Raw genomic sequence first — 55,475 nt, 5'->3', positions numbered from 1 at the left:
CGCCAGCGCCATTCCAATAAAGAAAGGCGCCATTAGCGACATAATACCCAACGTACCGTTGTATACATTGCCGCCAATGGCTTTTAAACTATTAAGGGTGTCAATAGTTGAAGCATCTAACCTAATTCCTAATGAATAAAAAAAGGAACCTTCTCCAAAGCTCAGAAAAACGTTGTTAATTAAAACGAACATTGCCCCGGCTAATGTCAACGGCATTAATTTAATAAAGCCGTTCTTGATGGCATTAACGTGAGGCTGCTTTCCTATTTTAACAGCAAAAGGAAGGAGTACCTTTTCAAGTGAAGCGATGACTTTACTCATAGGAAAATACCCTTAAAGGCCGCAACGATCGTTACGGCAGATTGTGTGTGAAATAACTCTTTGACGGGAAAAATAAAAAATTAATTAGCAGCTTTTTTAATCGCCGCAACGGCAGCTTTTAATACACCTAAACCATCAATCTTGCCGTATAAAACGGAATCGATCACTTCGACCGGCTTATTGGGTAGCAGACGTTGAATTTCTGGCAGCATATAAGCGATTTGCGGCCCGAGTAAAATAACGTCTGCTGTCTGGCCCTTCTCGCCCGCCAGCGTTTCCGGAAACGCCTCAATCACCACAGGGACTTCATATTTTTCGGCCTGCGCGCGCATTTTGGAAACCAGCAGCGAAGTGGACATGCCCGCAGAGCAAAACAGATAGATATGTTTCTTTTCCATGATAACTTCCCTCTTGTTTGGCTACCCGCCGTCTCGCTATCACTCGACTCGCTATCCTGGCTGACGGGCAGTGTGCTGAACATTGTTTATCGTTGAAGTGAGTATACGCAATGGTACAGGGAGGGGATAATTCTGGATAGACTGAAATTGTCTCTCATTGACCTGGCTTGTTGACTACCTTCACATTTCAGGCAAATAATTCGCGCCAAGAAATAAGATTCACGTATGCATAAAAAAACCGGCCTTCCGGCCGGTTAGTTAACGCTCTCAGGCAAGCAGGCTTACTGTGCCTTAGGTGCCTGTGGGTCGGTGTCGTATTCGGCACAGGTCTGGTAACCAGAATTGATCACGTGACCCGTATCATCCAGGGCGACAAAGTAGGTCTCTGCCTTACCATCACGTTGACCCAGAATATAGGTCTGGCAGGTACCACGCGCGTGGATCATAGTAACTTCTGAAGAAGGTTTACCGGCAATGGCTGCAACCTGGGAACGCGTCATGCCTTTTTTGACGTCTTTTACCACTGGCTGTGTGAACTGATCTTTGGTGCGATCGTAAGCTGTACACCCTGCCAGCATAGTCAGTACCGCCGCTGCGCTTAAAATTCCTGCTACGTTCTTGTTCATATTCCGTCCTCTTGTTTATCAGCGTGTTAACTAAGCATGGGATAAAAATTACTATTGTTCAACTTTGCGAGTTACGCCAGACGAATTTCGGAAAATTCTAATAAAACAACGGTAAGCTGCTAAATCGCTGTAAAACAGTACACTCAAAACTGTGATCCTTGTCGTTTCCCCGACAAAGGGTTAGTTTTAACAGATCACACTTTCTGTTTGGTTCTGCATAGGGAGGGCGTAATGGCTCTGCAACAAGAAATTATTCAGGCGCTGGGCGCGAAACCTGCGATTGATGCCAATGAAGAGATCCGTCGTAGCGTTGATTTTTTGAAAGCTTACCTGTCTGCACACCCTTTCCTGAAGACGCTGGTGCTGGGTATCAGCGGCGGTCAGGATTCCACTCTGGCCGGCAAGCTGAGCCAGATGGCCATCTCCGAGCTGCGTGACGAGACCGGTGACACCGCGCTGCAATTTATTGCCGTACGTCTGCCGTATGGCGTGCAGGCTGACGAGCAGGACTGTCAGGATGCGATCGCGTTTATTCAGCCGGACCGTGTTCTTACCGTAAACATCAAAGGTTCGGTACTGGCAAGCGAGCAGGCCTTGCGTGAAGCCGGTATTGAACTGAGCGATTTTGTTCGCGGCAACGAGAAAGCCCGTGAGCGCATGAAAGCGCAGTACAGTATCGCAGGGATGACCAAAGGGGTCGTCGTCGGCACCGACCACGCCGCGGAAGCCATCACCGGCTTCTTCACCAAATACGGCGATGGCGGCACGGATATCAACCCCCTCTTCCGCCTGAACAAGCGTCAGGGCAAGCAGCTGCTGGCGGCGCTGGGCTGCCCGGAGCACCTGTATAAGAAGGCGCCAACGGCGGACCTGGAGGACGATCGCCCTTCCCTGCCGGATGAAGCCGCGCTGGGCGTCACATATGACAACATTGATGATTATCTGGAAGGCAAAACGCTCGACGAAGGTACCGCCAAAATTATCGAAGGCTGGTATCTGAAAACCGAGCACAAGCGCCGTCCGCCGATTACGGTGTTTGATGATTTCTGGAAAAAGTAAAAGCAAAACGGTAACTCAGTTTTACAGGCCGGGTAAGGCGTAACCGCCACCCGGCTCTTTTTTAACCACCGAACACCTGCTACACTGTATGCCTGAACAGTATATGGAGCAGTATGTGAGCAGGCGTCAATCCGCCCCGCGTCTTGAGTTTGAAGCGGCGGCTATCTACGAATATCCCGAGCATCTTCGCCCCTGGCTTGAGGCTCTGCCTAAACAGCCTGGCGTCTATTTCTTCCACGGCGACAGCGATACCATGCCGCTCTATATCGGCAAAAGCGTGAATATCCGCAGCCGGGTGATGTCGCACCTGCGTACGCCGGATGAAGCATCGATGCTCAGGCAGTCCCGGCGGATCACCTGGATCGAGACGGCAGGCGAACTGGGCGCGCTTCTGCTCGAAGCCCGGCTCATCAAGGAACAGCAGCCGCTGTTTAACAAACGCCTGCGCCGCAACCGCCAGCTGTGTTCCTTGCAGGTTAACGCAGGAAAACCGCAGGTTGTTTATGCCCGGGAAGTGGATTTTTCGCATGAACCCAATCTTTACGGTCTGTTTGCCAACAAACGTGCCGCACTGCAAACCCTGCAATCCCTGGCTGATGAATTACAGCTTTGTTACGGCCTGTTAGGACTGGAAGCCACCACCCGCGGTCGCGCCTGTTTCCGCTCCGCGCTGAAACGCTGCGCCGGGGCGTGTTGTGGAAAAGAGAGCGTTGAAGAACATCATGCCCGGTTTATGGCGGGCCTGGCCTCTATCAGCGTTAACTGCTGGCCGTGGGAAGGCGCGGTGGCGCTGAAAGAAACCCGCGATGCGATGACGCATTATCACATCATCCGCAACTGGCTCTGGCTTGGCGCCGTTGAAAGCCTGGATGACGCTACCGCCCTGCTGCGCACCCCTGCCGGGTTCGATCAGGATGGTTACAAAATTCTCTGTAAGCCACTATTAACCGGAAAACATGAGATCATCGTCCTCAGTGACCCGGCAGCCAGGTAATTTCACTGAACAGCAGCGACCCCTTCGTTTCCAGTAAACGGAGGGTATGACTGCCCGCTTCCCAGCTGGCACCCTGATCGGCGGTCAGTAATTTGTCGCCCAGTTGCCAGGCGCCACTTAATACAAAGACCACCCCACCGCGTGACGCGAAGGTAGTGAACGTTCGGGTAGCAACGCGCACCTTTGCCTGGCAGCAATCCCGTCGGGTCATGATGTTGAAGTCCATCGACATCTGCCCCTCTGTGAGCACGGCTTTCACCGCCAGATCGCCCGCAAATCGGTAAGGCTGGTGATGCTTCAGGGTATGACAAAACGCCCTGCCTGCATCCAGGGTCACCTCGCCGCCTTCCAGCAGCGTAATCACCCGGTCAACGCCCGGGAACGCGGAGAATTCGCCGTTACTGGCGATGGAGGCAATACTGGCCCGCCAGAAAAAATCCCGCGTCGCGGGAGGAAAACAGCAAATCTCACGCGTCTCACCCGCACCATTACGCCAGAGACTGACCGGCATTTTACGGATATCAAAGAATTCCATGACCACTCCTGAAGGACGCACCGTGCGCCAGGGCATTTTCACAGACGTATTATCGGCAGCAGTCAGGCCAGACCTTAGGCATGGGATAAAAGAAAAACCGCCGGTCCTGTCCACAGCGTTTTCGCTTTTGTAGACAGGAGCCCGGCGGTCTTAAGAGAGTGAACCGATTATTCGGTTGGTGCAGGCATTTTACCTTCCGGCGCTGCACGTTCTGTCAGACGCTTCTCAAAATTGGCATTAAATTGCTTTTTCTGTTCCGGCGTCAGAATGTTGTAAATCTTGTTCTGGGTTTCCATGTGGGCCAGCATGCGTGCTTTATGCTGCTCGGCCATTTTGTCGATCTGCGCTTCCGCTTTTGCTTTATCGAAGCTGTCGCTGGCAATGATGTCATGCATTGCGCGGCGCTCTTCCAGCGGAGGACGTTTCATCTGGTCACGCTGGCTTTTCATGATGTCGCGGATCTGCTGCTTCTGCGCATCGGTGAGGTTCAGATCTTTAAACATCATCATCTCATGGTGCATACCCGGCTTGCCTTTATGATGCATCATCATTTTGCCTTCCGTCGGCGCGGCGGTAGTGGTCGCGGTATCGGCGGCGAACGCCATGCTGGTAGCGCCCAGAGCCAGGGTAGAGGCAACAAACAGTGCAGTTAATTTACGCATAATGTCTTTCCTTACTTTCAGTTATTCTTCGGCGCTATGCCGTGTTGACGAGATTAACTTTACGGCGTTTATCGTCAATTAGTCAGAGCAACGGTAAAACAATGAAAGTGTAAAAAACAACTTTTCGCCAATTGTGGAGAAATTAAGGAAAAAGCGTGGAGAGATGAAACAAAAATATTCAACAGGATGATTTTAAAGAGATTATGGAGAAGTATAGCGAAGTGCCGTTTAATAATAAAGCAATTCTCCAGGAATATTCCGCAAACAATACCAGAGCGCTTTTAACGTTAAGAAATTTATTCTTCATTTCCCCTCCGGTCTGCGCGAGGGGAGAAGATCAGGGCATTTTTTCCAGCATCAGACCTGCTCGCAAACCAAACGCGACCGACGGATTAGGAAATAAAACATATTCCGTGGATTTCTGTACCGTATAGCGCGTCTCACCATCTTCCGCCAGCAGGACGCCCTGGCGAAACGGCGTAAAGTTCAGCGTATGGGGTGCCATATGAAGCTGGAAAGCCTCGCTTTGACGCGTGATCTGCTGCACGACCCGATAGCGCACAACGGGTTCCCGGGAGGGTTCCGGCGCAACCCCGGCGAGCAACGCCCGAAGCGCCTGATGCGTAGGGGCAAAACGCGTCAGGTCGTTTTGCCCGAAAGGCAGCGCTTTTCCGAGCTCCAGGGTGCAGGATAACGCGCCAACATTTTCGCAGGTGAAGTGGGTAAAAGTGCCGCCTGGCGTCTGGTGGAAAACCAGCGCCTCCAGCCCCGCGTCGCCAAGCCAGGTCAGAAACGCCTCATCCCACGGCTGATGACGCTGCGGTAACACGCCAAAACGCACGTGGTACGAGGCGCGAATGGCCGTATGCAGATCAAGGTGCCAGCGCGTTTCCCCCGCCCCGGCAAAAAACGCCGTGACCACCTTCTCCAGCCATTGCGCGCGAGTCGTCTCATCACTCTGTGGAAACTGCGCCCAGCGACCACCAAACATGCGGTTGATGTCGCTCACGAGGTACCGTTTATTTTGCGCCAGCGCAGGCGGATTTCCCAGTACCACCAGCAGACGGCAGTGCAGCGTGATCTCTGCGCGATACAGCGCGCGCAGCAATAGTTCGACAATCTCCACGGGCGCGGTTTCGTTTCCGTGAATGCCGGTAGAAAGCAGCAGCGACAGGTTATATTTCCCCGTCGGCGTCAGTTCAAGCACGCCCGGCCCCAGCCATCGCCAGTGGAACGAAGGGCCTGCCCCCTCTTGCCGCTCCGGTGTATCTTCGGCCAGCGTCAGCGCCAGTAAGTTTTCCATATCGTCTCCTTAGCGCTGGAACGGATAAACCGATCCCAGTTGCAGGATGGTTGATAATGCATCCAGCGCTTCGCGGCCTTCGCGCAGCAGCTGCGGATCAACCAGATCGGCCTGAACCAGACGGTCGCGATAATAGCGGTCCACCCAGTCATTGAGGGTATTGAACAGCGTGTCGTTCATCATCACCGCCGGATTCACGGCCTGCAATTCCTCCGGCGTTAACACCACGCGTAGTCGCAGGCACGCCGGTCCCCCGCCGTTGGCCATACTTTCCCGAAGATCAAACACGCGCAGTTCATCAATCGGGTTATCCGCCTGCACCAGTTCGCTGAGATAGCGCCAGACGCCCTGATGGTTTCGGGACTCCTGCGGCAGCACCAGCATCATGCTGCCGTCATCCCGGCTCAGCAGCTGGCTGTTGAACAGATACGTTTCGACCGCCTCCTGCACGCTTACCGCCTGCGTGGGCACCTGAATCGGCATAAATCCCGGCACGCGTTCGCGCAGCGTGGCCAGCAACTTTTCCTGATGGGCAAACGCCTGCTCGTGGCAGAACAGCACCTGACGGTTGGAAACGGCAATGACGTCGTTATGAAACACGCCCTGGTCGATCACCTGCGGATTTTGCTGGGCAAAAATCACCTGAGAAGGATTAACCTGGTTCAGCCGCGCAACCGCCTGGCTTGCGGCTAAGGTTTGTCTCGCCGGATAACGAACCGGCGCGGCGTGGCCGCCCTCTTCCCGTCCATAGATAAACAGCTGTAAACCCGGATCGCCATAGTCGCCGCCCAGACGGTTGTGGTTTGCCGCCCCTTCATCGCCAAACATCGCAACCTGCGGCAGCGCCGAATGCACCTCAAAATGCGCATCATGATTAAAAATGGCGCGCAGCACGCGCCTGGTGGTCTCCGCTTCGCTGGCGCGGTGGAATTTGTTGTTCAGGTTAGCAACGGTCAGATGCACTTTGCCGTCCAGCGTATCCGCCGACGGCGCTACGGTGGCGGCATTCGCCACCCACATCGAGGAGGCTGAACTGGCAGCCGAAAGCAGGTGTGGCGTCTGCGTGCCTGCTTTTTCCACCACCTGTTCATCCGTACCGCTGAATCCCAGCTGGCGCAGCACGGCCACGTTTGGGCGCTCCTGCGGCGGGATCACCGCCTGCGGGAAACCGGCATCGGACAGCGCCTTCATTTTCAGTAGCCCCTGCTTCGCCGCCAGCTTCGGGTTCGAGACCTGGAAACGGTGCTTCGTCGAGGCTTCATTACCGAACGACAGCCCGGCATAGTGGTGCGTCAGCCCCACGAGGCCGTCAAAGTTAACCTCACGCGCTTTCATGGGCGTCACCCTCTGTAAAATCCAGCCCCGGATTCAACGTCTCCGGCAGCGTCAGCGCCGGGGTTTCCAGGCTTGCCATCGGCCACGCGCAGTAATCGGCGGCATACCAGGCGCTGGCGCGATGGTTGCCCGACGCCCCTACGCCACCAAACGGCGCAGTGCTCGCCGCACCGGTCAGCGGTTTGTTCCAGTTCACGATCCCGGCGCGCGCTTCCAGCAGCAGCTGGTCGAATTTCTCGCGATGCGGCGATATCAGGCCGCTCGACAGGCCGTAGCGGGTATTGTTGGCCATCTCGATCGCCGACTCAAAATCGTCATAGCGCCAGACGCACAGCAGCGGGCCAAAGACCTCTTCATCCGGCACGTTGCTCGTCGCACTCATCTCAATAATCCCCGGCGTCAGCAGCGACGTGCCCGGCTGAACCAGCTTCGGCTCCAGCAGGGTTTTCGCCCCGCGCGCCACGTGCTCCTGCCACGCTTTCAGTACGTTCAGCGCCGCCTGCACGGAGATCAGCCCGCCGATAAACGGCTGCGGCTCGGCATCCCATTTCGCGGGAACCAGACGCGCGCTCACCTCCACCAGACGCTTCAGGAACGCATCCCCCTGCGCGCCGCGCTTAACCAGCAGGCGGCGGGCGCATGTGCAGCGCTGTCCGGCGGTAATGAACGCCGACTGAATGGTCAAGTGGACCGCGGCATTGATATCCTCCGGATCTTCCACAATCAGTGGGTTGTTGCCGCCCATCTCCAGCGCCAGAATTTTTTCCGGTTGCCCCGCCAGCTGACGATGCAGCTGATAGCCCGTTCCGGCACTGCCGGTAAACAGCAGACCGTCAATGTCGCTCAGCGCACTCAGCGCCTGACCGGTTTCACGCCCGCCCTGCACCAGATTCAGCACCCCCGGCGGCAGCCCCGCCTGCTCCCAGAGTTTTACCACTGCTTCTCCGGTTAAGGGGGTTAACTCACTCGGCTTGAAGATGACAGTATTCCCCGCCAGCAGCGCAGGCACAATGTGCCCGTTCGGCAGATGCCCGGGGAAGTTATACGGGCCAAACACCGCCAGTACACCGTGCGGACGGTGGCGCAGCGTGGCCGCGCCGTCTGGCATCTCGGTATGCTGCTCGCCGGTGCGGGTATGGTACGCCTTCACCGATATCGCAATTTTGTTGATCATCGCCGTGACTTCGGTTGTTGCCTCCCAGCGCGGCTTACTGGTTTCGCAGGCAATGATGCGGGTCAGCTCGGCTTTATTGGCCTCCAGCAGCGCAGCAAATTTCTCAACCAGCGCCTGGCGCTCGGAGAATGGCCGTTTCGCCCACGCCGGAAACGCGCGGCGTGCAGCCTGACAGGCCTGCTCAACCTGCCCGGCGCTTGCGTCGTTCCCAGACCAGAGCACCTCCTGGCCGACCGGGTTAGTTTTTGTCCGCGCGTCACCTTCGCCCGTAACCCAGTCACCGTTAATCCATAGAGTCATGCTGTTTTCTCCTCAGGGCAGAGCCGCACCAGGCGAACCGTGTCGCCAGCGTTACATTTCAGGGCATCCAGTTGCGCAGCCGTCAGTACCAGACGCTCGCATGATGGGTTGGTTCGCACCAGCATGGCGCGGAAGTTGGTGTAATTCTCGTTCGAGACCAGGCAGGCTGGCCACTCGCCCGGCGCGGGCTGGCCTTCTGAAACCTCAACCAGGCGGCTTTTACGGATGGCGCGAACGCGGTCAATGTCGCATTCCAGCGTCGGGCCGCCGTCGAAGATGTCGACGTAGTTACGGTAGCGAAATCCCTCTTTCTCCAGCACCGCGCGGGCCGGGGCGGTTTGCGGGTGAACTTCGCCGATCACCGCCTGCGCTTCTGGCGTTAGGAAATGGGTATAAATAGGATGCTTCGGCATCAACTCGGCGATAAACGCCTTCTGACCGGTGCCGCACAGGTAATCCGCCCGGCTAAATTCCATGGAGAAGAATCGTTCGCCCAGACTCTCCCAGAACGGCGAGTAGCCCGTCTCATCAATCACGCCGCGCATCTCCGCGACCACTTTTTCGTTGAAGCGGTCGCGAAAGGCGGCCATAAACATAAAGCGCGATTTGGAGAGCAGATAACCGTTGCCCTCTTTGCGCCAGTCCGGATCGAGAAACAGGGTGCAGAGTTCGCTGGCGCCGGTATGGTCATTACAGAGGAAGAGCGTCGGCAGCGCGTTGTAAACGTTCAGCTCTTTCGAAGCGTGGACCATCGTGCCGACGCGGTAGTTGTACCACGGATCATTAAGCCCGACGGCCACCTCGATAGCGCAAATCCCCGCCACGGTCCCCGTGTCGGTATCTTCCAGCACGAACACATAGCCCTGTTCGCTTTTTGGCAACGTCCCCTGCCAGGTTTGCAGGGCGCGCTCAATGCGCGCCGACAGCGTTTTTTCATCGGCAGGCAGCGAGGTCAGCCCGCCCCCTGTCTTACCGGCAAGCTGCATAAGCCCGGCGAGATCGCCGTGCGCAACGGGACGGATGACCATCATGATGACACCCCGGACTTCACCTGTTCGCAGGCCAGCGCAAAACGATCTAAGCCAGTTCTGACCTCTTCCTCGCTGACGATCAGCGCAGGGGCAAAGCGCACCACGTTAGCACCGGCAATCAGCACCATTACGCCCTGCTTTGCCGCTTCCTGTGAAATCAGCTTCGCTTTGCCGGCAAACTCAGGGGCAAGCTCACAGCCTATTAACAGCCCCAGGCCGCGGATCTCTTTGAACAGGCCAGTTTTGCTGTTAATGGCCGTGAGTCGCTCAACAAACCACTGGTGACGCTGCTTCACGCCGTTCAGCACCTCAGGGGTGTTGATGATATCCAGCACCTGTCCGGCGACAGCGGTTGCCAGCGGGTTGCCGCCGTATGTGGTGCCATGAGTGCCCACGGTCATCACGCTGGCGAATTTTTCGGTGGTCAGCATCGCCCCCACCGGGAAACCGCCGCCGAGCGCTTTGGCTGTTGAGAGCACATCCGGGGTCACGCCATAGTGCATGTAGGCATACAGCTCACCCGTGCGGCCCACGCCGGTCTGGACTTCGTCAAAAATCAGGACCGCGTTATGCCGATCGCACAGCTCGCGCAGCCCTTGCAGGAACGCTTTCTGGGCGGGCATGACGCCGCCTTCCCCCTGCATGGGCTCGACAATCACCGCACAGGTGGTGTCGTCAATCAGCTCGCTGGCAGAGTGTAAATCGTTATACGCCGCATGACGGATATCCGGCGGCAGCGGCGCAAAATCCTGAGAATATGAGGGCTGACCGCCCGCACTGACGGTAAACAGTGTGCGGCCATGGAAAGCATTTTTAAAGGCTACGATGCCGCTCTTATGCGCGCCGAATTTATCGTGCGCATATTTGCGCGCCAGCTTCAGCGCCGCTTCGTTCGCTTCCGCGCCGGAGTTACAGAAAAAGACTTTTTCTGCGAAGGTGGCGTCGATCAGCTTCTTCGCCAGACGCAATGCCGGTTCGTTGGTATAACCGTTGCCGGTATGCCAGAATTTCGCCGCCTGGTCATTCAGCGCCTGCCGCAACGCCGGGTTTGCATGCCCCAGCGCATTCACCGCAATCCCACCTGCAAAGTCGATATACTCTTTGCCCTGCTGATCCCACAGGCGAGAGCCTTCCCCACGTACCGGAATAAAAGCCGCCGGAGCGTATACCGGCATCATCCATTCATCGAAATTTTCACGCGTAACTGACAGAGACATAGCGACCTCATCCGGTAAATAAAAGGTTGTTTAAATGTTAAATAATTGAGTGTTTGCACTGTGAATGTAGATTGCAGCGTTCGTGCCAGCCAGCGATAAAAATGCATAAATGGGTTTGGGTAACAGAATATCAATGAGTTACAATATGGAGTTATTCACTTATAATGCATAAATAGTGAATATTTTTACGACAAGCGGCGCTTTGCCGCATGAAAACAAGAAAGAGTATGCAGAGGCCAAATATAATTCTGGAATTGTGATCGCTCGCGAAATTTATCGGTCGTTTACGCCCTGTTCGAGGGCAAAACGCGCCGAAATGGTGCAAATATTGCACCGTTGGCATTATCTGTCGCAGTAATTGGGCGAAGCGGATAACAGACGACGTAAATTCTGCTACCATCCTTGCACTATTCACCTTGCATTGGCAGCGACTATGAAATTTGTCTCTTTTAATATCAACGGCCTGCGTGCCCGCCCTCACCAGCTTGAAGCGATTGTTGAGCAACATCAGCCAGATGTGATCGGCTTGCAGGAGACAAAAGTTCACGACGATATGTTCCCGCTCGAAGAGGTAGCGAAGCTGGGCTATAACGTTTTTTACCACGGTCAGAAAGGCCACTACGGCGTTGCGCTGCTGACCAAAGATACGCCGGTGTCGGTGCGCCGTGGCTTCCCGGGTGACGGTGAAGAGGCGCAGCGCCGCATCATCATGGCGGAAATTCCTTCCGCACTCGGCAATGTGACCGTCATCAACGGCTATTTCCCGCAGGGTGAAAGCCGCGATCATGAAACCAAATTCCCGGCCAAAGCGAAGTTTTATCAGGATCTGCAAAACTACCTGACAACCGAACTCAAAAAAGAAAACCCGGTGCTTATCATGGGCGACATGAATATCAGCCCGACGGATCTGGATATCGGTATTGGCGAAGAGAACCGTAAGCGCTGGCTGCGCACCGGCAAATGCTCTTTCCTGCCGGAGGAGCGCGAGTGGATGGAGCGCCTGCTGGGTTGGGGGCTGGTGGATACTTTCCGCACGGCTAACCCGGAAACGCAGGACCGTTTCTCGTGGTTTGACTACCGCTCTAAAGGCTTCGATGACAACCGGGGCCTGCGTATTGATCTGCTGCTGGCGAGCGCCCCCCTGGCCGAACGCTGCATCGAAACCGGTATCGACTATGACATCCGCAGCATGGAAAAGCCGTCCGACCATGCGCCGGTATGGGCAACGTTCAAGCTGTAAACTTCAGTGAATATTAAAAAAATCAGTCTCCTGTGCGCCCTTCTGGGCGCATTTGTTTTAATTGTTGTTTTGCTTCCACCGGGCATGCTCTCCCTCGACACGCTAAAAATACACCAGCAAACGTTGCTCGCTCGTGTGGAGCAAGCGCCCCTTCAGAGCGCGCTGTTCTATTTTGCGGTTTACGTTCTGCTCTCCGCGCTATCGATCCCCGGAGCCGCGCTTCTGACGCTGCTCGGCGGGGCGCTTTTCAGCCTGTGGGAGGCGACGCTGTTGGTGTCATTTGCCTCGACGCTCGGCGCCACGCTTGCCATGCTCGTCAGCCGTTATCTGCTTCGAGACTGGGTGCAACGGCGCTTTGCCGCACAGATGAGCACGATAGATGCGGGAATGGATCGCGACGGCGCGCGCTACCTTTTTGCCCTGCGCCTGATACCGTTGTTCCCGTTCTTTCTGGTCAATTTGCTGATGGGGCTAACCCGTCTCAGGGTGCGTCACTACTGGTGGGTCAGCCAGCTTGCAATGCTGCCTGCCACCGTCATTTATCTGAACGCCGGACGCGAGCTGGGGAAACTCACCTCGCTGCGCGATATTCTGTCGCCGGGACTGCTGTTCGCCTTTACACTATTAGGGTTATTACCGCTGGTCACTCGCTGGCTGTTTTCCCGTTACATCCCTTCGATTAAAAAGTGAGGCATTATGCGCCGGGTGCGTTTTTGCGCGTTTCTGACGAGTCTGCTGCTGGCAACCTCTGCCTTCGCCGCAGAGAGCTGGCAATCCATTCAGCAACAGGCCACCGGGCAGACCGTCTGGTTTAACGCCTGGGGCGGTGACGAGGCCGTTAACCGCTACCTCGACTGGGTAAGCGGCGAGATGAAAACGCACTACGCCATCAACCTGAAGATCGTTCATCTGGCCGATGCCGCCGACGCGGTGAAGCGGATCCAGACGGAACATGCCGCAGGACGTAGCAGTAACGGGTCGATGGATCTGCTCTGGGTAAACGGGGAAAACTTCCGCAACCTGAAAGCGGCAAACCTGCTGCTCACCGGCTGGGCGCAAACCCTGCCCAACTGGCGCTACGTCGATACCCGTAAACCGGTCACGGAAGATTTTGCCATCCCGACCGATGGCGCGGAATCCCCATGGGGCGGCGCACAATTAACCTTTATCGCCCGTAAAGCGAGTATGCCGACACCACCAGCAGATCCCCACGCGCTGCTGCTATACGCCCAACAGCACCCTGGCAAGGTGAGCTATCCACGACCGCCGGATTTTACCGGCACGGCGTTTCTGGAACAGCTACTGCTGGCGCTGACCGCCCATCCGGAGGCGCTAAAAAACGCGCCAGACAGTACCTTTGCGCAGGTCACCGCGCCGCTGTGGGATTACCTTGATACGCTGCACCCCCTGCTGTGGCGCGAAGGGAACGATTTTCCTCCGTCGCCTGCGCGCATGGATACGCTGCTGGCCAGCGGCAGTCTGAACCTGTCGCTCACCTTTAACCCCGCCCATGCGATGCAAAAGGTGGCGAGCGGTGAACTGCCTGCCGACAGCTACAGTTTCGGCTTTCTCAAAGGCATGATCGGCAACGTCCATTTTGTCGCTATCCCGGCAAACGCCAGCGCGAGCGCAGGCGCGAAAGTGGTGGCGAATTTCCTGCTGTCACCACAGGCGCAGATCCGCAAAGCTAATCCTGACGTCTGGGGTGACCCGAGCGTGCTGGATGGCGAAAAACTGCCTGCGAAAACGGCAAAACAGCTTCGCGCCTTTACCCCCTCAGGCACGCCTGATGTGCTTCCCGAACCGCACGCCGCCTGGGTTAACGCCCTGGAGCAGGAATGGCTTCGCCGCTACGGAACCCGCTAAGCGGGCTGGTCTGGGCGGCAATGGCGGTCATCTATCTGCCCCTGCTTCCCGCCAGCGGCATGCTGCTGGCCCCGGCGTTTTCTCCCGGCAACTGGGCGACGCTGTTTGCCGACCCGCAGCTGCCGCAGGCGCTGGCCGCCACGCTGGTGTCAGCGCTTATCGCGACGCTGGGCTCACTGTTTATCGCCCTGACCCTGCTTGCGCTTCTCTGGCCGGGTGAAGGCTGGCAGCGCCTGAGCACCCGTTTGCCGTGGCTGTTAGCCGTGCCGCACGTCGCCTTCGCCACCAGCGCGCTGCTGCTGTTTGCGGAAGGGGGGCAGTTTTACCGGTTCTGTACAGTCTGTTCGCCGCAGCTTGACCGCTACGGTATCGGGCTTGGCCTGACGCTTGCGGTCAAAGAGAGCGCGTTCGTTCTGTGGGCAATCTACGCCGCGCTGCCTGAAAAGCGCCTCGCACAGCAGAAAATTGTCCTGCATACCTTCGGCTACGGACGAATTCAGGCGCTCAACTGGCTCGTCCTCCCGGCAATCGCCCCCGCGCTGGGCGCCGTGATGCTGGCGGTGCTCGCCTGGTCCCTTTCCGTGGTGGATGTGGCGATCGTGCTCGGGCCGGGCAACCCGCCTACGCTGGCGGTGCTGGCCTGGCAGTGGCTCACCCAGGGCGATGCGCAGCAGCAAACCAAGGGAACGCTGCTGTGTCTGGTGTTGCTCCTGCTGCTGGCGGCGCTTGCCGCGGTGGGATACGGCTTCTGGACGGCATGGCGGCGCGCCCAGCCTGACCCCTCCGGGGTACGTCGCGCTTCGCATAGTGCGCTGCCCGCACGGGTGCTGGGCGGGTTACTGCCGCTGTGCTGCGTGCTCTGTGCGCTGGTTCTGCTGATGCTGGCACGCCGGGACGACATCGGCCCCGTCAGCGACAGCCTTTCAGTGGGACTGCTGTCCAGCCTGACAGCGCTGGCCATCCTCATGATCTGGCTTGAGTGGGGACCCCAGCGCGGCGCGGTGTGGATCTGGCTGCCGCTTGCCCTCCCGGCGCTGCCCCTCGTGTCCGGGCAGTATGCCGTGGCGCTGTGGCTGGGCATCGACGGCCAGTACGCTGCGGTGCTCTGGAGCCATATGCTATGGGTTCTCCCGTGGATGCTCCTGGTGCTACAACCGGCCTGGCGCCGGCTCGATCCCCGGCTTATCCTCACTGCCAGAACGCTGGGCTGGCGGCGGGCGAAAATTTTCTGGCTAGTGAAATGCCCATTGATGGTTCGTCCAGCCCTGCTGGCCTTTGCCACCGGCTTTTCCGTGAGCATGGCCCAGTACATGCCTACCCTCTGGCTGGGGGCGGGACGTTTCACCACCCTGACGACGGAGGCGGTCGCCCTCAGCAGCGGCGGCAGCATTCCGATCCTCGCCAGCCGGGCGCTGGGTCTGTTGTTGTTGACCAGCAGCGTATTTGCCCTTGCCGCGCTGCTCTCCCGGCTCGTGGGCCGTCACAGACAAGGATTACGTTAATGCTGACCGTGAAAAATCTCACCATTGCGCCGCTCTTACATGAGGTCAACTTCCGCGTCCCGGCGGGGGAGATCGTCACGCTGATGGGGCCCTCCGGGAGTGGGAAATCGACCCTTTTCGCCTGGATGGTGGGGGCGTTATCCGCTGATTTTAAGGCGCACGGCGAGCTGTGGCTGAACGATCGTCGCTGCGATATGGTCCCCGTGGAAACGCGCGGGATCGGCATTCTGTTTCAGGATGCCCTGCTGTTTGACGCCTTCAGCGTGGGGCAAAACCTGATGCTGGCGCTGCCGGCGCACATCGTCGGGCGCGCCCGCCGCAACGCGGTCGAGCAGGCCCTGGAGACTGCCGGGCTGGCAAACCACTACACCAGCGATCCGGCGACCCTTTCCGGCGGCGAGCGCGCCAGGGTCAGCCTGTTGCGCGCCCTTCTCGCCCAGCCGCAGGCATTGCTGCTCGACGAGCCGTTCAGTCGACTGGATAAAACGCTGCGCGCCTCATTCCGGGCGTGGGTATTCGAGGTCACTCGCCAGCGCAGGATCCCGGTGGTGCTGGTCACGCATGATGAGGACGATATTCCGCCCGGCGGCGAGGTGATTGAGATTTCTCGCTGGCAATAATGTGCTAACGCAATGTTTTTGGCTTCAGGAGAGACGACAATGCCCCCCTCTTTTAATGACGTCAGGTTTTTCGATGAAACGTGTTTCTCAACTGACCGCGCTGGCCCTGATCTGCGGCCTCGCCTCACTCTCCTCCACGGCGGCTGATATGCCCCACTCCCTCACGCTGGCTCAGCTTCAGACGCAAAACGGCGCGGTAATTGATACGCGCATCAGTGCGTTCTATAACGGCTGGCCGCAGACCCTGAGCGGAACGTCCGGGCACGAGCCCGCCGCACTTAATCTCTCTGCCAGCTGGCTTGGGGCAATGAGCGATGAACAGCTCAGCGGCTGGGCAAAACAGCATCGGCTTACGCCAGACATGCCGGTTGCGCTCTATGGCAACGATAATGACAACCAGACCGTCAAAACACGGCTGGAGAAAGCGGGCTTTACCCACGTCTCCACCCTGAGCGATGCCCTGCAACAATCCGACCGTCTGCAACGTCTGGCGCATTTCGAACAGCTGGTTTATCCGCAGTGGATCCACCAGTTGCAGCAGGGCAAACCCGTTACCGCCGCACCAGCCGGAGAGTGGAAGGTGATCGAGGCTGGCTGGGGTGCGCCGAAGCTTTATCTCCTGAGCCACATTCCCGACGCGGGCTATATCGACACCAATGAAGTGGAAAGCGAACCGCTGTGGAATAAGGTCTCTGACGAAAAGCTGAAAGCGATGCTGGCGAAGCACGGGATCCGTCACGATACCACCGTCATTCTGTACGGTCGCGACGTGTATGCCGCCGCGCGCGTGGCGCAGATCATGCTCTACGCGGGCGTGAAGGATGTACGGATTCTGGATGGCGGCTGGAAGGCGTGGTCCGACGCCAGCCTGCCCGTTGAGCGCGGAACGCCTGCAAACGTGAAGCCAGCCCCTGATTTTGGCGCGCCGATCCCGGGCCAGCCGCAGCTGATGGTGGATATGGAGCAGGCCCGGGGAATGCTGCACCGTCAGGACGCGTCGCTGGTGAGCATTCGTTCCTGGCCAGAGTTTATCGGTGAAACCAGCGGCTACAGCTATATCAAGCCAAAAGGTGAAATTGCCGGTGCGCGTTGGGGCCATGCGGGCAGCGACGCGACCCACATGGAAGATTTCCACAATCCGGATGGCACCATGCGCAGCGCCGATGATATTGCCGCCATGTGGAAAACGTGGAATATCCTGCCGGAGCAGCACGTTGCGTTTTACTGTGGTACCGGCTGGCGCGCGTCTGAAGCCTTTATGTACGCCCGCGCCATGGGCTGGCAGAACGTTGCCGTCTACGACGGCGGCTGGTACGAATGGAGCAGCCATCCGCAGAACCCGGTCTCCACCGGGGAGCGCGGACCGGAGAGCGCACGCTAGCGGGGAAGTGACTTCAGCGTGATATAACCGCTCCAGATGCGCGTTGTGGTGGTCAGCCAGCACAACGCGCCAAACACCCATGCAAAGAGCGCGAAATGCGCCGGAAACAGGCTGCACAGCACAAACAGCGCGATGGTCTCTGTTCCTTCCGTTAATCCTCCAATGTAATAAAGCGACTTGTGCGCATAGCCGGGGTTGTCGATATCATGCTTCCCCGCCAGCGCGGCAAAGGCCAGAAAACTGCTGCCCGTCCCCATAAACGCGAACAGCAGCCAGGCGGCGGCGATCGCATTATCAGCCGGAGCGGCCAGCGCAAAACCAAACGGCACCAGGGCGTAAAACAGGAAGTCGAGGGCGATATCAAGAAATCCTCCCGCGTCCGTCAGGCCACGGCGACGCGCCAGCGCGCCGTCCAGACCATCCAGCAGCCGGTTCAGCACAATGGCGATCAGCGCCGCCGGATACCAGCCCAGCGCCAGAAAAGGTAACGCCAGCACGCCAATCGCAAACCCGGCGAGCGTTAAGCCATCAGGCGTGATAAACGGTTTATCCAGCGCGGCGGCCAGCTGATTTAACCCGGGTTTCAGCCGGGGGTGCAGATGTTTATCCAGCATGTGGTTTACCTTTAAACGTGGCGCACAGCCCCTGAGTCGGGATATCCAGCGCGGCGTTAAAGCGGGCGGAAAGATTCTGAAAGGCAATCAGAGCCGTCATTTCGGTGATGGTCTCTTCCGTAAAGTGGCGCTTCAGCAGGCTTTTGATATTTTCATCCACCTCAGGCGGCGTGGCGGTGACCGCTTCCGCATAGGCCAGCGCCGCGCGCTCCTCTTCGCTGAACAGGGTGGAATTTTGCCAGTCGCTGACGGCCTGCACTTTATCCAGCGCCCCGCTCCGCTCGGCCAGACGCAGGCTGTTGGCATCAATACAAAATGCGCAGTGGCAGATCTGCGAGACCCGCGTCATTAGTAGCGATCGCAGAACCGGGGTCAAACGCGCCTTGCGCCGCTCCAGATAGCCGACAAACAGCGCCACCAGCCAGAAAAGACGCGGCATACGCCCCCACCAGCGAGTGGGGTTCAGCACCGCGCCGAAGTGTTTTTTCTGCATGGCGGCGATGGGGCTAAGGCTGACGGGAAGGGTTTCCATGGGCGCAACCCAGGCGGATATCTCTTTCACCTGATTCTCCTGATGACTGGACTCTTTGGAAGGGCACGATAATATGTCGTTTTTCGCTATTAATTATTGACGAACATGCTGAAAACACTCGATGTGGTTGCGGCCATCCTCGAAAATGAGGGCAAGATTTTGCTGGCGCAGCGTCCCGAACATGCCGATCAGCCAGGAATGTGGGAATTTGCGGGCGGGAAGGTTGAAGCCGGTGAGACCCAGCCGGAAGCGCTGATCCGCGAACTGCGCGAAGAGCTCGGCATTGAAGCTGTGCCCGCGCGGTATGTGGCAAGCCACCAGCGGGAGGTGTCGCAGCGGCTGATTCACCTCCACGCCTGGCATGTGCCTGAATTTAGCGGTGAGCTGAAGGCGCATTATCACTCGGCGCTGGTATGGTGTACGCCAGAAGACGCGTTCACGTATGATTTAGCCCCGGCGGATATACCGCTGCTGGAAGCGTTTATTCTTTTACGCGACGCCAGACCAGCGGGTTTGTACTGAGGGTGCGTTCATCACGCTGGCACTGCAACAGCACGCCATCCGCCCTGACCACTGCGCCTTCGGAATAGTTTTGATCCTGATAGATACAGCACTGATTACACGGCTGCGCACGCTGGCCGCCCTGACCACTGCGCCTTCGGAATAGTTTTGATCCTGATAGATACAGCACTGATTACACGGCTGCGCACGCTGGCCGCCAGCGCTAAAGACCTCTGGCGGCACGTTAACCTCGACATCCGGGCGAATGCGATCAGCCTGTGCCCCGGCGGACACCATCAAACATAACGCGGCCATTGCGTAACGGTTCATAGACTTTGTTTCCTTTGCATCGTTTATATCTATAACGGTCGATCCGGACGGGATCTTTAATGTATCTCGTCATCGCTTTTAGTTATGACGCGCGCCCTGTCATTAATTTCCCTTGCAGCATAAATTTCTGCTTGCCTCTGAAAGCGGTGCGGGTGGTATAGTCAAAAAAACGACACAAAACATCTCCGCCACACGCATAAATTATTATAAGAGGTTCTTATATCTATGGATCAGACACGCTCTCTGGAAAGCTTTCTTGCCCATGTTCAGCAGCGCGACCCGCACCAAAGCGAGTTTGCCCAGGCCGTTCGTGAAGTCATGACCACCCTGTGGCCCTTCCTTGAGGAAAATCCGCGCTACCGCCAGATGGCGCTGCTTGAACGTCTGGTTGAGCCAGAGCGCGTCATCCAGTTCCGCGTGGCGTGGGTGGACGATCGCAATCAGGTGCAGGTCAACCGCGCATGGCGCGTGCAGTTTAACTCCGCCATTGGGCCGTTTAAGGGCGGGATGCGCTTCCATCCTTCGGTGAACCTGTCGATTCTGAAGTTCCTCGGCTTCGAGCAGACCTTTAAAAATGCGCTCACTACCCTGCCGATGGGCGGCGGTAAAGGCGGGAGTGATTTCGATCCGAAAGGCAAGAGCGAAGGCGAAGTGATGCGCTTCTGCCAGGCGCTGGTCACTGAACTCTATCGCCACCTTGGGCCGGACACCGACGTTCCCGCCGGAGATATCGGCGTGGGGGGGCGTGAAGTGGGCTTTATGGCAGGGATGATGAAAAAGCTCTCCAACAACAGCGCCTGCGTCTTTACCGGCAAAGGTCTGTCGTTTGGCGGTAGCCTGATTCGCCCGGAAGCGACGGGTTACGGTCTGGTCTATTTCACTGAAGCGATGCTTAAGCGTCACGGGCTGAGCTTCGAGGGGATGCGCGTGGCGGTCTCCGGCTCCGGCAACGTGGCGCAGTACGCTATCGAGAAAGCGATGGCGTTTGGCGCGCGCGTGGTGACCGCCTCCGACTCCAGCGGCACCGTAGTGGATGAAGCTGGCTTTACGGCAGAAAAACTGGCGCGTCTGTGCGAAATCAAAGCCAGCCGTGACGGTCGGGTAGCGGATTATGCCCGTGAGTTTGGCCTGACCTATCTGGAAGGTAAACAGCCGTGGGGCGTGCCGGTGGATATCGCCCTGCCGTGCGCGACGCAAAACGAACTGGACGTGGATGCCGCCCGGACGCTGATTAGCAATGGCGTGAAAGCGGTAGCGGAAGGGGCAAATATGCCCACCACCATTGAAGCGACCGATCTGTTCCTGGACGCGGGCGTACTATTTGCACCAGGCAAGGCGGCGAACGCTGGCGGCGTGGCAACATCCGGTCTGGAAATGGCGCAAAACGCCGCGAGAATGAGCTGGAAGGCTGAGAAAGTGGATGCCCGTCTGCACCACATCATGCTCGATATTCATCACGCCTGCGTGGAGTATGGCGGCGAGGCGTCTCAAACCAACTACGTGCGCGGGGCGAATATCGCCGGGTTCGTGAAGGTGGCGGATGCGATGATTGGGCAGGGTGTGATTTAAGGTTTATATCGTGCGGCCGGGTGCCCTCACCCCGGCCCTCTCCCATAGGGAGAGGGTGAAAACCGGGCGTATCAGGCCGCGCTTTTCTTCTTTTTAAACGGTTTCTTCGCACCCGCGCCTGGTGCAACCATCCCTCTGAAGCGCTTCACCGGCGTGCTGCGCGCCTGATCGATCAGCTGGTAAAGCGTCCCCACCAGCGGCTGCATAAAGTCCTGATAGCGGCACTGCTTCTCGCTGATCTGCGTCAGCACCGATTCCCAGTGCGCGGTCATGTCCGGCCTGGCGGCCAGCTCCGGCAGGGAATGAATCAGCGCGCGCCCCGGCTCGGTCGAATGGATATAGCGCCCCTTTTTCTCAAGAAAACCGCGCTTAAAGAGCAGCTCGATGATCCCCGCGCGGGTTGCTTCCGTACCCAGACCGTCGGTGGCGCGCAGGATCTTCTTCAGATCTTTATCCTGCACAAAACGGGCGATCCCGGTCATGGCCGAAAGCAGCGTCGCATCGGTGAAGTGGCGCGGCGGCTGGGTCTGTCGTTCAACCACCTCCCCCTTCTCGCACAGCAGTTCGTCGCCTTTGGCCACGACCGGCAGCGGCGTACCGTCGTTCTCTTCGTCACGCTCTTTGTTGCCGAGCAGCGTGCGCCAGCCCGCTTCCGCGAGGAAACGCGCTTTGGCGATAAATTTGCCTTTGGCAATGTCCAGTTCGATAACGCACTTGCGGAACACCGCGTCCGGGCAGAACTGCATCAGATACTGACGCGCGATCAGGTTATAGACTTTTGCTTCGTTGTCGGTCAGGTTGACGTTGCTGGTGCGCGCCGTCGGGATTATCGCGTGGTGGGCATCGACTTTTTTATCGTCCCAGCAGCGGTTATGGGTATCCGGGTTTACCGCCGGTTGCGGCAACAGATCCGGCGCATGGACACCAATGGCGTTCATCACCGAGTGGCGTCCGGCGAAGTGTTCCTCCGGCAGATAGCGGCTGTCCGAACGCGGATAGGTGATCAGCTTGTGGGTTTCATAGAGCTTTTGGCAGATATCGAGCACGTTCTGCGCGCTCAGGCCAAACTTTTTCGCGGCCTCGATCTGCAACGCCGAAAGGGAGAACGGCAGTGGTGCGGGCTCTGATTCCCGTTTGTCGTTATAGCTGGTGACTATCGCGGGCTGGCCGGTAATGCGGTTAACCACGTGCTCCGCCAGCGGACGATGCAGCAGCCGTCCCTCTTCGTCCTGATATGACTCACAGGCATCGCTCGGCTGCCAGACGGCGGTAAAGCGTTCGTCTTTCGGCGTGACGATATGCGCTTTGACTTCGAAGAAGTCTTTGGCGACGAAATTTTCGATCTCTTCGTCGCGACGCACCACCAGCCCCAGCACCGGGGTTTGAACACGCCCAACAGAGAGTACGCCCTGATAGCCCGCATTGCGTCCCAGGATGGTGTAGGCGCGGGTCATGTTGATCCCGTACAGCCAGTCCGCGCGGGCACGTGCCAGCGCGGAGACACACAGGGGAATAAATTCGCTGTTGGCGCGCAGGCGCGAAATCGCGCGCTCCACCGCCTGCGGGTTGAGGTCGTTGATAAGGCAGCGCTGCACCTGCTGACGCTTTTCCGGCGCCAGCTCCAGGTAGTCCAGCACTTCATCGACCAGCAGTTGCCCTTCCCTGTCCGGGTCACCCGCGTGGACCACTTCCGTCGCCTCATGCAGGAAGCGCTTAATGACGTTGAGCTGTTTGGTGACGGAAGGACGCGGTTGCAGACGCCACTTTTCCGGCACAATTGGCAGATCGTTGAGATTCCAGCGGGCGTAGCGGCTGTCGTAGACATCCGGCTGCGCCTGTTCAAGCAGGTGCCCGATACACCAGGTGACCACCTGTCCGTTACCGCATTCGATAAAGCCATCACCTTTGCGATGCGGCTTGGGCAGCACATCGGCGATGGCACGCGCCAGACTCGGTTTTTCGGCAATAAACAACCGCATCGAATTAACGGATCTCAATCATCGGGCGACCACCGCGGGCGGTCACCAGCTCACCAATGGCCGTCAGGGTGATGCCAAACTCGGCAGCCGTCGCCTGAACGTCAGCTTCAGCTTCCGGCGTCACCGCCAGCAGCAGACCGCCGGAGGTTTGCGGATCGCACAGCAGGTTACGCCATGCTTCCGGCATTTCGCCCATTAAATGGCCGTAGCTGGCGAAGTTGCGCTGCGTCCCGCCCGGCACCGCGCCCTGAGCAATGTACTCTTCCACGCCCGGCAGTTTCGGCACATCCTGATACCAGACCTGCGCCTGCACGCCTGCGCCCTGACAGACTTCAGAGAGGTGCCCCAGCAGACCAAATCCGGTCACGTCGGTCATGGCCTTCACGCCGTCGATATTAGCGAATGCCGCACCGGCGAGGTTCATCTGACACATCACTTCCGTTGCCAGACCGATATGCTCGGGCTTCAGCAGGGATTTCTTCTCGGCAGTGGTCAGTACGCCAATGCCCAGCGGCTTGGTGAGGAACAGTTTGCAGCCCGGTTGCGCCGTGCTGTTGCGCTTCACGCGTTCGGTGGGCACCACGCCGGTGACGGCCAGGCCGAAGATCGGCTCCGGCGCATCGATAGAGTGTCCACCGGCCAGGGCAATACCCGCCTGCTGGCAGGCAAAGCGTCCGCCTTCAATCACGTCGCGGGCAATTTCCGGCGGCAGGGTGTTAATCGGCCAGCCCAGAATGGCGATCGCCATGATCGGTTTACCGCCCATCGCAAAGATATCGCTGATGGCGTTGGTGGCCGCAATGCGTCCGAAGTCGAATGGGTTGTCGACAATCGGCATAAAAAAGTCAGTGGTGCTGATAATGCTGGTGCCGTTACCTAAGTCATAAACCGCTGCATCGTCACGCGTTTCGTTACCGACAAGCAGGTTCGGGTCGACAAACTTCGCCTGCTCACTGTGCAGGATGGTCTCCAGCACTTTCGGGGAAATTTTACAACCGCAACCGGCTCCGTGGCTGTATTGCGTTAAACGAATGGTTTGCTCGCTCATGGACGTCTCCTGTCATCTCAATCGCGCTATGGTAGCGCTCATTCCATAAAGAGGTAAGTATGACTGTCTGAATTCTGCGGCGGATGCTCAGAATCCAGACAGTTTAGCGCGGGTAATTAAAAACGGCTGACGAAAGGCGTGGTGTCCGGCACGCTGATGGTGCTGGAGGCTTTAAGCTGCGGGGTGCCGAGATAGAGGAAGCCGACAATTTTATCGTGCTCGCCACAGGCAAAGCCATCACGCACGACCGAACTTTCGGTCAGCGGTCCGGTGCGCCAGATGCCATTGAAGCCCTGCGCGACGGCGGCCATTTGCATTGCCATTACCGCGCAACCGGCAGACATCTCCTGCTCCCAGACCGGCACTTTATGATCGGCCTGGCATTTTGCGACTACCGCGATGATCATCGGCGCACGGAATGGCGCGTTGCGGGCTTTATCAATCGCCTTCTCATCCTGGCCTGCGGCAACAGCCCCCTGCTCCAGCAGCTGGCTGAAGCGGCCGCGCCCTTCGCCTTCAATAATAAAGAAGTGCCACGGCTGCAATGTGCCATGGTCCGGCGCACGCATTCCGGCACGCAGAATGTTTTCCAGCTGCTCGCCGACGGGTGCCGGTTCGGCCAGGCGGGAAGCGCTACGACGGTTAACAAGCAGTTCAAGTGCGTCCATTGGTTAACTCCTTTCATGAAATTTACTCACAAAATTAACACGACGGCAGATTTTGTTACAGCCTGGCAGGCGATTCCTGCTGACAAGTGGCGGTTGGGTCATTACGATAACCCAACATTACCGTCCAGTGGCGACGGAAACAGTCATTTTCTGGTTAGGGAGAATACATGCGAACCCTTTGGCGAATTATTGCCGGTTTCTTTAAATGGACGTGGCGACTGCTCAACTTCGTCCGCAACCTGGTGATGAACATCTTCTTCATCCTGCTGGTTCTGGTTTGCGCGGGCATCTGGATGCATATCAGCAACGCGAATCAGGCGCAGCATTCAACGCGCGGCGCGTTGTTACTCGATATTACCGGCGTCATCGTTGATAAGCCGTCCACCAGCAGTCGCCTGAGCGTGGTTGGTCGCCAGCTGTTTGGCGCCACGTCCGACCGCCTGCAGGAAAACTCTCTCTTCGATATCGTCGATACCATCCGCCAGGCGAAAGATGACCGCAACATTACCGGTATCGTGTTGGACCTGAAAGATTTTGCCGGCGCCGATCAGCCGTCAATGCAGTACATCGGTAAAGCGCTGCGCGAATTTCGCGACAGCGGTAAACCGGTTATTGCCATTGGCGACAGCTACACCCAGGGGCAATATTATCTGGCGAGCTTCGCCAATAAGATCTGGCTCTCTCCGCAGGGTACGGTCGATCTGCATGGCTTCGCCACTAACGGTCTGTACTACAAATCGCTGCTCGACAAGCTGAAGGTCACTACTCACGTCTTCCGCGTCGGGACCTATAAATCCGCCGTGGAGCCGTTTATCCGCGATGATATGTCCCCTGCCGCTCGTGAAGCGGACAGCCGCTGGATTGGCGAGCTGTGGCAGAACTACCTCGGCACCATTGCCGCTAACCGTCAGATTACCGCTGAGCAGGTCTTTCCGGGCGCGCGCGGCGTGCTGGACGGCCTGCGCAAGGTGGACGGCGATACAGCGAAATACGCGCTTGATAACAAACTGGTCGATCAGCTGGGTTCCAGCGCTGAAATTGAAAAAGCGCTGACCAAACAGTTCGGCTGGAGTAAAGAGGACAAAAACTACAGCGCCATCAGCATGTATGACTACGCCGCGAAAAAATCGGACGACAGCGGTGACAGCATCGCCGTGGTGTTTGCTAACGGGGCCATTATGGACGGGGAAGAAACGCCGGGGAACGTCGGCGGAGACACCACCGCGTCGCAGATCCGCGATGCGCGCCTGGATCCGAAAGTGAAGGCAATTGTCCTGCGGGTGAACAGCCCTGGCGGCAGCGTCAGCGCCTCTGAAGTGATCCGTGCTGAACTGGCCGCCGCGCGCGCCGCAGGCAAGCCGGTAGTGGTCTCGATGGGCGGCATGGCGGCTTCCGGGGGGTACTGGATCTCGACGCCAGCCAACTACATCGTGGCTAACCCAAGCACGCTGACCGGCTCGATTGGCATCTTCGGTGTGATCAACACCGTTGAGAACAGCCTGGATTATCTCGGCGTCCACACCGACGGCGTTTCCACCTCGCCGCTGGCAGACGTGTCCGTTACCAAATCCCTGCCGCCTGAGGTGTCTGAGATGATGCAGCTCAGCATTGAGAGTGGCTATAAACGTTTCATCACGCTGGTTGCGGACTCCCGTAAAAAGACGCCAGACCAGATTGACCAGATCGCGCAGGGCCACGTCTGGACCGGCCAGGATGCGAAGAGCAACGGTCTGGTAGACAGCCTGGGTGACTTCGACGACGCCGTGAAGAAAGCGGCGGAGCTGGCGAAGCTCAAGCAGTGGCACGTGGACTATTATCAGGACGAACCGACGTTCTTCGATATGGTCATGGACAGCATGTCCGGCTCCGTCCGTGCCATGCTGCCGGACGCGCTTCAGGCTTATCTGCCGGCGCCGGTGGCGACCGCGGCGAAAGCCATGAAAGCGGAGAGCGACAAGCTCGCAGCCTTTAATGATCCACAGAGCCGTTACGCGTTTTGCCTGACCTGCGCGAACGTGCGTTAAAAACCGTCCCCTCTTCCCGTGAAGAGGGGATTTTTTCTTTTGAAGAACAAGAACTCATTACCATGCAGAAGAAATCAATATATGTCGCCTATACCGGCGGTACCATCGGTATGCAGCGCTCAGAAAATGGCTATATCCCGGTTTCCGGCCACTTGCAGCGCCAGCTGGCGCTGATGCCTGAATTTCACCGTCCGGAAATGCCGGACTTTACCATCCACGAATATGAGCCGCTGATGGACTCCTCCGACATGACGCCGGAAGACTGGCAGCATATTGCGGATGATATTAAAGCCCATTACGACCAGTACGACGGCTTCGTGATCCTTCACGGTACCGACACCATGGCGTTCACCGCCTCGGCGCTCTCCTTCATGCTGGAGAACCTGAGCAAGCCCGTCATCGTGACCGGTTCGCAGATCCCGCTGGCGGAACTGCGTTCAGACGGGCAGATCAACCTGCTTAACTCCCTGTACGTGGCCGCTAATTACCCGATCAACGAGGTAACGCTGTTCTTCAACAACCGACTGTACCGCGGGAACCGTACCACTAAAGCGCACGCCGATGGCTTTGACGCTTTTGCCTCACCTAACCTGCAACCGCTGCTGGAAGCGGGGATCCATATCCGTCGTCTGGGCACGCCGCCCGCGCCAAATACCGCAGGCGAGCTGATCGTTCACCCCATTACCCCGCAGCCGATTGGCGTGGTGACGATTTACCCGGGTATTTCCGCCGACGTGGTGCGCAACTTTCTGCGCCAGCCGGTGAAGGCGCTGATCCTGCGCTCCTATGGTGTGGGTAACGCCCCGCAGAACGGTGAGTTCCTTAAGGAGCTTCAGGAGGCGAGCGATCGCGGGATTGTGGTGGTCAACCTCACCCAGTGTATGTCCGGCAAGGTCAATATGGGCGGCTACGCCACCGGTAATGCTCTGGCTCACGCAGGCGTGATAAGTGGTTTCGATATGACCGTTGAGGCAACACTGACTAAACTTCACTATTTACTAAGTCAGGATCTGGATATTGATTCCATTCGCCGCGCCATGATGCAAAACCTGCGCGGTGAACTGACGCCGGACGAATAAGGAGATCCCATGAAGCAACGCGCCCTGTTACTGGTCGATTTGCAAAATGATTTCTGTGCGGGTGGTGCGCTGGCCGTCGCGGAAGGCGACAGCACCGTAGACGTCGCGAATTCGCTGATTGCGTGGTGTAAAGCTCGTGGTGAAGCGGTGGTGGCGAGTCAGGACTGGCATCCGGCAAACCACGGCAGCTTTGCCAGCCAGCACAACGTTGAGCCTTTCAGCCAGGGCGAACTGGACGGGCTGGCGCAAACTTTCTGGCCCGATCACTGCGTGCAGCAGACGGAAGGCGCTGAGCTGCATCCGCTGCTGAACCAGAAGGCCATCGACGCGGTGTTCCACAAAGGTGAAAACCCAACCATCGACAGCTACAGCGCGTTCTTTGATAACGGTCATCGTCAGAAGACGGCGCTGGACGCGTGGTTGCGCCACCATGAGATCACCGAGCTGATTGTGCTGGGCCTGGCGACGGATTACTGCGTGAAGTTCACCGTGCTGGATGCGCTCCAGTTGGGCTATACCGTGAATGTCATCACCGACGGTTGTCGCGGGGTAAATATTCAGCCGCAGGACAGCGCTCAGGCGTTTATGGATATGGCCGCAGAAGGCGCAACGCTGTATACGCTGGCTGACTGGATGGAGACGCAGGCGTAAGCTTTTTAGCCGGGTGACGGCTTAGCCTTACCGGCCTACTTTCTCTGGTTTTGTAGACCGGGTAAGCGTCAGCGCCACCCGGCATTTCTTCCCCAATCCCCATAAAGTGAACTCCCTCGCATCACAAGCGAAACGGCGATGCTATTCTCTTCAGGCTGTTTTTTCGCCACGCCTTTTCTGTGGCGTGGTTATTTTTGTTCAGTCAAAGAGGAAATTATATGAAACGTTTGCCCTTGCTGGCAGCATTACCCTTGCTTTGCGCGTCACTGGCTTCCGCCGCGCCCCTGATGTCCGTGGGTTACTTCAATGGGGGTGGCGATGTTACCGCCGGACCGGGTGGCGATATTAATAAACTGGACGTCCGCCAGATCACCCACCTCAACTACTCGTTTGGTCTGGTCTATAACAACGAGAAAGACGAAACCAACGCCGCGCTGAAAGATCCGGCAAAACTGCATCAAATCTGGTTATCACCCAAGGTGGCATCCGATCTGGCGTTACTTCCTCAGCTTCGTAAACAAAACCCGAACCTGAAAGTCCTGCTTTCCGTTGGCGGCTGGGGGGCGCGTGGTTTTTCTGGCGCAGCGGCAACCAAAGAGAGCCGCGCGGTATTTATTCGCTCCGCGCAGGAGATCGTCAGTCAATACGGCCTGGACGGGATCGACTTGGACTGGGAATATCCGGTCAACGGCGCGTGGGGACTTGTCGAAAGCACCCCTGCCGACCGGGATAATTTCACCGCGCTGTTAAAAGAGATGCGTGACGCGTTTGGTAAGAAAAAGCTGGTCACGATTGCGGTGGGCGCGAATGCGGAAAGTCCGAAAAGCTGGGTGGATGTGAAAGCCATTGCCCCCCTGCTCGATTACATCAACCTGATGACCTACGACATGGCGTACGGTACTCAGTATTTTAACGCGAATCTGTATGACTCCAGCGACTGGCCAACGGTGGCTGCCGCAGACAAATACAGCGTCGATTTTGTCGTGAATAACTATCTGGCCGCCGGGCTGAAGCCGCAGCAGATGAACCTCGGAATTGGTTTCTATGGGCACGTGCCGAAACGTGCCGTAGAGCTAGGGATCGACTGGAGCAAACCAGACGCGCAAAACAATCCGGTGACGCAGCCCTACTTCGGGCCGCAGGAACTGAGCCTGTTCAAATCGCTTGGCTATGATCTGACCAAAGATACCTATGTGAAATACAGCGATATCGTCCGCAAGCTGCTGAACGATCCGCAAAAACGCTTTACCGAGCACTGGGACGAACAGGCGAAGGTGCCGTGGCTGTCGGTGAAATCCGCCGACGGGAAGGCGCTGTTTGCGATTTCCTATGAGAACCCGCGCTCCGTGGCGATCAAAGCGGATTACATCAAGGAGAAAGGACTGGCCGGTGCCATGTTCTGGGAGTATGGGGCTGACGACGAAAACCAGCTCGCGAAACAGCTGGCGGAGTCGCTTGGGATCCCGCATCAGTAGTAAGACAATCAAGCCCTCTCCCTTTGGGAGAGGGTTGGGTGAGGGCATAAACCCGCACCGTTATTGCATTTTCATCGTCGCAATCGGCTTCGGCGTGATGCCGAAGTCTTCTTTCAACTCGCGCTTGCTTTTCATCACCATCTGACCGTTAGTGTCGATGGTCATGTGCTGGGCGTCGGTATTGTGACGCGCCTGCCACAGCATCACCAGCTGCAAGCTGTTCTCTTTTTGCTCAGGTGTGAGCGCCACACCGTCCGGCCATTTTCCCAGCTCAACGGCCGTCACCAGACGCTGATAAACCTCCGGGGTCATACCTGCAATCATGTCATCAATATTCATGATCTCTCCCTTTCAAAGGAATAATTTGCTGAATCGTTTTTTCAACCCTTGGTCTGGTCGCCGTTTTCATCATCGGTAAAGCTCATGGAAGCCGAATTTACGCAGAAACGCTCCCCCGTCGGCTGCGGGCCATCCGGGAAGACATGCCCGAGATGGGCGTCGCAGTTCCCGCAACGAATTTCGGTGCGCACCATGCCGTGCGAGGTGTCCGTCAGGTAGCGGATCGCATCATCGCTGACAGGCTCGTAAAAACTCGGCCAGCCGCAGCCAGAATCGTACTTCGTCTGGGAGTTAAACAGCGGTGCATCACACACCAGGCAGTGGTAGACGCCTTCCCGTTTATTGTGCAGCAAACGCCCGGAAAACGGCGGTTCTGTGCCGTGATTTTGCGTCACGTAAAACTGCATCTCTGTAAGGTTTTTTTTCAAATCGTCGGGGTTACGTTGGTTCGACATATGCTTACATCTCGCTGTTGAAACAGACATCTTTTAACCCAGATTCTAACAAAACATTAACACCCGCGCGTGCACTTTTGTTCTAAACTTATGTGTCGCGAAAAGGCGGTCAGGCAATTGTGATCAATTTCACATTTTAATCCTGCGAGGCCTTTAAAATTCCGGGCGCAGCCCCCATGTGGTTGCTAGCTCAAAGGGAAAGTGAGGCGAGTCAGTCGCACAAACGTTAGTCACAGGATTGATTTGTCGCAATGATTGACACGATTCCGCTTGACGCTGCGTAAGGTTTTTGTAATTTTACAGGCAACCTTTTATTCACTAACAAATAGCTGGTGGAATATATGACTATCAAAGTAGGTATCAACGGTTTTGGCCGTATCGGCCGTATTGTTTTCCGTGCTGCTCAGAAACGTTCTGACATCGAAATCGTTGGTATCAACGATCTCCTGGACGCTGAATACATGGCGTACATGCTGAAGTACGACTCAACTCACGGTCGTTTCGACGGCACCGTTGAAGTGAAAGACGGCCACCTGGTTGTTAACGGCAAAACCATCCGCGTTACTGCTGAGAAAGACCCAGCTAACCTGAAATGGAACGAAATCGGTGTTGACGTTGTAGCTGAAGCTACCGGTATCTTCCTGACCGACGAAACTGCACGTAAACACATCACTGCGGGTGCGAAGAAAGTTGTTCTGACTGGTCCTTCCAAAGACAACACCCCAATGTTCGTTCGCGGTGCAAACTTCGAAACTTACGCTGGCCAGGACATCGTTTCCAACGCATCCTGCACCACCAACTGCCTGGCACCGCTGGCTAAAGTTATCAACGACAACTTCGGCATCATCGAAGGTCTGATGACTACCGTTCACGCAACCACCGCTACTCAGAAAACCGTTGATGGCCCGTCTCACAAAGACTGGCGCGGCGGCCGTGGCGCGGCTCAGAACATCATCCCATCTTCTACCGGTGCTGCTAAAGCAGTAGGTAAAGTACTGCCAGAACTGAATGGCAAACTGACTGGTATGGCGTTCCGCGTTCCAACTCCTAACGTATCCGTTGTTGACCTGACCGTTCGTCTGGAAAAAGCTGCTTCTTATGAAGAAATTAAGAAAGCAATCAAAGCTGCTTCCGAAGGCCCAATGAAAGGCGTTCTGGGTTACACCGAAGACGACGTTGTATCTACCGATTTCAACGGCGAAGTGTGCACTTCCGTGTTCGATGCTAAAGCAGGTATCGCACTGAACGACAACTTCGTGAAACTGGTTTCCTGGTACGACAACGAAACTGGCTACTCTAACAAAGTACTGGACCTGATCGCTCACATCTCCAAATAAGTTGAGATGAGTGCTTGATCCTAAAAGGCGACTTCGGTCGCCTTTTTTATTGTTTTTAGACAGAGGATTGCTTAATGATTAATAAAATTTTTGCACTTCCGGTAGTCGAACAACTTACCCCTGTGCTCTCCCGCCGTCAGATTGACGGTGCCGATATCATCGTCGTTGATCATCCGCGCGTTAAAGCCTCCGTCGCGCTCAACGGCGCCCACCTGCTCTCCTGGAAACCAGAAGGTGAAGAAGAAGGCCTGTGGCTGAGCGAGGCCACCTCGTTCAAAAGAGGGGCGGCGATCCGCGGCGGCGTACCGATTTGCTGGCCATGGTTTGGCCCGTCAGCGCCGCAGGGATTACCGTCTCACGGTTTCGCCCGTAACCAGCAGTGGACGCTGAAAGCCCACAACGAAGATGAAAACGGCGCGGTGTTGACCTTTGAGCTCCAGGCGAATGATGAAACGCGCGCCCTGTGGCCACATGAATTCACCCTGTATGCCCGCTTCAAGCTGGGTAAAACCTGCGAGATTGAACTGGAAGCGCACGGCGAATTCGAAACAACGTCCGCCCTGCACACCTATTTCAACGTAGGCGACATTCAGGCCGTTAAGGTGAGCGGACTTGGCGATACCTTTATCGACAAAGTGGATAACGCGAAAGAAGGCAAGCTGGACGACGGCGTGCAGACTTTCCCGGATCGTACCGACCGCGTATACCTGCACCCGGAAGCCTGTAGCGTCATCCACGACAGCGCGCTGAACCGCGGTATTGATGTGGTTCATCACCACCACAGCAACGTAGTGGGCTGGAATCCGGGCCCTGCCCTTTCCGTCAGCATGGCGGATATCCCGGATGACGGTTACAAGACCTTCGTCTGCGTGGAAACCGCGTGCGTGACCGCGCCGCAGAAAACCAGCGAAGAAAAACCGTCCCGCTTAGGCCAGACGATCAAGATTGTGAAGCGCTAATATTGTTCAGGCATCATAAAAAACAAACGGGGCGCAAGCGCCCCGTTTTAATGCATTACGTTCTGGTCAGAACTTGTAGGTCACACCTACAGAGAAGATGCCAGACCAGGACTTGTCGACCATCGGGCTGTCTTTCACTTCATCGCTCAGACGAATGTAACGGCCAGTACCGTACACATTCCAGTCACCGAGGAAGTTATACGATGCGGTGAGTTCCAGGTACGGGTCCCAGCCATCATCCGCGCTGTAGCTATTCAAACCACTGCGGCGAGACTCCGCTTTAGACACGCCATAGTAGTAGTCGTTGTAATTTTCGCTGCTGTACTGCACACCGATACCCGGCGTCAGCGTCACTGCGCCGTTGGTATAGCGGTAAAGCCACGCCAGATCCCAGATGAAGCCGTTGCTGTTGTCCAGGGTATCGCCCGCCAGCGCAGTGCGCAGGAAGCCATACTCGGTATTATGGACGTAAGAAAGCCCCGCCATCAGTGAGCTTCTGCGTTTGTCCAGTTGACGAAGCGCATTGCTGTCGCTGTCGCCTGGTTTAAAGTGCGTTGGGTCGTAATAGGCCATGATGGAGAGCTTATCGGCCGTATCGTTCCACAGATAGTAGCCGCCGCCCAACCCACGGAACCAGAAGTTATCGCCTTCATAGGTGACAACGGGGACAGGATAAACGTCGCGGTCATACTGCTTGTACGGGCTGTTAATCACGCCAGCACCCGCGCCAACAGTCCACTGGCTCTCAGCCTGTACGGTGCTCGCTGCGGTAGCGGCAAGGATGCCCAATGCCAGAAGTTTGAGTTTGGTCACAATCCATTCTTTCCTGTAGTCAAATAATCAGCGGGTGAAGTGTAACCGCCATTCCCGTACATCCCAAAATTTTTTGCGCACTAATCCGTTTGATTAACCCGTTATTTTTCATTTTTCAGATGACATCCCGCTTTCATTTATGTGACCGATAAATGAAAAACCCGCTTTTCGCTTATAACCGCAGTGGAAATTTTTGGATGAGTTATTGATATGTCATTGAAAGTAGATTTTATCCGTATGCAAGTTTTGCAATTGCCATCTACGCTTTAATTTAAGAAGAGGTTTTGCTGAACACCCTGCGGTTCATAGCCTTCGACCTGGCACACAGGTTGCTGCTCTGGCAGTGAGGTGCGAAAAATTCTCTTCCGGGAGCCTCCACTACTCATACGAACGGCTCTTATCCTGTGCTAAAAAACGAAAGGACGGCATGCCATGAATATATTCGATCACTATCGCCAGCGCTACGAAGCTGCCAAGGACGAAGAGTTCACACTGCAGGAGTTTCTTACCATTTGTCGGCAAGATCGCAGTGCCTATGCCAATGCGGCAGAACGGCTATTGATGGCTATTGGTGAGCCAAACATGGTTGATACTGCCCTGGAGCCACGGCTTTCCCGTCTCTTTTCGAATCGGGTGGTCGCCCGATACCCGGCGTTTGAAGAGTTCTATGGCATGGAAGATGCCATTGAGCAGATCGTCTCCTACCTGAAGCATGCCGCTCAGGGGCTGGAAGAGAAGAAGCAGATCCTTTACCTGCTGGGTCCTGTCGGTGGGGGTAAATCCTCCCTGGCTGAACGGCTGAAAGCGCTGATGCAGCGCGTGCCGATCTATGTGCTGAGCGCCAACGGCGAGCGCAGCCCGGTCAATGACCATCCGCTGTGCCTGTTTAATCCGCAAGAGGATGCGCAAATTCTGGAAAAAGAGTTTGGCATTCCGCATCGCTATCTCGGTACGATCATGTCGCCGTGGGCGGCAAAACGTCTGCACGAGTTTGGCGGGGACATTACCAAATTCCGCGTCGTGAAAGTGTGGCCGTCTATCCTCGAGCAGATCGCCATTGCCAAAACAGAACCCGGTGACGAGAACAACCAGGATATCTCGGCGCTGGTGGGTAAAGTCGATATCCGTAAGCTGGAGCATCACGCGCAAAACGACCCGGATGCCTACGGCTATTCCGGTGCGCTGTGCCGTGCCAACCAGGGGATTATGGAATTCGTCGAGATGTTTAAAGCACCGATCAAAGTGCTGCATCCGCTGCTGACCGCCACCCAGGAGGGGAACTACAACGGGACGGAAGGTATTTCCGCCCTGCCGTTTAACGGGATTATCCTTGCCCACTCTAACGAATCTGAATGGGTGACCTTCCGTAACAACAAAAACAATGAGGCGTTCCTTGACCGTGTGTACATCGTCAAAGTGCCTTATTGCCTGCGGATCTCCGAGGAGATCAAGATTTACGAAAAACTGCTCAACCACAGTGAGCTGGTCCATGCCCCTTGCGCACCGGGAACGCTGGAAACGCTGTCGCGCTTCTCGATCCTGTCGCGCCTGAAAGAGCCGGAAAACTCCAGCATCTACTCAAAAATGCGCGTGTATGACGGCGAAAGCCTGAAGGATACCGACCCGAAAGCGAAATCGTACCAGGAATACCGCGATTACGCCGGGGTCGACGAAGGGATGAACGGTCTGTCGACGCGTTTCGCGTTTAAGATCCTCTCCCGCGTCTTTAACTTCGACCACGCGGAGGTGGCCGCCAACCCGGTACATCTGTTCTACGTGCTGGAACAGCAAATTGAACGTGAACAGTTCCCACAGGAGCAGGCTGAACGCTACCTGGAGTTCCTGAAAGGCTACCTGATCCCGAAATACGCCGAGTTCATTGGCAAAGAGATCCAGACCGCCTATCTGGAATCCTATTCCGAATACGGCCAGAACATCTTCGACCGGTACGTCACTTACGCTGACTTCTGGATCCAGGATCAGGAGTATCGCGACCCGGATACCGGCCAGCTGTTTGACCGTGAATCCCTGAACGCGGAACTTGAAAAAATCGAGAAACCAGCCGGGATCAGCAACCCGAAAGACTTCCGAAACGAGATTGTGAACTTCGTGCTGCGCGCCAGAGCGCATAACAACGGCCGCAATCCGAACTGGACCAGCTACGAAAAACTGCGCACCGTTATAGAGAAGAAAATGTTCTCTAACACGGAAGAGCTGTTGCCGGTTATCTCGTTCAACGCCAAAACCTCAACCGACGAGCAGAAAAAGCACGACGATTTTGTCGACCGTATGATGGAAAAAGGCTATACGCGCAAACAGGTCCGCCTGCTTTGTGAATGGTATCTGCGCGTGCGTAAATCGTCTTAAAACAAGTGCCCGGTAACGCGCTTACCGGGCCAACAAAATGTCCGGCACTTACGGACGCTGCAAGTTGGCAAATGCAGTACGGGGGATATATGACCTGGTTTATTGACCGGCGTCTTAACGGCAAAAACAAGAGCACGGTGAATCGCCAGCGCTTCTTGCGCCGTTATAAAGCGCAAATTAAACAGTCGATCTCCGAGGCCATCAACAAACGCTCGGTGACCGACGTCGACAGCGGCGAATCCGTCTCCATCCCCAACGATGACATCAGCGAACCGATGTTTCATCAGGGGCGTGGCGGCCTTCGCCATCGTGTACACCCAGGTAATGACCACTTCGTCCAGAATGACAGAATCGAGCGACCCCAGGGCGGAGGCGGCGGTTCTGGCAGCGGTCAGGGGCAAGCCAGCCAGGACGGAGAAGGCCAGGATGAGTTTGTCTTCCAGATTTCAAAAGACGAATATCTCGATCTGCTGTTTGAGGATCTGGCCCTGCCGAATCTGAGAAAGAATCAGCACCGTCAACTCAACGAATACAAAACCCATCGTGCGGGCTATACCGCAAATGGGGTGCCCGCCAACATCAGCGTGGTGCGTTCACTGCAAAACTCGCTGGCGCGACGCACGGCGATGACGGCAGGCAAACGGCGCGAACTGCGCGAGCTGGAAACCAGCCTGAAAGTAGTGGAAAACACGGAACCGGCGCAACTGCTGGAAGAGGAGCGCCTGCGAAAAGAGATTGCCGAACTGCGGGCGAAGATCGACCGGGTGCCGTTTATCGACACGTTCGACCTGCGCTACAAGAACTACGAAAAACGCCCTGAGCCTTCCAGCCAGGCGGTGATGTTCTGCCTGATGGACGTGTCAGGTTCAATGGATCAGGCCACCAAGGATATGGCTAAGCGTTTTTATATTCTGCTCTATCTGTTCCTGAGCAGAACGTATAAGAACGTGGAGGTGGTCTACATCCGCCATCACACTCAGGCGAAAGAGGTGGATGAACATGAGTTCTTCTACTCGCAGGAGACCGGTGGCACCATCGTGTCGAGCGCCCTGAAGCTGATGGATGAGGTAGTGAAGGAGCGCTACGATCCGGCGCAGTGGAACATCTACGCCGCGCAGGCATCGGATGGCGATAACTGGGCGGATGACTCGCCGCTGTGTCATGAAATTCTGGCGAAGAAGATCCTGCCGGTGGTGCGTTACTACAGCTACATTGAAATTACCCGTCGCGCCCACCAGACGCTATGGCGTGAGTATGAGCATCTGCAAGCGATGTTTGATAACTTTGCGATGCAGCACATTCGTGACCAGGATGACATCTATCCGGTCTTCCGGGAACTGTTCCAGAAACAGTCATCCACCAGCAACGCATGACCCAACAGCCAGCGCTCCCGCTGGCTGTTTTCTTTCAGCCCTCTCCGTCCCGTGCTAATGTAGCAAGCTACGTATTGGCAAATCACAGGTGAAATCGTTATGTCTGATGACGTGACCGGGACGACGACCCATCAGCGCCTAATCAGCTTATTAACCGAGCAGGAGGCGCGCTTTCGCGTGGTGGCGCATGAGGCCGTTGGGAAATGCGAAGCGGTCAGTGAAATTCGCGGGACCGATCTCCGGCAGGGTGCAAAAGCACTGGTCTGCAAGGTAAAAGGCAACGGCGTTAAGAAACATATTCTGGCAATCCTTGCCGCCGATCGGCAGGCCGATCTGAGCCTGCTGGCCAGCCATTTCGGTGGGCTAAAGGCCTCTCTCGCCAGTCCGGCAGAAGTGGATGCGCTTACCGGCTGCGTTTTCGGCGCCATTCCCCCCTTCAGCTTTCATCCGGATCTGACGCTGATCGCCGATCCGCTGCTGTTTGAGCGCTTCGATGAGATCGCCTTTAACGCCGGCCTGCTGGAAAAGTCGGTGATTATGGATACCCAGGACTATCTGCGTATCGCGCGTCCTGAACTGGTGACGTTCCGTAAACAATAAATACAGCGGCTGGCTAACGGTCAGCCGTTTTCCAGCAGCAGCACGGAAGCAATCAAAATAATCGCGATGATAAAAAATGATGAGGAAATAATTAGCGTTTCGACAAACATAGGATCGTTCATGATGCCCTCTGCTTTGCCCATTTACCTCTTTTTTTACTCCCCCACAATGACAGCTAAATGACAATGACGCGTCCGCGAAATGACGATTTTTTCGCTGAAACGATTCGATGTTAACGATCCTACCCCGTATAAAGTCACTGTTTAAATATTTTATTTGTTACCGGTATCACGAAAAGAAATTTACGTAACCCCGATGCCAGATCTCGCAATTGTTAACCTCTTCATCCTGGTTAACCCTGTTTACGGAGCACCACAAAAATAAACCTTACACTGGCAAGGTGAATACAATGACCGAGATAATTACCCGTAAAGAAAAGATCAGTTATGGGTTAGGCGATATGGCGAGCCATATTGGGCTGGATAACGTCATTATTTTTCTGACGTTTTACTATACGGACGTGGTGGGGCTACCTGCCGCATTCGTGGGCACCATGTTTCTTCTGGCGAGAACCGCCGATGCCATAATAGACCCGGCGATGGGCTATATCGCTGACAGGACGCGCACGCGCTGGGGCAAATTCCGTCCCTGGATGCTGTGGCTGGCGCTGCCCTTTGGCGCAAGTTGTCTGCTGACCTACGCCGTGCCGGCGTCCCTCGATCTGCACGGTAAAATGATTTTCGCTACCGTCAGTTATACCCTGATGATGCTGATGTATACCGCAATCAATATTCCCTATTGCTCCATGGGCGCGGTGATTACGCCCGACAACGATGCGCGAATTTCCCTCCAGTCTTATCGCTTTTTCCTTGCCACTTTGGGTGGCGCGCTGTCGACATTCTTTATGATGCCGCTGGCAGAGTTTTTAGGTGGCGACGATAAATTACTGGGCTACCGCTGGGCAATGGCCATTATGGCGACCGTCGCGGTCGTCATGTTCTGGATCTGCTTCGCCAATACGCGTGAACGTATTAAGGCTCCCGCTAACCACAATAATTATCTTGCGGAACTGCGGGATTTATTACGAAACGACCAATGGCGGATTGTCGCCGTCCTGGTATTAACCAACATTGGTTTTGGCGTTATTCGCCTTGGCGCAATGATGTATTTCGTCACTTATTATCTCGGTAGCGCAAGCTATTTTATGTGGATGCTCGGGGCGCATATTCTCGGGAAAGCCGCAGGCAGCGCGCTGGCCAAACGTCTGACGCAGAACGTCAGCAAAGTGCAGATGTTTGGATACTGTTCCGTACTAGCGGGGGTACTCAGCATCGCTCTGTTCTTTGCGCCTAAGTCGGTGCTTATTCTGGTGCCCATGACGTTTATCGTCTCCACCCTTTACCAGGCCACCACCACGCTGATGTGGGTAATGATGGCGGACGTCGCCGATTACGGCGAATGGAAACAGGGCAAACGCATGGACGGCGTGATCTTCTCCACCTTCCTCGCCGTACTCAAGTTGGGGATGGCGATCAGCGGCGCGATTGTTGGCTGGACGCTGGGCTTAAGCGGTTATGTTGCCAATGCCCCGGAGCAGACCAACACGGCCATGTACTGCATCATCGCCCTCTTCACCGTCGTGCCTGGCGTCTTGTCACTCTGCGCGTTTGCCACGCTGCGCTGGTATAAGCTCGACGACAGCACAATGCAATCCATCCATCTCGCCAAAAACCCTGTTTAGAAGGACGCGTTATCCATGAGTGAGCTGATTCAACATTCCAACAGCATCGAATGGCGTTTTGAACGCCAGATCCTGCGTATTGAACCGTGGGGAGAAAACAGCCTGCGCGTCAGGGCCACCTGCTCCCCGGCTTTTGAGGACGCCTTACAGGCACTGTTGCCCGCCGCCCCTTGCCAGGCTGAGATTATCGCCGAAGCGGAAAGCCTGACGCTGCGCAACGGCAATATTACCGCGACGCTGAACCTTAAAGGTCAGCTGGCCTTCTACAATCAGCGCGGCGAACTGCTGCTGGAAGAGATGTGGCGCCAGCGTTCAACGGTGGGTATCGGTGCCAGCGAGAAGAGTCAGGATAAATATGTCAGCGCCCTGAAGCTGGATGGCCGTGAATTTAAGCCGCTAATGGGGGGAAAATATCAGCTCACCGTCCGGTTTGAATCGCGTCCGGATGAACGCATCTATGGCATGGGTCAGTATCAACAGCCGTGGCTGGATCTGAAAGGCTGTACGCTGGAACTGGCGCAGCGCAACTCCCAGGCCAGCGTGCCCTTTATGCAGTCCAGCCTTGGCTATGGCCTGCTGTGGAACAATCCGGCGATTGGTGAAGCCAGCTTTGCAAAAAATCAGACGGAATGGCGCGCCCGCGTGACGGGAGAAATGGACTACTGGATCACCGCCGCTGATACGGTGGCGGATATCACCCGCCAGTATGTAAAAGCCACCGGAACTCCGCCCGCCGCCCCGGCGTTTATCAGCGGGCTGTGGCAGTGCAAATTACGCTACCGCACCCAGCAGGAGGTGCTGGAGGTTGCGCGGGAGTATCGCCGCCGTAATCTGCCGCTGTCGGTGATGGTCATCGACTTTTTCCACTGGCCGAATCAGGGCACCTGGTGCTTCGACCCCGTAGACTGGCCCGACCCTGAAGGGATGGTCGACGAGCTGCGCGAAATGGGTATTGCGCTGATGGTGTCGGTGTGGCCAACGGTAGAGGCGCGCAGCCCTCTCTATCCGCTGATGAAAGCCAAAGGCTGGCTGGTCAGCAGTGAACGTGGCGTGCAGGTCAACCTCGACTTTATGGGCAATACCACCTTCTTTGATTCGACCCATCCTGAGGCGCGGAAATTCGTCTGGGATACGGTGAAGAAAAATTACTACGACATGGGCATTAAGCTGTTCTGGCTGGACGAAGCGGAACCGGAATACCGCGCCTATGATTTTGACAACTATCGCTACCACGCCGGTCCGGTACTGGAAGTGGGCAATCGCTACCCGCGTGATTTTGCGCAGGGCTTTTACGATGGGCTCCAGGCAAACGGTGAAACCGACATTGTTAACCTTGTACGCTGCGCCTGGGCAGGCAGCCAGCGATTCGGCGTGCTGGCATGGTCGGGTGATGTCCACTCCTCATTCCATGCTTTTCGCAATCAACTCGCCGCGGGACTGAATATGGGGCTGGCGGGGATCCCATGGTGGACGACCGATATCGGCGGCTTCCAGGGAGGGAACGTTAACGACCCGGCGTTCCACGAATTACTGATCCGTTGGTTCCAGTGGGCGGTGTTTACACCGGTTCTGCGCATGCACGGCTATCGCGAACCGCAGATTCAGCCTCCGGAGCGCTACCGTGACGGCATTCCTCAGTGTAACAGCGGTTCGCCTAATGAGCTGTGGAGTTACGGAGAAGAGAATTACGCCATCATGCAGCACTGGCTTACCGTGCGCGAAACCCTGCGCCCGTATATTGACGCGTTGTACCAGCAGGCTCATCTGCACGGAGACCCGCTCATGCGTCCGCTGTTCTGGCACTATCCGCAGGACAAGCAGAGCTGGGCGTGTGAAGATCAGTATCTGTTTGGCGAAGATCTTCTGGTGGCACCGGTTATGCAGGCCGGCCAGCGTGAGCGCGATGTCTGGCTGCCGACGGGCAATAGCTGGGTCGCTCTCAACGGTGAGCGCTACGCCGGTGGGGAGCATATCCGGGTGCCTGCGGCGCTGGAAACCATCCCGGTGTTTATCCGCGAAGGGAGTCCGCTTATCCAGCAGCTGGTGGACTGACGTCAGGCAAGTGCCCAAAAATAGACAATTTTTTCAGTAAAGCCTGCCTGCCGACGCGTTTGCGCGTAAAGTAAGCAGGCTTACTATTTTTGGCAAGGATCCCGTCATGTTCGACCCTACACTGCTCATACTTCTGGCCCTGGCTGCACTGGGTTTTGTCAGCCACAACACCACCGTCGCGATTTCCATTCTGGTCCTGATCATCGTTCGCGTCACACCGTTGAACACCTTCTTCCCGTGGATAGAAAAACAGGGGCTTACCATCGGGATCATTATTTTGACCATCGGCGTGATGGCCCCGATTGCCAGCGGAACGCTACCGGCCTCAACGCTGCTGCACTCTTTTGTAAACTGGAAATCGTTGGTGGCGATTGCGGTGGGCGTTTTTGTCTCGTGGCTTGGCGGTCGCGGCGTGACGCTGATGAGCAGCCAGCCTTCGCTGGTGGCCGGGCTGCTGGTGGGCACCGTGTTAGGCGTGGCGCTGTTTCGTGGCGTGCCGGTTGGCCCACTGATTGCTGCCGGTCTGGTTTCGCTGTTTATCGGGAAGTCGTAGTCAGGCTGGCGATATAGCGGGCCGGCGTCTGTCCCAGTCCTTTCTTAAACATGGTGATGAAGGCGGTGGTGGAGTCATACCCCAGCGCCTGCGCCGCCTGCTGGACCGACTTCCCGCCGATCAAAAACTGCAATGCGACAATCAGCTGGAGCTGGTGCCGCCAGCGGCGAAAGCTTAAGCCGGTCTCTTTCACCACCAGCCGCGCCAGATTGCGTTCGCTCATGGCAAAGTGGCTTGCCCACTGCGCCAGCGTCTGCCAGGCGGCAGGTTCGTTTGCCATGGTCTCACTCATCAGGCGAATTTTTGGATGCGGAGATACCGGCAGCTGTAGATGCTCCTGCGGTTGCAGGGGCAGTTCATCAAACAGGACGTCTACCAGCCTTCCGGTAGCGGGAAGAGGCAACTCTTCCCGTGACCTGTCCGCAAGCGCCAGCACCAGCTCCCGCACCAGGGGCGATATTTTCAGCGTACAGGTACGCGTCGGCAATTCGAGCGCACCGGGTTCAATAAACAGCAGGCAGAGCTGCGCGCCGGGCGTCGCCTTGTTGCTGTGCGGCGTTTGTCCTGGGATCCACACCGCATACTGGGGCGGCACCATCAGCATCGCGCTCTCCACTTCACAGGTGATCGCTCCACCCAGCGCCATAATCAGCTGCCCTTTGCGGTGCTGATGCAGCGGAATAAATTGTTCCTGTGCCACCACGCGGATGCGAAAGGCCACCGCCGCGTCGTGCTGGCTATCGGGATCGTAGCCGTCGAGCCCCAGTCCGTACATAAAGTTGTCCGATATTAGCGATAAACTGTCATTTTAGCCTGATTTCAACCACAACTTAAATCGGTATGGTATGCGCTCGCCTGAACGTAAGAGACAATAATGACTACTGCTATTCAACCTTCCGGGAAACAGGGTGCACTGCTGGTTGCAGGCATCCTGATGATCGCCACGACGCTGCGCGTCACATTTACCGGTGTCGCCCCCCTGCTCGACACCATCCGACAGGACTATGGCTTAAGCACGGCGCAAACCGGCCTGCTCACAACGCTGCCCCTGCTTGCCTTCGCCTTTATCTCTCCCCTTGCCGCAGGCGTCGCCCGGCGCCTGGGCATGGAGCGCAGCCTTTTTATCGCTCTGCTGCTGATTTGCATCGGGATTGGCGTACGTTCGCTGCCGTCGGCCGCGCTGCTGTTTATCGGTACGGCGATCGTGGGCTGTGGGATTGCGCTGGGCAATGTCCTGTTACCTGGCTTAATCAAACGTGATTTTCCGGGCCAGGTCGCAAAACTCACGGGGGCGTATTCGCTGACGATGGGGGCCGCCGCTGCCGCAGGGTCGGCGCTGATCGTCCCGCTGTCGCTGGGGAGTGGTGGCTGGCACGGAGCGCTGTTGATGCTGATGTTCTTCCCGCTGGTGGCGCTGCTGCTGTGGTTACCGCAATGGCGCCAGAGGCCGGCCGCCACCCTGACCGGCGCGGGCGCGTTGCACAACCGGGCTATCTGGCGCTCGGCACTCGCCTGGCAGGTGACGCTTTTTCTGGGCATTAACTCGCTGATTTACTATGTCATTATCGGCTGGTTACCCGCGATTTTGCTTAGCCACGGCTACAGCGAAACGCAGGCTGGCTCCATGCACGGGCTTCTCCAGCTGGCAACCGCTGTTCCCGGTCTCGCCATTCCGCTGATCCTGCACCGTCTTAACGATCAGCGTGGCATAGCCGGGCTTGTCGCTCTGATGTGCGCTGTCAGTGCGGCCGGGTTCTGGTTCGCGCCGGGGCTGGCCGTCGTCTGGACGCTGGTGTTTGGCTTTGGATCCGGCGCCACCATGATCCTCGGCCTGACGTTTATCGGACTGCGGGCCAGCTCGGCACATCAGGCCGCCGCGCTCTCCGGCATGGCACAGTCGATTGGCTATCTTCTGGCGGCCTGTGGCCCACCGCTGATGGGGAAAATTCACGATACCGCCGGAGACTGGCGCATTCCGCTGCTGGCCTGTGCGCTGGCTGCGGTAGTGATGGCCCTGTGCGGCATGCTGGCCGGGCGTGACCGGGAGATCACACCCCGCTGACATTCAAGGCAGACCTGACGGTCTGCTTTTTTTATCCCTGCGCCGCCCGCAGCATGGCCTGTACCAGCACGACAGGTCGCCCTTGAAGCGCAGCCCGCTCATGCTGGAACAGGGTGATGACAAAGAAAGGATGGGTTATCAGCTCTGCCGCGCGGATCTCGCCCTGCTCGTCCCAGCCCGTTACGCGCATGTCGCCCCGCTCAAGCTGGCTGGCAAACTCAGACGAGACACCGTAATTGCAGTGATACCCCTCCTGAATTTCCGGCTTGCCATACGCTTTGGCAATCAGCGTGTTATTCCGCAGCTCTATCGCGTCGGTTTTTTCTACCAGCGAGCAGGTCAGCGGCGCAATCACCATCCTTCCCTCGGTATCGGTTTCGGCATGGCCTGCATCGTGCCAGCCCAGTACATTACGCGCATACTCAATCAGCGCATGCTGGAACCCGCCGCAGGTGCCGAGAAAGGGGATGCTATTCTCACGCGCGTAACGCGCCGCAATAAACGCCGCCTCGGTGTTTTTATACGGGCTTGCCGGTACCAGCCAGATGGCATCATACCCGACGAGGTCTTCGGGGCTGGTCAGCTCAGGCGTGGCGAGCCAGTCATAATCAGCGGTGAGATCCAGAACCGCAGCGGCGTCGTCAATCGCCAGCGGGATCGCCTGGTGCGCAATAACATCAGGATTGAAATCACCAACCAGCGCAATGCGCAGCGTCGTTTTAACCGGGGAGAGTTCCATGAGAGATTCCTTATGCCGGAGGATTTTCAGATAACATAAGGAGCCTCAGACTACCGATCTTTTGCAATTATCACAATACCTTAAATTGGGTGGATAAAAGCCGGGTGCTATAGTGTTCTTGCCGAACGTCGCACGGCAGGAGGAAAACGGATGATTCAATGTAAGCGCGTATATGAACAGGCAACGTCAGACGATGGTTACCGGGTGCTGGTAGACAGACTCTGGCCGCGAGGAATAAAAAAGACCGACCTCGCCTGTGATGAGTGGTGTAAATCGCTAACGCCGTCCAGCGAACTGCGAAAAGCTTTTCACAGTGAAACGATAGATTTCACTGCGTTCAGTGAAGCCTATCGTAAAGAGCTGGCGCAGCATCAGGATGAAGGCAAACGCCTGGCGGCCCTCGCCCGACAGCAGACCGTGACGCTACTCTACGGGGCGAAAAACAGGGAGCAGAATCACGCGCGGGTACTGGCGGACTGGCTACGTAAACTGTGATTAACCGATCGCCAGCTCATCCACGTTGTGTGGCATCTCGTCGGGAGTAAGCGGCATCAAATGTTCCGGGCGAACAAATGCAAAACCGTGCTGGTTATCAAAGGCGTAAACATCACCGGTGACCAGCCACAGCGCACGTGCTGATGTATCAGGTAATTGCGTCATGACGCCGTTAACCGGGTTTACAAAACGCTGGCCCGGCTGACAAAGGCCAAACAGCTCCACGGATTTACCGATATTTCGACGGCCTGCCGCCGTACGCGCACCCACGATCATCGCCATGCTGCCCGGTTTTAACTGAAACATACTTCTTCTCGCAAACGTACTGCCAGAAACTGGCTAAGAATAATCCTAAAGAGAAGTGTATCGCAGTTTTATTGCCCTTGTCATCTGGTTGGTTGCGGGTGATCGCGGCGGTAGAGATCCCATTCATCGATCACTTCCCCGCCTGGTAATTTGCACTCGGTACGTACACCCTGCGGGCTTTGAACAGGGATTTGCTCTCCCCCTTTCTCCAGACAGTACACTGACGCCGGGTTTGCCATACCAATAGCGTGCGGCGGTTGAGGCGCATCAGAAGGGGTGGTCTTTGTTGAGCAGGCGGCCAGCGGTACAACAAGCGCCAGGAGAAGATATTTCATTATCATGATCCTTCAGGGTGTAAAAACGTCAGAGTAACGGGTCATCGCCATTTTCTCCATGATTTCTCCATTAAACCTGCACGATTCCCCCTTATAGTGATACCTGTTCTCACACTGACCAGAGAACATCATTCCGTAATCAAGATGTTTTGCCCCGATCTCAACATCGGGGCTTTTTTTTAGCATCTCCCTCATCCGCTTTTAGAAGAATCTATAAAATTAATCCTGTTCATGTTTTACTATGACCGGAGTCTAAATTTTCAGCATAACATGCAGATACAGAGGTCTTCTGCATGGGAGTCAACCTGCCTCATGTCAGATATCATTCTTGCCCGTGTTTCAGAAACCCTCTCCACTGAACAATCTCTCGACAGTCTGGTGCGTCAGCTACTGGAAATGCTGGAAATTGTGACGGATATGGAATCAACCTACCTGACCAAAATCGATATTAACGCGCGTTTGCAGCACATTTTATATGCCCGTAACAGCAAGCAAATGCAAATCCCGGAAGGGTTCAGCGTGCCCTGGGACGAAACGCTCTGTAAGCGCGCCATGGATAGCGACACTTTGTTCAGTAACGAGGTGCCCGACCGCTGGCCGGAGTGTGAAGCGGCAAAAGCACTGGGTATTACAACCTATATGAGCGTGCCGGTTCACCTGGCTGACGGTTCTCTGTACGGCACGCTTTGCGCTGCCAGCACCGCACAGAAACAGTTCAGCGAGCGTGGCGAGCAGGTGATCAGGCTCTTTGCCGGGTTAATTGGTCAGTACATTCAGAAAGAGTCGCTTGTGCTTCAGCTTCGCGAAGCAAATGCGGCGCTCATTGCCCACTCTTACACCGACGCCCTTACCGGCCTGCCGAATCGTCGCGCCATTTTTGAAAACCTTACCACCCTGTTCTCACTGGCGCGCCATCTTAGCCGCAACGTCATGATTGCCTTTATTGACCTCGATGATTTCAAGCGAATCAATGACCAGTACGGGCATGAGGCGGGCGATCGCTTCCTCGTACAGGTCGGCAAGCGACTGACTCACGAGCAAACGCAGGATGAGATTATTGGCCGGCTCGGCGGCGATGAATTTCTGGTTGCCAGCCTGAGTCACAGCGATGATGGCGACGCCAGTACAGAGATCAACGCAATCAAAACCCGCCTCAATGGTCTTATTGCGGGCGAATACGGGTTAGGCAATGCCACCATTCTTTATCCCGGTGCAAGCCTTGGCGTCGTTATTGTTGATCCTCACAGCACGGATGAAGATAGCGCCCTGCGCACCGCGGACCTCGCGATGTATCAGGATAAAAAAGGAAAAAGCAAAACAGGCTTTGTCGCGTTAGATTAAAACCGTACACTCTACGGCCTTATACAAACTCAAACAGGTGATGGCATGAGAATAGGGATCCTCTTTCCGGTGGTTATTTTTATCACAGCGGTGGTGTTTTTAGGCTGGTTTTTCCTTGGCGGTTACGCCGCGCCGGGGGCATAAATGAGAAAAACGACCATCATCATGCTGATTGTCGCCATCGTGGCCGTCGCCGGTACGCAGTTAGGCTGGTGGTAACGCCCAAAGTAAAAAGGCCGCCGTCAGGCAGCCTTTTTTAACACAGGTCAGATTTAGCTTTTGATTTTTCTGTAGATAAACAGAACAACCAGCGCGCCAATCACCGCGACGACAAAGCTGCCGAAGTTGAAGCCATCAACTCTGCCAAAGCCGAACAGGGTACTGATCCAGCCGCCGACGACTGCACCCACAATCCCCAGAATGATCGTGACGATGAAACCGCCGCCATCTTTGCCCGGCATAATCCACTTCGCCAGGATCCCCGCAATCAGCCCAAAGATAATCCAGGATAAAATTCCCATAGCTTTCCTCTCTGTATGGTTTTTGTCATTAAATCAACGACACAGAAAAGGATAGCACAGGATCTGAGAAAGGAAATTTGTGATAAGAATCACACGGCTCGTTTGAGTAAAATATGAGCAGTAAAAAATGTCGATCCACACTCATCCTGGGGTTGCATCTTCTACTGAGAAAGATTATCTTTCTCATTACTGAATAGTTGAGCAAATAACTCAGGTATTCAGTACGACATTGCTCACATTGCTTCCAGTATTTCTTGCCCACTTTTTAGTGGGCTTTTTTTTTGCCTCAACCCACCAAAATCTGGCGTTTTTTCTGTGGAGGTGAAACGCTATTCTCTGTGGCTTCTGAATAACCAAAAAGCGTTGATAACATGAACGTATCGAGCAAGTTCGTCATCTGCCTTAATCTTGTTTCTGCCAGTACGCTACTGTTACTGCTCTCAACACGGTTTGAGTGGTTCTGAGTTGAAAGGAGCCTGGCAGGGTGGATTTCCTTCCGATTCCGTGCCGGCTCAACTCTCATACTTGTAGCTTTTATGACCTGTGATAAGATCCCTGCACCTCAGGACGTGGCGGGACAGCAGGAAAATGAAGAAGGCCATTGCCGTTGCTATCATCTCAACCCTAATGGTCGTCCTGTCGCTGTATGCGGTTAACGCCATTATCGTTGAGCAGCAAAAGAACCGGCAGAGGGAGATCTCCCACACGCTCTTAAGCTATTCCGAAGAGTTAACACAAAATATCGCCAGTACGCTTAAAAATACCACCGTGCAGGGATGCGATAGCGCCAGTCTGAACGTCTACCGAAAATTAAAGATGCGTAGTCTCTATTTCGCCGATGTGGGGTTTATTGAAAAGGGGAAAATCACCTGCACCGCGTTTTGGGGCAAGCTGGCAAATCCCATCGCCCTTCCCCCTGAGCTGCATAAAACCCAGAACGGATTCAGTCTGGCGCAGTTTTCGCAGAAAGATTTCTTTATCGGTAATGCGACAATTTATAACCACCTTATTATTTTCACCTCCCGTTCAGCCTACGATAAATTTGCCCCCGTTACCGCCAACTATTCGCTTCGTTCTTCCACTAAAGATTTCGGCCGCACCTTTTTCACCGTTACGCCGCCATCAGAAAACTTCAGCCGCTTACAGTCTCTGTTATTTACGCTGGCTGTGACAGAGTGCAGTACACGCTGGGATTTGTGCGTTACCGTCACACACCATGATGCCGGACTGGCTTCGCTCTCCCACGTAGTGATGGTGCTTCTGTGCTTGTTTTTATACTTTATCTGGGTATCCCTGACGCTGTTTTCTCTTCGACTTTATGAAGACCGACGTTCTCTGGAACGAACGCTGGTCAAAGCGGTAAAAGCGAATACCATCAGCGTTCATTTTCAGCCTGTTATTCGGGTTGCTGATAAGAAAATCGTTGGGGTTGAAGTGTTATCAAGATGGCAGGATAACAATCACAAAGAGGTTTCTCCTGAGCTGTTTATCCCGTTAATTAAAAAAATTGGCCTGTATAACGTTTATTATCAGAACATGATAAAGAAATCCCTGGCGGAAATTGCCGCGCTGGCCGCTGAACATCAGTTAATGATTTCACTGAACGTTGGCCGGACGGAAATTGAAGACGGCAAATTCCTGTCGGTATTACGTCATGCATGCTCAGAGAACGCGATTCCTTTATCGTTAATCAAAGTTGAGTTATCCGAGAATGGTGTTTCCACCTCGGCCATCCTTGAAGAGTTTTGTGAGGAGCTTAAATCGGCAGGCGTCAAAATTTCAATAGACGATTTTGGCGTGCAAAACTCTAATCTTGCCAGGCTCACAAATCTCAAATATGACGAAATCAAGGTAGATAAGTCGTTAGTGGACGGCATCAGCGAGCACTATAAACAGGATATCCTGGTGATCTTCAGCGACGCGCTCGCTAAACTGAACAAAACCCTGGTTTTTGAAGGGGTTGAAAGCGAAACACAATTTCAGTTCATCGCGCAGAGATACCCCGATGCCCTCGTACAAGGCTGGTACTTTTCAAAGTCGCTAACCCGGCACGACCTCGCCAGGCTGCTGGCAGACTCAGCGCGATGATGCGTTATTCATTGCCCCACTGATTCAGGAAGTTCGCAATATCGTCAATGCGCGATTCGTCTATCTCCGCCTGGACAGCCATCTCCCGCTGCGCCTCTTCACTGATTTCCTCATTGTTGTATAAGCGAGTGAGCAGCAGCTGGAAATAGTGTGCCAGCGGCGTACGCTCTGCCTCTTCTACCGGTTTCGCCGTTTCAGTCGCATACTCGTCGACGATATCATAATACTTGAGCGGGATATCATGGGTCATAGCGTTGTTTCCGTCTTGTGTGCATAAAAAACGGGAACCCTCAGGCTCCCGTTGTCATTTAACCCAGCGAGTGGATTACATGTTCGCGATAATCGCGTCGCCAAACTCTGAGCATTTCAGCAGTTTAGCGCCTTCCATCAGACGTTCAAAGTCATAGGTGACGGTTTTCGCGTTAATCGCGCCTTCCATACCCTTAACGATCAGGTCTGCGGCTTCGAACCATTCCATATGACGCAGCAGTATTTCAACAAGGCGAAAGTAATTAATTGATTTTTAGAGGAATCCATCATAACTGGAGTGCTAGTCAAGCATTTTAAACCTTTACCTAACCCATTGATTAATTTCGATGAAGTTTGGGTTTTGATAACCTTTTTTTGGCAATCCTCAATTATGAAACGCATCCCAAACCCATTAGTTCTTCTTGCCAGTTTTAACATTGATAGTTTTTGATTGTATGTTGGAAAATAAACGTTCATAGACTAATTGAATCCGAGCCTTATCGGAATCGGTGTGAGCTGCACGATTTACATACTCTAAAATTTCACGTGCCAAAATATGTGCGGCATCTTCAAACTCGTGTGGCCAACTACTTCCTAACATTGAAAGCCCTTTAAGCACTCTCCTTTGGATCTCACTCATACCGGCACCATCACGGGCAATAGGTAAGAAAAAGTCTTCCAGTAGCTCCCTGTTCTGAAGTGGCGCAACATGTATTGAAGGATATGTCACTTCAGTTTCATCAGATTTATTCTGCACATAAGCGGATAGTATTCGTACACCTCTGCCAATGACATCGATTGCGGTGCCAGGATCGTTCACTGCCGGTGAAAGGGCCCTGCAGGCTATTTCAGCCATAACGCTAAGACAGAATCGGGGATCCTGAGAAAATGAACGTACATCTGAGACGATGATTGTATCAAGCAGATCTTTACTGATTAATGGCCCTTGCCCCTTACTCAGATACAAAACTGGCATCGAGGGGTGTATGAAGCTTCCTGGCTGTGCTACAAGATATACATGTCGAGGATCCTCAGTTAGCAACCTGCTGAGTTTCAGCATATCAATATACTCAACATAGCCAATTATCTCCGGATAAACTGCAACCGTTCCGTTTGGTTGTTCATTGTTCTCAAGCCATGGATATCCGCCCAGATATGGACTTTTAGCTCTTTCAACAAATGTTTCGATTGCTGCCTGTTCCACCTTTGCTGTCGTCTCACCAACCCTTCCCAGAGAGGTCAAATGCTGTATCCAGCGAAGCAATGTGATGAGGATTAAGGCAATCACTACCAGTGTGACAACGAATAAAATGACTCTCCCCCTTTCTCCGTAGGCTCCCATATTAAGGGCAATGATCCCAACCAGACTGAAGAGAAAGGAACCGATGAAAGTGGCCAGTACATTTTGTGTGGTTACGTCTTCAACAACTAAACGCGTTGCTCTTGGCGTTACATTAGTAGTAGCTGATCCGTACGCTGTGACCATGATACTCAGAGAAAATGTGGTAACAGCTAACATACTCGATGCCAGTATGTTCAGAATGTTATCCACTGCTTCTGCGCCAACCTTCACTGATACCGACTCAGGGATCATTGATTTAAAAAGAATAGATAATAGGGCCGTCATTATTGCTACAATTGCGAATAACCCTGCCCTGAACCATAGTTTTTTAAATATCTGCTTCAGAATCCATTGCCAGCGTGAGATCATATTGCATTCCCTCGTATAGTGGCTGATAGAAATAAAATGCCACCCCTCAGGGTGGCATATGGATATTAACGAACCAGGTGCAGGAAGTGCAGATGTTTTTCGTACTGGTCGAGTATGTCATTAATCAACTGTTCCTGGTTCCATCCCATCACATCATAATTTTGACCGCCTTCTTTGAGATAAACTTCTGCGCGATAATATCGATGTTGCTCAGCCTGCTGCTCATCATTATCCATCGCAGCCAGGGCGAAGGTTGGCGAGTTATACCCGCGAAGCCTCACTTCATAAATATAGTTCAGTTCGTTACCCAGATCGACTTCAAGGCGAATACGATCGTCGGCAGCGTCATTGATGTGGCTAATCGTTCCCTGCTTGTTGAGTTCTTCCTGAACCAGCGTCATGGCGGGTTGGATAACGTCGTCCATAAAGCGTTTCACAAGAGAACGCTTAGGCAGATAAGCGATATTACGCAACCTTCTCTGCCAGGGAATGGGGTTACGTGCAGCGGTCGGCGCAATAGTTGCCATGCTCAGGCTTTCACGCTTCGTCAAATCCCGTCTCAGGGCTTTTAACAGTCCGTATATGGATACCAGTAAGATCACTGAGAAGGGTAATGCACTCGCTATTGTCACCGTTTGCAGCGCGCTTAGCCCACCCGCAATCAGAAGTGCAATTGCTACAATGCCCATGAGCGATGCCCAGAAGATACGCTGCCAGACAGGGGTGTTTGCCACCCCACCTGATGCCAGCGTATCCACAACCATTGCCCCCGAGTCAGCAGACGTTACGAAGAAGACGATGACCATCGCCATTGCAATGAATGACAGCACGGAAGAGAATGGGAAATGCTCCAGGAAATTAAACAGGGCCAGCGCGACATCCTGCTGAACGGTATTGGCGAGGTCAGTCGCCCCCTGGTTCATAATGAGATAGATTGCGCTGTTACCAAACACCGTCATCCACATGAGTGTAAAGCCAGCGGGAACAAACAGCACGCCGGTAACAAACTCTCGAATGGTTCGACCGCGAGAGACCCTTGCGATGAACATGCCCACAAACGGCGACCATGAAAGCCACCATCCCCAGTACAATAATGTCCAGCCCCCCAGCCAGTTGCTCGACTTAGGTTCATACGCGTAAAGGTTGAACGTTTTACTCACCAGTTCCGAAAGATAACCGCCCGTATTTTCTACAAATGACTTCAGCAGAAGCACGGTTGGTCCCAGACACAGGACCAGCGCCAGCAGCAGCACCGCCAGGCCCAGGTTGATCTCAGAAAGAATGCGTATTCCCTTGTCCAGGCCGGACACCACCGAAATCGTCGCTAACCCCGTGATGACCACGATCAGAATGACCTGTACCGTTTCATTGATGGGCACGCCGAAAAGATGGTTCAAACCGGCATTCACCTGCAATACACCGTAACCCAGCGATGTCGCAACGCCAAAGACAGTGCCTATCACGGCGAAGATATCAACCGCATGGCCTATAGGCCCGTAAATGCGATCGCCGATAATGGGATAGAGTGCAGAACGCAGCGTTAAAGGCAGACCGTGACGGTAACTGAAAAAGGCCAGAATCAGCGCCACGATGGCATAAATTGCCCATGCGTGCAGACCCCAGTGGAAGAACGTCAGGCGCATGGCTTCCTTTGCTGCCGCAACGGTCTCTGGGGTACCGACGGGAGGCGAAAGATAATGCATCACAGGTTCGGCAACGCCAAAGAACATCAGGCCGATCCCCATCCCTGCCGAAAAAAGCATCGCAAACCAGGAGTGATAGCTGAAATCAGGCTGCGCATGGTCCGGGCCCAGCTTAATATCACCGTAGCGTGAGAGTCCCAGGAAGGTGACGCTCAGTAAAATGAGGGCCACCGCAAGGATGTAGAACCAGCTGGCATTCGTGAAGATTTGTTGCTGTAGAAGTTTAAAATTTTTGTCGGCGATATCCGGAAATACAGCGGCAAAGGCGACAAGAAGGAAAATTAACAAAGCAGATGTAAAGAATACCGCTTTGTTAATCTGGCTTTTGGACTGCTTTGGGATTGTATCATTTTCACTCATAATTATTCATTCCATTAACTTAGATCCACTTAAGATGACAGGCATTGCCTCTCATAGAGTAGCAAAAACTAGCAGTAAATGGGGCATATAATCAGAAGTCATGTTGCGGTTATATTCTCGTATGCTTTCTCCGATTTGATCTGCTGTAATACTCTCTCATCATAATTCTTGAAAGTCACAAGACTGAGGCATGTAGAAAGACTTAAATCAGCTTAGATACAGGAAATTTTTTATATAGCGTGCAAACTGCCACGTCATAAATTATTGCTACCTGCTTTCTTTCAACACCATTTGAAATGAGCCGCCCGGCCTGCGCCCATTGTTCAGCAGTTAACTTCGGTCGCCTGCCGCCGATCCGCCCCTTTTCCCTCGCAACCGCCAAACCCGCCCGAGTGCGTTCCACTATCAACTCCCTCTCCATTTCCGCCAGGGCTGACATGATATGAAAGATGAAGCGCCCCATCGGGCTGGAGGTATCGATACTGTCAGTGAGGCTCTTAAAGTGGATACCGCGCTGCCGGAGCTCGTCCACCAGCAGAACCAGATTACGCATGCTGCGCCCAAGGCGATCCAGCTTCCAAACCACCAGCGTATCCCCCTCATTCAGTGCCTTGAGAAGTTTTTTGAGTGCTGGCCGGTTTGCCACTGTTCCGCTCATTTTTTCTTCGAAAATCTGCTCACATCCTGCGCGTTCGAGCGCTTGTCGCTGAAGATCCGTATTTTGGTCATTTGTTGACACCCTTACATAGCCAATTTGCATATTTTTCACCCAATGAATTCTGCAAAAAAATCAGGTGAAGTTATCGGCCAGGTGCCCTCAGGGCAATCTATAAAACGTCCGTTAAAGCTCTCAATAAATCCGTTCTGCGTTGGCTTGCCCGGCTGGATTAAGCGCAACTCAACACCATGCTCAAAGGCCCATTGATCCAGTGCACGGCAAGT

Annotated in this window: 57 protein-coding genes and 3 pseudogenes (1 of these 60 running past the window's edge); 29 read left to right on the top strand and 31 right to left on the bottom strand. The window is 55.2% G+C overall.

Annotated elements, in window-relative coordinates; all coding sequences use genetic code 11:
• The 3 genes from chbC to osmE form a co-directional block, all read right to left on the bottom strand.
• Window positions 1-321, bottom strand: the 5' end (the start) of a protein-coding gene (chbC, locus tag ACOTX1_RS17005; RefSeq protein WP_023315923.1) for a PTS N,N'-diacetylchitobiose transporter subunit IIC. The gene continues 1,038 nt to the left of window position 1, outside the view; the window shows 321 of its 1,359 coding nt (coding positions 1-321); the start codon lies at window positions 319-321; the stop codon falls past the left edge of the window.
• Window positions 322-401: 80 nt separating this feature from the next.
• Window positions 402-719 carry a PTS N,N'-diacetylchitobiose transporter subunit IIB gene (gene chbB, locus ACOTX1_RS17000; protein ID WP_015570750.1) on the bottom strand — a complete coding sequence of 106 codons (318 nt, stop codon included), beginning with the start codon at window positions 717-719 and terminating at the stop codon, window positions 402-404.
• Between the two features lie 281 nt (window positions 720-1,000).
• On the bottom strand, window positions 1,001-1,345 hold the full coding sequence (gene osmE, locus ACOTX1_RS16995; RefSeq protein WP_003857836.1) for an osmotically-inducible lipoprotein OsmE: 345 nt from the start codon (window positions 1,343-1,345) through the stop codon (window positions 1,001-1,003).
• A gap of 231 nt (window positions 1,346-1,576) precedes the next feature.
• On the opposite strand from osmE, the gene nadE reads away from it, so the two are divergent.
• Entirely contained in the window at window positions 1,577-2,404 is an 828-nt protein-coding gene (gene nadE / locus ACOTX1_RS16990) for an ammonia-dependent NAD(+) synthetase (protein WP_003857837.1), read from the top strand.
• A gap of 115 nt (window positions 2,405-2,519) precedes the next feature.
• Window positions 2,520-3,398, top strand: a complete 879-nt coding sequence (cho, locus tag ACOTX1_RS16985; protein ID WP_057979962.1) for an excinuclease Cho — start codon at window positions 2,520-2,522, stop codon at window positions 3,396-3,398.
• Here the strand turns inward: cho and ves are convergent.
• The 7 genes from ves to astC all read right to left on the bottom strand — a co-directional run bounded on the left by ves (window position 3,376) and on the right by astC (window position 10,955).
• The gene (gene ves / locus ACOTX1_RS16980) at window positions 3,376-3,933 is read right to left on the bottom strand and encodes an environmental stress-induced protein Ves (protein ID WP_022650891.1); all 558 of its coding nucleotides are present in this window, start codon (window positions 3,931-3,933) and stop codon (window positions 3,376-3,378) included. The two genes, cho and ves, sit on opposite strands and share 23 nt — an antisense overlap.
• Window positions 3,934-4,100: 167 nt before the next feature.
• On the bottom strand, window positions 4,101-4,595 hold the full coding sequence (spy, locus tag ACOTX1_RS16975) for an ATP-independent periplasmic protein-refolding chaperone Spy (protein ID WP_015570753.1): 495 nt from the start codon (window positions 4,593-4,595) through the stop codon (window positions 4,101-4,103).
• Window positions 4,596-4,932: 337 nt separating this feature from the next.
• Window positions 4,933-5,898 (bottom strand): succinylglutamate desuccinylase, encoded by a 966-nt coding sequence (gene astE, locus ACOTX1_RS16970; protein WP_023315919.1) that lies wholly within the window; start codon window positions 5,896-5,898, stop codon window positions 4,933-4,935.
• Window positions 5,899-5,907: 9 nt separating this feature from the next.
• Window positions 5,908-7,233, bottom strand: a complete 1,326-nt coding sequence (astB, locus tag ACOTX1_RS16965; RefSeq protein ID WP_263522456.1) for an N-succinylarginine dihydrolase — start codon at window positions 7,231-7,233, stop codon at window positions 5,908-5,910.
• A complete protein-coding gene (gene astD, locus ACOTX1_RS16960) occupies window positions 7,220-8,707 on the bottom strand; it encodes a succinylglutamate-semialdehyde dehydrogenase (RefSeq protein WP_023315917.1) in 1,488 nt (495 codons plus the stop codon). Before astD ends, astB begins: the two co-directional genes overlap by 14 nt.
• Complete coding sequence (gene astA / locus ACOTX1_RS16955) at window positions 8,704-9,738, bottom strand: arginine N-succinyltransferase (RefSeq protein WP_022650887.1); 1,035 nt, start codon at window positions 9,736-9,738, stop codon at window positions 8,704-8,706. The genes astD and astA overlap by 4 nt, the downstream gene beginning before the upstream one ends.
• Window positions 9,735-10,955: a succinylornithine/acetylornithine transaminase gene (astC, locus tag ACOTX1_RS16950; protein WP_022650886.1), complete on the bottom strand. Its 1,221-nt coding sequence runs from the start codon at window positions 10,953-10,955 to the stop codon at window positions 9,735-9,737. Before astC ends, astA begins: the two co-directional genes overlap by 4 nt.
• Window positions 10,956-11,388: 433 nt before the next feature.
• Between astC and xthA the strand changes: the two genes are divergently transcribed.
• The 6 genes from xthA (at window position 11,389) to ACOTX1_RS16920 (ending at window position 17,564) form a co-directional block, all read left to right on the top strand.
• The gene (gene xthA, locus ACOTX1_RS16945) at window positions 11,389-12,195 is read left to right on the top strand and encodes an exodeoxyribonuclease III (RefSeq protein WP_022650885.1); all 807 of its coding nucleotides are present in this window, start codon (window positions 11,389-11,391) and stop codon (window positions 12,193-12,195) included.
• A gap of 6 nt (window positions 12,196-12,201) precedes the next feature.
• The gene (locus ACOTX1_RS16940; protein WP_032634515.1) at window positions 12,202-12,885 is read left to right on the top strand and encodes a TVP38/TMEM64 family protein; all 684 of its coding nucleotides are present in this window, start codon (window positions 12,202-12,204) and stop codon (window positions 12,883-12,885) included.
• Between the two features lie 6 nt (window positions 12,886-12,891).
• Window positions 12,892-14,061, top strand: a complete 1,170-nt coding sequence (locus ACOTX1_RS16935) for an ABC transporter substrate-binding protein (protein WP_072253465.1) — start codon at window positions 12,892-12,894, stop codon at window positions 14,059-14,061.
• Window positions 14,034-15,563 (top strand): ABC transporter permease subunit, encoded by a 1,530-nt coding sequence (locus tag ACOTX1_RS16930; RefSeq protein WP_059288240.1) that lies wholly within the window; start codon window positions 14,034-14,036, stop codon window positions 15,561-15,563. Before ACOTX1_RS16935 ends, ACOTX1_RS16930 begins: the two co-directional genes overlap by 28 nt.
• Window positions 15,563-16,183: an ATP-binding cassette domain-containing protein gene (locus tag ACOTX1_RS16925; protein WP_023315913.1), complete on the top strand. Its 621-nt coding sequence runs from the start codon at window positions 15,563-15,565 to the stop codon at window positions 16,181-16,183. Before ACOTX1_RS16930 ends, ACOTX1_RS16925 begins: the two co-directional genes overlap by 1 nt.
• Window positions 16,184-16,256: 73 nt before the next feature.
• Entirely contained in the window at window positions 16,257-17,564 is a 1,308-nt protein-coding gene (locus tag ACOTX1_RS16920; protein WP_023315912.1) for a sulfurtransferase, read from the top strand.
• On the opposite strand, the gene ACOTX1_RS16915 is transcribed toward ACOTX1_RS16920, so the two are convergent.
• Complete coding sequence (locus ACOTX1_RS16915; RefSeq protein WP_022650879.1) at window positions 17,561-18,178, bottom strand: CDP-alcohol phosphatidyltransferase family protein; 618 nt, start codon at window positions 18,176-18,178, stop codon at window positions 17,561-17,563. The genes ACOTX1_RS16920 and ACOTX1_RS16915 overlap by 4 nt on opposite strands.
• A complete protein-coding gene (locus ACOTX1_RS16910; protein WP_003857852.1) occupies window positions 18,168-18,740 on the bottom strand; it encodes a carboxymuconolactone decarboxylase family protein in 573 nt (190 codons plus the stop codon). Before ACOTX1_RS16910 ends, ACOTX1_RS16915 begins: the two co-directional genes overlap by 11 nt.
• Before the next feature lie 75 nt (window positions 18,741-18,815).
• Between ACOTX1_RS16910 and ACOTX1_RS16905 the strand changes: the two genes are divergently transcribed.
• Window positions 18,816-19,232, top strand: a complete 417-nt coding sequence (locus ACOTX1_RS16905; protein ID WP_023315911.1) for a pyrimidine (deoxy)nucleoside triphosphate diphosphatase — start codon at window positions 18,816-18,818, stop codon at window positions 19,230-19,232.
• On the opposite strand, the pseudogene ACOTX1_RS16900 reads toward ACOTX1_RS16905, so the two are convergent.
• A pseudogene (locus ACOTX1_RS16900) lies at window positions 19,192-19,526 on the bottom strand (DUF1496 domain-containing protein). The gene ACOTX1_RS16905 and the pseudogene ACOTX1_RS16900 overlap by 41 nt on opposite strands.
• A 240-nt stretch (window positions 19,527-19,766) precedes the next feature.
• On the opposite strand from ACOTX1_RS16900, the gene gdhA reads away from it, so the two are divergent.
• Window positions 19,767-21,110, top strand: coding sequence for an NADP-specific glutamate dehydrogenase (gdhA, locus tag ACOTX1_RS16895; protein WP_023315910.1), 1,344 nt, complete (start codon window positions 19,767-19,769; stop codon window positions 21,108-21,110).
• Between the two features lie 71 nt (window positions 21,111-21,181).
• On the opposite strand, the gene ACOTX1_RS16890 is transcribed toward gdhA, so the two are convergent.
• From ACOTX1_RS16890 to ACOTX1_RS16880, 3 genes are all read right to left on the bottom strand, one after another.
• Window positions 21,182-23,089: a DNA topoisomerase III gene (locus tag ACOTX1_RS16890; protein WP_022650874.1), complete on the bottom strand. Its 1,908-nt coding sequence runs from the start codon at window positions 23,087-23,089 to the stop codon at window positions 21,182-21,184.
• 4 nt (window positions 23,090-23,093) lie between these two features.
• A complete protein-coding gene (selD, locus tag ACOTX1_RS16885) occupies window positions 23,094-24,137 on the bottom strand; it encodes a selenide, water dikinase SelD (RefSeq protein WP_015570773.1) in 1,044 nt (347 codons plus the stop codon).
• A gap of 116 nt (window positions 24,138-24,253) precedes the next feature.
• Entirely contained in the window at window positions 24,254-24,805 is a 552-nt protein-coding gene (locus ACOTX1_RS16880) for an NAD(P)H nitroreductase (protein WP_023315909.1), read from the bottom strand.
• 167 nt (window positions 24,806-24,972) lie between these two features.
• Between ACOTX1_RS16880 and sppA the strand changes: the two genes are divergently transcribed.
• The 4 genes from sppA (at window position 24,973) to ACOTX1_RS16860 (ending at window position 30,034) form a co-directional block, all read left to right on the top strand.
• Window positions 24,973-26,829 carry a signal peptide peptidase SppA gene (gene sppA / locus ACOTX1_RS16875; RefSeq protein ID WP_023315908.1) on the top strand — a complete coding sequence of 619 codons (1,857 nt, stop codon included), beginning with the start codon at window positions 24,973-24,975 and terminating at the stop codon, window positions 26,827-26,829.
• 62 nt (window positions 26,830-26,891) lie between these two features.
• Entirely contained in the window at window positions 26,892-27,908 is a 1,017-nt protein-coding gene (ansA, locus tag ACOTX1_RS16870) for an asparaginase (RefSeq protein WP_023303507.1), read from the top strand.
• 9 nt (window positions 27,909-27,917) lie between these two features.
• Entirely contained in the window at window positions 27,918-28,559 is a 642-nt protein-coding gene (gene pncA / locus ACOTX1_RS16865; RefSeq protein ID WP_003857861.1) for a bifunctional nicotinamidase/pyrazinamidase, read from the top strand.
• 218 nt (window positions 28,560-28,777) lie between these two features.
• Window positions 28,778-30,034 (top strand): glycoside hydrolase family 18 protein, encoded by a 1,257-nt coding sequence (locus ACOTX1_RS16860; protein ID WP_023315907.1) that lies wholly within the window; start codon window positions 28,778-28,780, stop codon window positions 30,032-30,034.
• 60 nt (window positions 30,035-30,094) lie between these two features.
• Here the strand turns inward: ACOTX1_RS16860 and ACOTX1_RS16855 are convergent, their stop codons facing one another.
• The gene (locus ACOTX1_RS16855; protein WP_003857863.1) at window positions 30,095-30,373 is read right to left on the bottom strand and encodes a YeaC family protein; all 279 of its coding nucleotides are present in this window, start codon (window positions 30,371-30,373) and stop codon (window positions 30,095-30,097) included.
• Between the two features lie 41 nt (window positions 30,374-30,414).
• The gene (gene msrB, locus ACOTX1_RS16850) at window positions 30,415-30,828 is read right to left on the bottom strand and encodes a peptide-methionine (R)-S-oxide reductase MsrB (protein WP_003857865.1); all 414 of its coding nucleotides are present in this window, start codon (window positions 30,826-30,828) and stop codon (window positions 30,415-30,417) included.
• A 341-nt stretch (window positions 30,829-31,169) separates the two neighbouring features.
• Between msrB and gapA the strand changes: the two genes are divergently transcribed.
• Both gapA and ACOTX1_RS16840 read left to right on the top strand, forming a co-directional pair.
• A complete protein-coding gene (gene gapA / locus ACOTX1_RS16845; RefSeq protein WP_006809136.1) occupies window positions 31,170-32,165 on the top strand; it encodes a glyceraldehyde-3-phosphate dehydrogenase in 996 nt (331 codons plus the stop codon).
• 74 nt (window positions 32,166-32,239) lie between these two features.
• Window positions 32,240-33,124, top strand: coding sequence for a D-hexose-6-phosphate mutarotase (locus tag ACOTX1_RS16840; protein ID WP_023315906.1), 885 nt, complete (start codon window positions 32,240-32,242; stop codon window positions 33,122-33,124).
• 66 nt (window positions 33,125-33,190) lie between these two features.
• Here the strand turns inward: ACOTX1_RS16840 and ACOTX1_RS16835 are convergent, their stop codons facing one another.
• On the bottom strand, window positions 33,191-33,937 hold the full coding sequence (locus ACOTX1_RS16835) for a MipA/OmpV family protein (RefSeq protein ID WP_022650867.1): 747 nt from the start codon (window positions 33,935-33,937) through the stop codon (window positions 33,191-33,193).
• A 432-nt stretch (window positions 33,938-34,369) separates the two neighbouring features.
• Here ACOTX1_RS16835 and yeaG point away from each other — a divergent pair, with 432 nt between their 5' ends.
• From yeaG to ACOTX1_RS16820, 3 genes are all read left to right on the top strand, one after another.
• Entirely contained in the window at window positions 34,370-36,304 is a 1,935-nt protein-coding gene (yeaG, locus tag ACOTX1_RS16830; RefSeq protein ID WP_006809140.1) for a protein kinase YeaG, read from the top strand.
• A gap of 89 nt (window positions 36,305-36,393) precedes the next feature.
• Window positions 36,394-37,677 (top strand): YeaH/YhbH family protein, encoded by a 1,284-nt coding sequence (locus ACOTX1_RS16825; protein WP_017384692.1) that lies wholly within the window; start codon window positions 36,394-36,396, stop codon window positions 37,675-37,677.
• A 99-nt stretch (window positions 37,678-37,776) separates the two neighbouring features.
• Window positions 37,777-38,277 carry a YbaK/prolyl-tRNA synthetase associated domain-containing protein gene (locus ACOTX1_RS16820; RefSeq protein ID WP_126497774.1) on the top strand — a complete coding sequence of 167 codons (501 nt, stop codon included), beginning with the start codon at window positions 37,777-37,779 and terminating at the stop codon, window positions 38,275-38,277.
• A 20-nt stretch (window positions 38,278-38,297) separates the two neighbouring features.
• Here the strand turns inward: ACOTX1_RS16820 and yoaI are convergent, their stop codons facing one another.
• Window positions 38,298-38,399, bottom strand: a complete 102-nt coding sequence (gene yoaI / locus ACOTX1_RS16815) for a small membrane protein YoaI (protein ID WP_017384693.1) — start codon at window positions 38,397-38,399, stop codon at window positions 38,298-38,300.
• 287 nt (window positions 38,400-38,686) lie between these two features.
• Between yoaI and ACOTX1_RS16810 the strand changes: the two genes are divergently transcribed.
• From ACOTX1_RS16810 to ACOTX1_RS16800, 3 genes are all read left to right on the top strand, one after another.
• A complete protein-coding gene (locus tag ACOTX1_RS16810; protein ID WP_023315859.1) occupies window positions 38,687-40,018 on the top strand; it encodes a glycoside-pentoside-hexuronide (GPH):cation symporter in 1,332 nt (443 codons plus the stop codon).
• A gap of 15 nt (window positions 40,019-40,033) precedes the next feature.
• Complete coding sequence (locus ACOTX1_RS16805) at window positions 40,034-42,070, top strand: TIM-barrel domain-containing protein (RefSeq protein ID WP_421766832.1); 2,037 nt, start codon at window positions 40,034-40,036, stop codon at window positions 42,068-42,070.
• Window positions 42,071-42,176: 106 nt separating this feature from the next.
• A complete protein-coding gene (locus ACOTX1_RS16800; protein ID WP_003857881.1) occupies window positions 42,177-42,623 on the top strand; it encodes a DUF441 domain-containing protein in 447 nt (148 codons plus the stop codon).
• Here the strand turns inward: ACOTX1_RS16800 and ACOTX1_RS16795 are convergent.
• Complete coding sequence (locus tag ACOTX1_RS16795; protein ID WP_022650813.1) at window positions 42,607-43,398, bottom strand: AraC family transcriptional regulator; 792 nt, start codon at window positions 43,396-43,398, stop codon at window positions 42,607-42,609. The two genes, ACOTX1_RS16800 and ACOTX1_RS16795, sit on opposite strands and share 17 nt — an antisense overlap.
• 99 nt (window positions 43,399-43,497) lie before the next feature.
• Here ACOTX1_RS16795 and ACOTX1_RS16790 point away from each other — a divergent pair, with 99 nt between their 5' ends.
• The gene (locus ACOTX1_RS16790) at window positions 43,498-44,685 is read left to right on the top strand and encodes a CynX/NimT family MFS transporter (protein ID WP_022650812.1); all 1,188 of its coding nucleotides are present in this window, start codon (window positions 43,498-43,500) and stop codon (window positions 44,683-44,685) included.
• A gap of 31 nt (window positions 44,686-44,716) precedes the next feature.
• Here the strand turns inward: ACOTX1_RS16790 and ACOTX1_RS16785 are convergent, their stop codons facing one another.
• A complete protein-coding gene (locus tag ACOTX1_RS16785) occupies window positions 44,717-45,424 on the bottom strand; it encodes a CTP synthase C-terminal region-related (seleno)protein (RefSeq protein WP_022650811.1) in 708 nt (235 codons plus the stop codon).
• A 150-nt stretch (window positions 45,425-45,574) separates the two neighbouring features.
• Between ACOTX1_RS16785 and ACOTX1_RS16780 the strand changes: the two genes are divergently transcribed.
• Window positions 45,575-45,919, top strand: a complete 345-nt coding sequence (locus tag ACOTX1_RS16780; protein WP_003857886.1) for a DUF488 domain-containing protein — start codon at window positions 45,575-45,577, stop codon at window positions 45,917-45,919.
• Here ACOTX1_RS16780 and ACOTX1_RS16775 read toward each other — a convergent pair whose 3' ends face one another.
• Together ACOTX1_RS16775 and ACOTX1_RS16770 are read right to left on the bottom strand one after the other, a co-directional pair.
• The gene (locus tag ACOTX1_RS16775; protein WP_022650810.1) at window positions 45,920-46,225 is read right to left on the bottom strand and encodes a hypothetical protein; all 306 of its coding nucleotides are present in this window, start codon (window positions 46,223-46,225) and stop codon (window positions 45,920-45,922) included.
• Between the two features lie 80 nt (window positions 46,226-46,305).
• Complete coding sequence (locus ACOTX1_RS16770; protein WP_023315857.1) at window positions 46,306-46,560, bottom strand: DUF333 domain-containing protein; 255 nt, start codon at window positions 46,558-46,560, stop codon at window positions 46,306-46,308.
• A gap of 312 nt (window positions 46,561-46,872) precedes the next feature.
• On the opposite strand from ACOTX1_RS16770, the gene ACOTX1_RS16765 reads away from it, so the two are divergent.
• The 3 genes from ACOTX1_RS16765 to yoaJ are packed head-to-tail and all read left to right on the top strand — an operon-like array spanning window position 46,873 to window position 48,120.
• On the top strand, window positions 46,873-47,901 hold the full coding sequence (locus ACOTX1_RS16765; protein ID WP_023315855.1) for a sensor domain-containing diguanylate cyclase: 1,029 nt from the start codon (window positions 46,873-46,875) through the stop codon (window positions 47,899-47,901).
• A 45-nt stretch (window positions 47,902-47,946) separates the two neighbouring features.
• The gene (locus ACOTX1_RS16760; RefSeq protein ID WP_015570793.1) at window positions 47,947-48,045 is read left to right on the top strand and encodes a YoaK family small membrane protein; all 99 of its coding nucleotides are present in this window, start codon (window positions 47,947-47,949) and stop codon (window positions 48,043-48,045) included.
• Window positions 48,046-48,120, top strand: a complete 75-nt coding sequence (gene yoaJ / locus ACOTX1_RS16755) for a protein YoaJ (RefSeq protein ID WP_015570794.1) — start codon at window positions 48,046-48,048, stop codon at window positions 48,118-48,120.
• Window positions 48,121-48,173: 53 nt separating this feature from the next.
• On the opposite strand, the gene ACOTX1_RS16750 is transcribed toward yoaJ, so the two are convergent.
• A complete protein-coding gene (locus ACOTX1_RS16750) occupies window positions 48,174-48,422 on the bottom strand; it encodes a GlsB/YeaQ/YmgE family stress response membrane protein (RefSeq protein WP_003857896.1) in 249 nt (82 codons plus the stop codon).
• 371 nt (window positions 48,423-48,793) lie between these two features.
• On the opposite strand from ACOTX1_RS16750, the gene yncL reads away from it, so the two are divergent.
• Window positions 48,794-48,886: a stress response membrane protein YncL gene (gene yncL / locus ACOTX1_RS16745; RefSeq protein ID WP_071524166.1), complete on the top strand. Its 93-nt coding sequence runs from the start codon at window positions 48,794-48,796 to the stop codon at window positions 48,884-48,886.
• A 124-nt stretch (window positions 48,887-49,010) separates the two neighbouring features.
• Window positions 49,011-50,510, top strand: a complete 1,500-nt coding sequence (locus tag ACOTX1_RS16740; RefSeq protein WP_023315854.1) for an EAL domain-containing protein — start codon at window positions 49,011-49,013, stop codon at window positions 50,508-50,510.
• A 4-nt stretch (window positions 50,511-50,514) separates the two neighbouring features.
• Here the strand turns inward: ACOTX1_RS16740 and ACOTX1_RS16735 are convergent, their stop codons facing one another.
• The 6 genes and pseudogenes from ACOTX1_RS16735 to ACOTX1_RS16710 form a co-directional block, all read right to left on the bottom strand.
• The gene (locus ACOTX1_RS16735) at window positions 50,515-50,760 is read right to left on the bottom strand and encodes a YmjA family protein (protein WP_023315853.1); all 246 of its coding nucleotides are present in this window, start codon (window positions 50,758-50,760) and stop codon (window positions 50,515-50,517) included.
• Window positions 50,761-50,835: 75 nt separating this feature from the next.
• Window positions 50,836-51,006 (bottom strand): annotated as a pseudogene (locus tag ACOTX1_RS16730) (NADP-dependent isocitrate dehydrogenase); the annotation flags it as partial.
• A gap of 165 nt (window positions 51,007-51,171) precedes the next feature.
• Window positions 51,172-52,470, bottom strand: coding sequence for a DUF2254 domain-containing protein (locus ACOTX1_RS16725; RefSeq protein WP_023315852.1), 1,299 nt, complete (start codon window positions 52,468-52,470; stop codon window positions 51,172-51,174).
• Between the two features lie 65 nt (window positions 52,471-52,535).
• Window positions 52,536-54,533: a BCCT family transporter gene (locus ACOTX1_RS16720; protein WP_023315851.1), complete on the bottom strand. Its 1,998-nt coding sequence runs from the start codon at window positions 54,531-54,533 to the stop codon at window positions 52,536-52,538.
• Between the two features lie 202 nt (window positions 54,534-54,735).
• Entirely contained in the window at window positions 54,736-55,293 is a 558-nt protein-coding gene (locus ACOTX1_RS16715) for a recombinase family protein (RefSeq protein WP_023315850.1), read from the bottom strand.
• Between the two features lie 47 nt (window positions 55,294-55,340).
• Window positions 55,341-55,475, bottom strand: a pseudogene (locus ACOTX1_RS16710) (integrase core domain-containing protein); the annotation flags it as partial.

It is taken from the genome of Enterobacter cloacae complex sp. IR5401 (assembly GCF_049238425.1).
GTDB classification, from domain to species: domain Bacteria; phylum Pseudomonadota; class Gammaproteobacteria; order Enterobacterales; family Enterobacteriaceae; genus Enterobacter; species Enterobacter hormaechei_C.
The sequence above is the reverse complement of the archived record's forward strand: the minus strand, read 5'-3'. Positions and strand labels throughout refer to the sequence as shown.

What these genes read in the sequence shown, in the direction of transcription:
- pncA (WP_003857861.1), top strand. Translation starts at nt 27,918, where the DNA reads ATGAAGCAACGCGCCCTGTTACTGGTCGATTTGCAAAATGATTTCTGT.
- ACOTX1_RS16825 (WP_017384692.1), top strand. Translation starts at nt 36,394, where the DNA reads ATGACCTGGTTTATTGACCGGCGTCTTAACGGCAAAAACAAGAGCACG.
- ACOTX1_RS16930 (WP_059288240.1), top strand. Translation starts at nt 14,034, where the DNA reads ATGGCTTCGCCGCTACGGAACCCGCTAAGCGGGCTGGTCTGGGCGGCA.
- ACOTX1_RS16720 (WP_023315851.1), bottom strand. Translation starts at nt 54,533, where the DNA reads ATGAGTGAAAATGATACAATCCCAAAGCAGTCCAAAAGCCAGATTAAC.
- yoaI (WP_017384693.1), bottom strand. Translation starts at nt 38,399, where the DNA reads ATGAACGATCCTATGTTTGTCGAAACGCTAATTATTTCCTCATCATTT.
- ACOTX1_RS16800 (WP_003857881.1), top strand. Translation starts at nt 42,177, where the DNA reads ATGTTCGACCCTACACTGCTCATACTTCTGGCCCTGGCTGCACTGGGT.
- sppA (WP_023315908.1), top strand. Translation starts at nt 24,973, where the DNA reads ATGCGAACCCTTTGGCGAATTATTGCCGGTTTCTTTAAATGGACGTGG.
- xthA (WP_022650885.1), top strand. Translation starts at nt 11,389, where the DNA reads ATGAAATTTGTCTCTTTTAATATCAACGGCCTGCGTGCCCGCCCTCAC.
- ACOTX1_RS16775 (WP_022650810.1), bottom strand. Translation starts at nt 46,225, where the DNA reads ATGTTTCAGTTAAAACCGGGCAGCATGGCGATGATCGTGGGTGCGCGT.
- ansA (WP_023303507.1), top strand. Translation starts at nt 26,892, where the DNA reads ATGCAGAAGAAATCAATATATGTCGCCTATACCGGCGGTACCATCGGT.
- ACOTX1_RS16735 (WP_023315853.1), bottom strand. Translation starts at nt 50,760, where the DNA reads ATGACCCATGATATCCCGCTCAAGTATTATGATATCGTCGACGAGTAT.
- nadE (WP_003857837.1), top strand. Translation starts at nt 1,577, where the DNA reads ATGGCTCTGCAACAAGAAATTATTCAGGCGCTGGGCGCGAAACCTGCG.
- ACOTX1_RS16770 (WP_023315857.1), bottom strand. Translation starts at nt 46,560, where the DNA reads ATGAAATATCTTCTCCTGGCGCTTGTTGTACCGCTGGCCGCCTGCTCA.
- ACOTX1_RS16890 (WP_022650874.1), bottom strand. Translation starts at nt 23,089, where the DNA reads ATGCGGTTGTTTATTGCCGAAAAACCGAGTCTGGCGCGTGCCATCGCC.
- spy (WP_015570753.1), bottom strand. Translation starts at nt 4,595, where the DNA reads ATGCGTAAATTAACTGCACTGTTTGTTGCCTCTACCCTGGCTCTGGGC.
- ACOTX1_RS16855 (WP_003857863.1), bottom strand. Translation starts at nt 30,373, where the DNA reads ATGAATATTGATGACATGATTGCAGGTATGACCCCGGAGGTTTATCAG.
- yeaG (WP_006809140.1), top strand. Translation starts at nt 34,370, where the DNA reads ATGAATATATTCGATCACTATCGCCAGCGCTACGAAGCTGCCAAGGAC.
- gapA (WP_006809136.1), top strand. Translation starts at nt 31,170, where the DNA reads ATGACTATCAAAGTAGGTATCAACGGTTTTGGCCGTATCGGCCGTATT.
- astA (WP_022650887.1), bottom strand. Translation starts at nt 9,738, where the DNA reads ATGATGGTCATCCGTCCCGTTGCGCACGGCGATCTCGCCGGGCTTATG.
- astD (WP_023315917.1), bottom strand. Translation starts at nt 8,707, where the DNA reads ATGACTCTATGGATTAACGGTGACTGGGTTACGGGCGAAGGTGACGCG.
- ACOTX1_RS16785 (WP_022650811.1), bottom strand. Translation starts at nt 45,424, where the DNA reads ATGGAACTCTCCCCGGTTAAAACGACGCTGCGCATTGCGCTGGTTGGT.
- osmE (WP_003857836.1), bottom strand. Translation starts at nt 1,345, where the DNA reads ATGAACAAGAACGTAGCAGGAATTTTAAGCGCAGCGGCGGTACTGACT.
- ACOTX1_RS16790 (WP_022650812.1), top strand. Translation starts at nt 43,498, where the DNA reads ATGACTACTGCTATTCAACCTTCCGGGAAACAGGGTGCACTGCTGGTT.
- ACOTX1_RS16725 (WP_023315852.1), bottom strand. Translation starts at nt 52,470, where the DNA reads ATGATCTCACGCTGGCAATGGATTCTGAAGCAGATATTTAAAAAACTA.
- ACOTX1_RS16795 (WP_022650813.1), bottom strand. Translation starts at nt 43,398, where the DNA reads ATGTACGGACTGGGGCTCGACGGCTACGATCCCGATAGCCAGCACGAC.
- astC (WP_022650886.1), bottom strand. Translation starts at nt 10,955, where the DNA reads ATGTCTCTGTCAGTTACGCGTGAAAATTTCGATGAATGGATGATGCCG.
- astE (WP_023315919.1), bottom strand. Translation starts at nt 5,898, where the DNA reads ATGGAAAACTTACTGGCGCTGACGCTGGCCGAAGATACACCGGAGCGG.
- chbB (WP_015570750.1), bottom strand. Translation starts at nt 719, where the DNA reads ATGGAAAAGAAACATATCTATCTGTTTTGCTCTGCGGGCATGTCCACT.
- gdhA (WP_023315910.1), top strand. Translation starts at nt 19,767, where the DNA reads ATGGATCAGACACGCTCTCTGGAAAGCTTTCTTGCCCATGTTCAGCAG.
- ACOTX1_RS16805 (WP_421766832.1), top strand. Translation starts at nt 40,034, where the DNA reads ATGAGTGAGCTGATTCAACATTCCAACAGCATCGAATGGCGTTTTGAA.
- ACOTX1_RS16840 (WP_023315906.1), top strand. Translation starts at nt 32,240, where the DNA reads ATGATTAATAAAATTTTTGCACTTCCGGTAGTCGAACAACTTACCCCT.
- ACOTX1_RS16915 (WP_022650879.1), bottom strand. Translation starts at nt 18,178, where the DNA reads ATGCTGGATAAACATCTGCACCCCCGGCTGAAACCCGGGTTAAATCAG.
- ACOTX1_RS16920 (WP_023315912.1), top strand. Translation starts at nt 16,257, where the DNA reads ATGAAACGTGTTTCTCAACTGACCGCGCTGGCCCTGATCTGCGGCCTC.
- ACOTX1_RS16810 (WP_023315859.1), top strand. Translation starts at nt 38,687, where the DNA reads ATGACCGAGATAATTACCCGTAAAGAAAAGATCAGTTATGGGTTAGGC.
- ACOTX1_RS16880 (WP_023315909.1), bottom strand. Translation starts at nt 24,805, where the DNA reads ATGGACGCACTTGAACTGCTTGTTAACCGTCGTAGCGCTTCCCGCCTG.
- ACOTX1_RS16905 (WP_023315911.1), top strand. Translation starts at nt 18,816, where the DNA reads ATGCTGAAAACACTCGATGTGGTTGCGGCCATCCTCGAAAATGAGGGC.
- ACOTX1_RS16780 (WP_003857886.1), top strand. Translation starts at nt 45,575, where the DNA reads ATGATTCAATGTAAGCGCGTATATGAACAGGCAACGTCAGACGATGGT.
- ACOTX1_RS16740 (WP_023315854.1), top strand. Translation starts at nt 49,011, where the DNA reads ATGAAGAAGGCCATTGCCGTTGCTATCATCTCAACCCTAATGGTCGTC.
- ACOTX1_RS16760 (WP_015570793.1), top strand. Translation starts at nt 47,947, where the DNA reads ATGAGAATAGGGATCCTCTTTCCGGTGGTTATTTTTATCACAGCGGTG.
- ACOTX1_RS16925 (WP_023315913.1), top strand. Translation starts at nt 15,563, where the DNA reads ATGCTGACCGTGAAAAATCTCACCATTGCGCCGCTCTTACATGAGGTC.
- msrB (WP_003857865.1), bottom strand. Translation starts at nt 30,828, where the DNA reads ATGTCGAACCAACGTAACCCCGACGATTTGAAAAAAAACCTTACAGAG.
- ACOTX1_RS16750 (WP_003857896.1), bottom strand. Translation starts at nt 48,422, where the DNA reads ATGGGAATTTTATCCTGGATTATCTTTGGGCTGATTGCGGGGATCCTG.
- ACOTX1_RS16860 (WP_023315907.1), top strand. Translation starts at nt 28,778, where the DNA reads ATGAAACGTTTGCCCTTGCTGGCAGCATTACCCTTGCTTTGCGCGTCA.
- ACOTX1_RS16715 (WP_023315850.1), bottom strand. Translation starts at nt 55,293, where the DNA reads ATGCAAATTGGCTATGTAAGGGTGTCAACAAATGACCAAAATACGGAT.
- ves (WP_022650891.1), bottom strand. Translation starts at nt 3,933, where the DNA reads ATGGAATTCTTTGATATCCGTAAAATGCCGGTCAGTCTCTGGCGTAAT.
- ACOTX1_RS16935 (WP_072253465.1), top strand. Translation starts at nt 12,892, where the DNA reads ATGCGCCGGGTGCGTTTTTGCGCGTTTCTGACGAGTCTGCTGCTGGCA.
- selD (WP_015570773.1), bottom strand. Translation starts at nt 24,137, where the DNA reads ATGAGCGAGCAAACCATTCGTTTAACGCAATACAGCCACGGAGCCGGT.
- astB (WP_263522456.1), bottom strand. Translation starts at nt 7,233, where the DNA reads ATGAAAGCGCGTGAGGTTAACTTTGACGGCCTCGTGGGGCTGACGCAC.
- ACOTX1_RS16820 (WP_126497774.1), top strand. Translation starts at nt 37,777, where the DNA reads ATGTCTGATGACGTGACCGGGACGACGACCCATCAGCGCCTAATCAGC.
- ACOTX1_RS16765 (WP_023315855.1), top strand. Translation starts at nt 46,873, where the DNA reads ATGTCAGATATCATTCTTGCCCGTGTTTCAGAAACCCTCTCCACTGAA.
- yncL (WP_071524166.1), top strand. Translation starts at nt 48,794, where the DNA reads ATGAACGTATCGAGCAAGTTCGTCATCTGCCTTAATCTTGTTTCTGCC.